The organism is Enterovibrio sp. QJM3NY_24, assembly GCF_057786035.1.
In genome coordinates this window covers 3,514,462-3,572,132 of the sequence record NZ_CM173519.1, presented here as the reverse complement: position 1 = coordinate 3,572,132, position 57,671 = coordinate 3,514,462, and the positions used below count along the sequence as shown (strand labels likewise).

General features: G+C 48.4%; 47 protein-coding genes, 6 tRNA genes and 3 rRNA genes (1 of these 56 running past the window's edge). 36 read left to right on the top strand and 20 right to left on the bottom strand.

Features of this window, described 5'->3' with window-relative positions; all coding sequences use genetic code 11:
- From rsmB to def, 3 genes are all read right to left on the bottom strand, one after another.
- Positions 1-881: the 5' portion of a 16S rRNA (cytosine(967)-C(5))-methyltransferase RsmB gene (gene rsmB / locus AC3CIC_RS16120; RefSeq protein ID WP_488515047.1), read on the bottom strand. Its footprint begins 397 nt before the window's first position; 881 of the gene's 1,278 nt are visible here — the first part of the coding sequence; its start codon is at positions 879-881; its stop codon lies beyond the left edge, outside the window.
- Positions 882-980: 99 nt separating this feature from the next.
- A complete protein-coding gene (gene fmt / locus AC3CIC_RS16115; RefSeq protein WP_394213559.1) occupies positions 981-1,940 on the bottom strand; it encodes a methionyl-tRNA formyltransferase in 960 nt (319 codons plus the stop codon).
- 7 nt (positions 1,941-1,947) lie between these two features.
- Positions 1,948-2,460: a peptide deformylase gene (gene def / locus AC3CIC_RS16110; protein WP_016960942.1), complete on the bottom strand. Its 513-nt coding sequence runs from the start codon at positions 2,458-2,460 to the stop codon at positions 1,948-1,950.
- 119 nt (positions 2,461-2,579) lie between these two features.
- On the opposite strand from def, the gene AC3CIC_RS16105 reads away from it, so the two are divergent.
- The 4 genes from AC3CIC_RS16105 to AC3CIC_RS16090 are packed head-to-tail and all read left to right on the top strand — an operon-like array spanning position 2,580 to position 5,795.
- Positions 2,580-3,614, top strand: a complete 1,035-nt coding sequence (locus AC3CIC_RS16105) for a LysM peptidoglycan-binding domain-containing protein (RefSeq protein WP_488515046.1) — start codon at positions 2,580-2,582, stop codon at positions 3,612-3,614.
- A gap of 1 nt (position 3,615) precedes the next feature.
- The gene (dprA, locus tag AC3CIC_RS16100) at positions 3,616-4,713 is read left to right on the top strand and encodes a DNA-processing protein DprA (RefSeq protein WP_016960944.1); all 1,098 of its coding nucleotides are present in this window, start codon (positions 3,616-3,618) and stop codon (positions 4,711-4,713) included.
- A 2-nt stretch (positions 4,714-4,715) separates the two neighbouring features.
- A complete protein-coding gene (locus tag AC3CIC_RS16095; RefSeq protein ID WP_016960946.1) occupies positions 4,716-5,192 on the top strand; it encodes a DUF494 family protein in 477 nt (158 codons plus the stop codon).
- Between the two features lie 36 nt (positions 5,193-5,228).
- On the top strand, positions 5,229-5,795 hold the full coding sequence (locus tag AC3CIC_RS16090) for a DNA topoisomerase family protein (protein ID WP_017005313.1): 567 nt from the start codon (positions 5,229-5,231) through the stop codon (positions 5,793-5,795).
- Between the two features lie 50 nt (positions 5,796-5,845).
- On the opposite strand, the gene AC3CIC_RS16085 is transcribed toward AC3CIC_RS16090, so the two are convergent.
- Positions 5,846-6,985, bottom strand: a complete 1,140-nt coding sequence (locus AC3CIC_RS16085) for a 5-(carboxyamino)imidazole ribonucleotide synthase (protein ID WP_488515045.1) — start codon at positions 6,983-6,985, stop codon at positions 5,846-5,848.
- A 2-nt stretch (positions 6,986-6,987) separates the two neighbouring features.
- The gene (purE, locus tag AC3CIC_RS16080; protein ID WP_016960949.1) at positions 6,988-7,473 is read right to left on the bottom strand and encodes a 5-(carboxyamino)imidazole ribonucleotide mutase; all 486 of its coding nucleotides are present in this window, start codon (positions 7,471-7,473) and stop codon (positions 6,988-6,990) included.
- 229 nt (positions 7,474-7,702) lie between these two features.
- On the opposite strand from purE, the gene tsaC reads away from it, so the two are divergent.
- Genes tsaC through AC3CIC_RS16060 form a run of 4 tightly spaced genes read left to right on the top strand, consistent with a single transcriptional unit; the run spans position 7,703 to position 10,300 of the window.
- The gene (tsaC, locus tag AC3CIC_RS16075; RefSeq protein ID WP_488515044.1) at positions 7,703-8,260 is read left to right on the top strand and encodes an L-threonylcarbamoyladenylate synthase type 1 TsaC; all 558 of its coding nucleotides are present in this window, start codon (positions 7,703-7,705) and stop codon (positions 8,258-8,260) included.
- Positions 8,261-8,288: 28 nt separating this feature from the next.
- Positions 8,289-9,206 (top strand): oxygen-dependent coproporphyrinogen oxidase, encoded by a 918-nt coding sequence (gene hemF / locus AC3CIC_RS16070; RefSeq protein ID WP_488515043.1) that lies wholly within the window; start codon positions 8,289-8,291, stop codon positions 9,204-9,206.
- Between the two features lie 6 nt (positions 9,207-9,212).
- Positions 9,213-10,034 (top strand): shikimate dehydrogenase, encoded by an 822-nt coding sequence (gene aroE / locus AC3CIC_RS16065; protein ID WP_488515042.1) that lies wholly within the window; start codon positions 9,213-9,215, stop codon positions 10,032-10,034.
- A gap of 2 nt (positions 10,035-10,036) precedes the next feature.
- A complete protein-coding gene (locus AC3CIC_RS16060) occupies positions 10,037-10,300 on the top strand; it encodes a DUF1488 family protein (protein WP_488515041.1) in 264 nt (87 codons plus the stop codon).
- On the opposite strand, the gene AC3CIC_RS16055 is transcribed toward AC3CIC_RS16060, so the two are convergent.
- Complete coding sequence (locus AC3CIC_RS16055) at positions 10,297-10,836, bottom strand: gamma carbonic anhydrase family protein (RefSeq protein WP_488515928.1); 540 nt, start codon at positions 10,834-10,836, stop codon at positions 10,297-10,299. The genes AC3CIC_RS16060 and AC3CIC_RS16055 overlap by 4 nt on opposite strands.
- Positions 10,837-11,538: 702 nt before the next feature.
- On the opposite strand from AC3CIC_RS16055, the gene AC3CIC_RS16050 reads away from it, so the two are divergent.
- From AC3CIC_RS16050 to AC3CIC_RS16025, 6 genes are all read left to right on the top strand, one after another.
- A 16S ribosomal RNA gene (locus AC3CIC_RS16050) occupies positions 11,539-13,083 on the top strand.
- 152 nt (positions 13,084-13,235) lie between these two features.
- Positions 13,236-13,312 (top strand) — tRNA-Ile (locus AC3CIC_RS16045).
- A gap of 44 nt (positions 13,313-13,356) precedes the next feature.
- Positions 13,357-13,432, top strand: a tRNA-Ala gene (locus tag AC3CIC_RS16040).
- A gap of 396 nt (positions 13,433-13,828) precedes the next feature.
- Positions 13,829-16,721: ribosomal RNA gene (locus AC3CIC_RS16035) — 23S ribosomal RNA — on the top strand.
- A 125-nt stretch (positions 16,722-16,846) separates the two neighbouring features.
- Positions 16,847-16,962: ribosomal RNA gene (gene rrf / locus AC3CIC_RS16030) — 5S ribosomal RNA — on the top strand.
- Together the 16S, 23S and 5S rRNA genes with 3 tRNA genes alongside form the textbook arrangement of a ribosomal RNA operon.
- A 105-nt stretch (positions 16,963-17,067) precedes the next feature.
- Positions 17,068-17,144 (top strand) — tRNA-Asp (locus AC3CIC_RS16025).
- Positions 17,145-17,286: 142 nt separating this feature from the next.
- Here the strand turns inward: AC3CIC_RS16025 and AC3CIC_RS16020 are convergent.
- Positions 17,287-17,580 carry a SemiSWEET transporter gene (locus tag AC3CIC_RS16020; RefSeq protein WP_488515040.1) on the bottom strand — a complete coding sequence of 98 codons (294 nt, stop codon included), beginning with the start codon at positions 17,578-17,580 and terminating at the stop codon, positions 17,287-17,289.
- 100 nt (positions 17,581-17,680) lie between these two features.
- The gene (gene ilvY / locus AC3CIC_RS16015) at positions 17,681-18,571 is read right to left on the bottom strand and encodes an HTH-type transcriptional activator IlvY (RefSeq protein WP_488515039.1); all 891 of its coding nucleotides are present in this window, start codon (positions 18,569-18,571) and stop codon (positions 17,681-17,683) included.
- 153 nt (positions 18,572-18,724) lie between these two features.
- Between ilvY and ilvC the strand changes: the two genes are divergently transcribed.
- On the top strand, positions 18,725-20,209 hold the full coding sequence (gene ilvC / locus AC3CIC_RS16010; RefSeq protein ID WP_016961623.1) for a ketol-acid reductoisomerase: 1,485 nt from the start codon (positions 18,725-18,727) through the stop codon (positions 20,207-20,209).
- Between the two features lie 80 nt (positions 20,210-20,289).
- On the opposite strand, the gene ubiK is transcribed toward ilvC, so the two are convergent.
- The 4 genes from ubiK to AC3CIC_RS15990 all read right to left on the bottom strand — a co-directional run bounded on the left by ubiK (position 20,290) and on the right by AC3CIC_RS15990 (position 25,489).
- Positions 20,290-20,550 carry a ubiquinone biosynthesis accessory factor UbiK gene (gene ubiK / locus AC3CIC_RS16005; RefSeq protein ID WP_017004968.1) on the bottom strand — a complete coding sequence of 87 codons (261 nt, stop codon included), beginning with the start codon at positions 20,548-20,550 and terminating at the stop codon, positions 20,290-20,292.
- A gap of 151 nt (positions 20,551-20,701) precedes the next feature.
- Entirely contained in the window at positions 20,702-23,788 is a 3,087-nt protein-coding gene (locus AC3CIC_RS16000; protein ID WP_394212344.1) for a multidrug efflux RND transporter permease subunit, read from the bottom strand.
- 10 nt (positions 23,789-23,798) lie between these two features.
- A complete protein-coding gene (locus tag AC3CIC_RS15995) occupies positions 23,799-24,905 on the bottom strand; it encodes an efflux RND transporter periplasmic adaptor subunit (RefSeq protein WP_394212346.1) in 1,107 nt (368 codons plus the stop codon).
- Positions 24,902-25,489 (bottom strand): TetR/AcrR family transcriptional regulator, encoded by a 588-nt coding sequence (locus tag AC3CIC_RS15990; protein ID WP_394212348.1) that lies wholly within the window; start codon positions 25,487-25,489, stop codon positions 24,902-24,904. The genes AC3CIC_RS15995 and AC3CIC_RS15990 overlap by 4 nt, the downstream gene beginning before the upstream one ends.
- A 239-nt stretch (positions 25,490-25,728) precedes the next feature.
- Here AC3CIC_RS15990 and rep point away from each other — a divergent pair, with 239 nt between their 5' ends.
- Positions 25,729-27,747, top strand: a complete 2,019-nt coding sequence (rep, locus tag AC3CIC_RS15985; RefSeq protein WP_016961628.1) for a DNA helicase Rep — start codon at positions 25,729-25,731, stop codon at positions 27,745-27,747.
- A gap of 77 nt (positions 27,748-27,824) precedes the next feature.
- Here rep and AC3CIC_RS15980 read toward each other — a convergent pair whose 3' ends face one another.
- The gene (locus tag AC3CIC_RS15980; RefSeq protein ID WP_017004964.1) at positions 27,825-28,244 is read right to left on the bottom strand and encodes a c-type cytochrome; all 420 of its coding nucleotides are present in this window, start codon (positions 28,242-28,244) and stop codon (positions 27,825-27,827) included.
- Between the two features lie 342 nt (positions 28,245-28,586).
- Between AC3CIC_RS15980 and AC3CIC_RS15975 the strand changes: the two genes are divergently transcribed.
- The 9 genes from AC3CIC_RS15975 to AC3CIC_RS15935 all read left to right on the top strand — a co-directional run bounded on the left by AC3CIC_RS15975 (position 28,587) and on the right by AC3CIC_RS15935 (position 36,736).
- Positions 28,587-28,663 (top strand) — tRNA-Arg (locus tag AC3CIC_RS15975).
- A 38-nt stretch (positions 28,664-28,701) separates the two neighbouring features.
- Positions 28,702-28,777, top strand: a tRNA-His gene (locus tag AC3CIC_RS15970).
- 2 nt (positions 28,778-28,779) lie between these two features.
- Positions 28,780-28,856, top strand: a tRNA-Pro gene (locus tag AC3CIC_RS15965).
- Positions 28,857-29,335: 479 nt separating this feature from the next.
- On the top strand, positions 29,336-31,060 hold the full coding sequence (locus AC3CIC_RS15960; protein WP_488515038.1) for a dipeptide ABC transporter ATP-binding protein: 1,725 nt from the start codon (positions 29,336-29,338) through the stop codon (positions 31,058-31,060).
- A gap of 118 nt (positions 31,061-31,178) precedes the next feature.
- The gene (locus AC3CIC_RS15955; protein WP_488515037.1) at positions 31,179-32,738 is read left to right on the top strand and encodes an ABC transporter substrate-binding protein; all 1,560 of its coding nucleotides are present in this window, start codon (positions 31,179-31,181) and stop codon (positions 32,736-32,738) included.
- A gap of 66 nt (positions 32,739-32,804) precedes the next feature.
- Positions 32,805-33,782, top strand: coding sequence for an ABC transporter permease (locus AC3CIC_RS15950; RefSeq protein WP_016960574.1), 978 nt, complete (start codon positions 32,805-32,807; stop codon positions 33,780-33,782).
- 2 nt (positions 33,783-33,784) lie between these two features.
- The gene (locus tag AC3CIC_RS15945) at positions 33,785-34,726 is read left to right on the top strand and encodes an ABC transporter permease (protein ID WP_016960575.1); all 942 of its coding nucleotides are present in this window, start codon (positions 33,785-33,787) and stop codon (positions 34,724-34,726) included.
- 194 nt (positions 34,727-34,920) lie between these two features.
- Positions 34,921-35,733, top strand: coding sequence for an SPOR domain-containing protein (locus tag AC3CIC_RS15940; RefSeq protein WP_488515036.1), 813 nt, complete (start codon positions 34,921-34,923; stop codon positions 35,731-35,733).
- A gap of 220 nt (positions 35,734-35,953) precedes the next feature.
- Complete coding sequence (locus AC3CIC_RS15935) at positions 35,954-36,736, top strand: SPOR domain-containing protein (RefSeq protein ID WP_488515035.1); 783 nt, start codon at positions 35,954-35,956, stop codon at positions 36,734-36,736.
- Between the two features lie 79 nt (positions 36,737-36,815).
- Here AC3CIC_RS15935 and AC3CIC_RS15930 read toward each other — a convergent pair whose 3' ends face one another.
- From AC3CIC_RS15930 to AC3CIC_RS15920, 3 genes are all read right to left on the bottom strand, one after another.
- The gene (locus AC3CIC_RS15930; RefSeq protein ID WP_488515034.1) at positions 36,816-38,567 is read right to left on the bottom strand and encodes a chromosome partitioning protein ParA; all 1,752 of its coding nucleotides are present in this window, start codon (positions 38,565-38,567) and stop codon (positions 36,816-36,818) included.
- A 333-nt stretch (positions 38,568-38,900) separates the two neighbouring features.
- Complete coding sequence (gorA, locus tag AC3CIC_RS15925; RefSeq protein ID WP_488515033.1) at positions 38,901-40,268, bottom strand: glutathione-disulfide reductase; 1,368 nt, start codon at positions 40,266-40,268, stop codon at positions 38,901-38,903.
- A gap of 66 nt (positions 40,269-40,334) precedes the next feature.
- Positions 40,335-41,174, bottom strand: a complete 840-nt coding sequence (locus AC3CIC_RS15920; protein WP_394212545.1) for a 23S rRNA (adenine(2030)-N(6))-methyltransferase RlmJ — start codon at positions 41,172-41,174, stop codon at positions 40,335-40,337.
- Between the two features lie 136 nt (positions 41,175-41,310).
- On the opposite strand from AC3CIC_RS15920, the gene prlC reads away from it, so the two are divergent.
- Positions 41,311-43,353: an oligopeptidase A gene (prlC, locus tag AC3CIC_RS15915; protein WP_394212363.1), complete on the top strand. Its 2,043-nt coding sequence runs from the start codon at positions 41,311-41,313 to the stop codon at positions 43,351-43,353.
- An 82-nt stretch (positions 43,354-43,435) separates the two neighbouring features.
- Here the strand turns inward: prlC and gppA are convergent, their stop codons facing one another.
- Positions 43,436-44,917 carry a guanosine-5'-triphosphate,3'-diphosphate diphosphatase gene (gene gppA, locus AC3CIC_RS15910; RefSeq protein ID WP_394212364.1) on the bottom strand — a complete coding sequence of 494 codons (1,482 nt, stop codon included), beginning with the start codon at positions 44,915-44,917 and terminating at the stop codon, positions 43,436-43,438.
- A 21-nt stretch (positions 44,918-44,938) separates the two neighbouring features.
- The gene (gene rhlB, locus AC3CIC_RS15905; RefSeq protein ID WP_026023762.1) at positions 44,939-46,240 is read right to left on the bottom strand and encodes an ATP-dependent RNA helicase RhlB; all 1,302 of its coding nucleotides are present in this window, start codon (positions 46,238-46,240) and stop codon (positions 44,939-44,941) included.
- A 113-nt stretch (positions 46,241-46,353) separates the two neighbouring features.
- On the opposite strand from rhlB, the gene trxA reads away from it, so the two are divergent.
- The 6 genes from trxA to fre all read left to right on the top strand — a co-directional run bounded on the left by trxA (position 46,354) and on the right by fre (position 52,285).
- Positions 46,354-46,680 carry a thioredoxin TrxA gene (gene trxA, locus AC3CIC_RS15900; protein WP_016960584.1) on the top strand — a complete coding sequence of 109 codons (327 nt, stop codon included), beginning with the start codon at positions 46,354-46,356 and terminating at the stop codon, positions 46,678-46,680.
- Positions 46,681-46,866: 186 nt separating this feature from the next.
- Entirely contained in the window at positions 46,867-48,132 is a 1,266-nt protein-coding gene (rho, locus tag AC3CIC_RS15895) for a transcription termination factor Rho (protein ID WP_016960585.1), read from the top strand.
- 168 nt (positions 48,133-48,300) lie between these two features.
- A complete protein-coding gene (locus AC3CIC_RS15890) occupies positions 48,301-49,299 on the top strand; it encodes a hypothetical protein (RefSeq protein ID WP_016960586.1) in 999 nt (332 codons plus the stop codon).
- Positions 49,300-49,389: 90 nt separating this feature from the next.
- A complete protein-coding gene (gene ubiD / locus AC3CIC_RS15885; protein WP_488515032.1) occupies positions 49,390-51,294 on the top strand; it encodes a 4-hydroxy-3-polyprenylbenzoate decarboxylase in 1,905 nt (634 codons plus the stop codon).
- A gap of 3 nt (positions 51,295-51,297) precedes the next feature.
- Complete coding sequence (locus tag AC3CIC_RS15880; RefSeq protein ID WP_488515031.1) at positions 51,298-51,576, top strand: 2Fe-2S iron-sulfur cluster-binding protein; 279 nt, start codon at positions 51,298-51,300, stop codon at positions 51,574-51,576.
- A complete protein-coding gene (gene fre / locus AC3CIC_RS15875) occupies positions 51,566-52,285 on the top strand; it encodes an NAD(P)H-flavin reductase (RefSeq protein WP_488515030.1) in 720 nt (239 codons plus the stop codon). The genes AC3CIC_RS15880 and fre overlap by 11 nt, the downstream gene beginning before the upstream one ends.
- 49 nt (positions 52,286-52,334) lie before the next feature.
- Here fre and AC3CIC_RS15870 read toward each other — a convergent pair whose 3' ends face one another.
- Together AC3CIC_RS15870 and AC3CIC_RS15865 are read right to left on the bottom strand one after the other, a co-directional pair.
- Positions 52,335-53,216: a carboxylate/amino acid/amine transporter gene (locus AC3CIC_RS15870; RefSeq protein WP_488515029.1), complete on the bottom strand. Its 882-nt coding sequence runs from the start codon at positions 53,214-53,216 to the stop codon at positions 52,335-52,337.
- Between the two features lie 103 nt (positions 53,217-53,319).
- Positions 53,320-53,745, bottom strand: a complete 426-nt coding sequence (locus AC3CIC_RS15865) for a universal stress protein (protein WP_016960591.1) — start codon at positions 53,743-53,745, stop codon at positions 53,320-53,322.
- A gap of 288 nt (positions 53,746-54,033) precedes the next feature.
- On the opposite strand from AC3CIC_RS15865, the gene ftnA reads away from it, so the two are divergent.
- The 4 genes from ftnA to AC3CIC_RS15845 all read left to right on the top strand — a co-directional run bounded on the left by ftnA (position 54,034) and on the right by AC3CIC_RS15845 (position 57,528).
- The gene (ftnA, locus tag AC3CIC_RS15860) at positions 54,034-54,561 is read left to right on the top strand and encodes a non-heme ferritin (RefSeq protein WP_016960592.1); all 528 of its coding nucleotides are present in this window, start codon (positions 54,034-54,036) and stop codon (positions 54,559-54,561) included.
- A 56-nt stretch (positions 54,562-54,617) separates the two neighbouring features.
- A complete protein-coding gene (gene uspB / locus AC3CIC_RS15855; protein ID WP_016960593.1) occupies positions 54,618-54,956 on the top strand; it encodes a universal stress protein UspB in 339 nt (112 codons plus the stop codon).
- Between the two features lie 184 nt (positions 54,957-55,140).
- Complete coding sequence (locus AC3CIC_RS15850) at positions 55,141-56,253, top strand: mechanosensitive ion channel family protein (protein WP_016960594.1); 1,113 nt, start codon at positions 55,141-55,143, stop codon at positions 56,251-56,253.
- Positions 56,254-56,343: 90 nt separating this feature from the next.
- Positions 56,344-57,528 carry a BaiN/RdsA family NAD(P)/FAD-dependent oxidoreductase gene (locus AC3CIC_RS15845; protein WP_016960595.1) on the top strand — a complete coding sequence of 395 codons (1,185 nt, stop codon included), beginning with the start codon at positions 56,344-56,346 and terminating at the stop codon, positions 57,526-57,528.
- Positions 57,529-57,671 lie beyond the last annotated feature (143 nt).

Sequence of the window (57,671 nt, the reverse complement as noted above, 5' to 3'; positions counted from 1 at the left end):
GCATTGAGTTGCAAACGTTGGAGGTTCTCTTTCACGCGCAGTAAGCGGGTGGCGTCGACATCCATCGCAACAACCTTCGCATCCGCTTGGTGTTCAAGAATATGGCAGGTTTTTCCACCCGGTGCGGCGCAACAATCCAAAATCAGCTCGCCAGATTGCGGCTTGAGATAATTGATTGAAAGCTGGGCGGCAGCATCTTGAACAGACACCCAACCATCAGCAAAGCCTGGCAGCGCTGTCACATCACACGGTGAGGCAAGCTTGAGTGCGTCTTCGGCTTCTGAGTGAATATCGGTGTCGATGCCTATGTCTGTCAGCAGTGCGCGGTAGCTATCTCGGGTGTGATGAGTACGGTTAACGCGAAGCCACATCGGGGCTTTCTCGTGATTAGCTTCAACAACCTGTTCCCATTGATCTGGATAGGCGTTTTGCAACAGCTTCAACAACCAACCGGGATGGCCATATTTACCGGCGTCGTGCGTGACAGCGGCGGTATCTAATTCTTCTTGGTTGCGTTGGTAGCTGCGCAATACGGCGTTAACCAGGCCGCGAAGCTGTGGCTTTTTAAGTACTTTGGTGGCATCGACTGTCTCAGCAACAGCAGCATGTGGCGGTATACGCATGAAGCTTATTTGGTAAAGCCCCACCAATATCAGATGGTGGAACACACGTTGTTTTCCCTTCAACGGCTTGTCCATCAGACTTTGGGTGATGGATTCAAGGCGCGGAAGCCAGCGCAGTACGCCGTAGCAGATTTCTTGCAACAGTGCGCCATCTCGCGGTGCCACTTTTTGCTGAGCAGGTGGCAGAACCGCAGACAGCGATTGTCCTTGATCGACCACCTGATAGATAACCTGTGCAGCGACAGCTCTTACATTCATTAAGGTACCTTTGTCAGGAAGTCACGCGCTGTGATAAGACAGCGCGTGATGAAAAGTGTTACTAACCACTAAAAAAGGCCAGCAAGCTGGCCTCCGGCATTACAGGATATTGCCAGGTTCAAACCAGTCGCGGCGAGAGTTCAACATGTCTGCTGCACTCATGGCTTTCTTGCCCGGGGGCTGGATTGACGTCAGACATAGCACACCGTTACCCGTGGCAACGCGAATGCCTTTTTTGTCTGCCGACAAGATGGTACCAGGGACATTTGTGCTTTCGTCCGTCTCGACGTCGGCATCCCATACTTTGATGTTGTGCTCGCCCTGATCGTTGACGGTCAGGGTGAAATAGCTCACAGGCCATGGATTGAAAGCGCGAATGCAGCGTTCAATCTCAACGGCACTCATGCTCCAGTCGATCTGTGCTTCTTCTTTGCTCAACTTCTTGGCGTAGTTTGCCAGTTCGTCATTTTGCTTTTCAGCGACAGCTTTATCCGCTGCAATATCATCCAAGCAATCAACCAATGCGTCAGGTCCAAGTTCCGCCAATCTTTGATAAAGCGTGGCACTGGTTTCTTTTGGATCAATGCTCAGGGTTGCGATTTTTAGCATATCGCCAGTATCTAAGCCTTCATCCATTTGCATGATGGTGACACCGGTTTCGGTATCGCCTGCCCAGATAGCGCGCTGAATAGGCGCAGCACCACGCCAGCGTGGCAAGATAGAACCATGTACGTTGATGCAACCAAGGCGCGGCGTATCGAGTACCACTTTTGGCAATAGTAAGCCATAAGCAACCACCACCATGATATCGGCATCAATCGCGGCTAATTCTTGCTGCGCGTCTTCGGCTTTTAAGCTTGCAGGCTGATAAACCGGGATGTTGTGTTCTTGTGCGAGGACTTTTACGGGACTAGCCGTCAGTTTTTTTCCTCGACCAGCAGGACGATCTGGCTGGGTATACACCGCAACCACATCATGGTGCGAAGACAACAACGCCGCCAGATGAAGGGCGGCGAAATCCGGCGTGCCGGCAAATGCAATACGTAGTGATTTGCTCAAGGAAACCTCAGTTGGTTTTTTCGTTAGCGCGTTTGATCTTTTCGAGCTTTTGTTTGATGCGCTGTTGCTTTAACGGCGACAGGTAATCAACAAACAGTTTGCCTTCAAGGTGGTCTAATTCGTGTTGTACACAAATAGCCAGCAGATCGTCGGCATCGAATTGATAAGGGTTACCATCGCGGTCGAGCGCTTTCACGGTCACTTCAGATGCACGTGCCACTAACGCTCGTGCGCCAGGAACAGACAGACAGCCTTCTTCAATACCATCTTCACCGCGCTTTTCGATGATCTCTGGGTTGATCAGTACCATCGGCTCGTCGCGCGAATCAGAGATATCAATCACGACAATGCGTTGGTGAACATCAACCTGCGTTGCCGCCAAGCCAATACCTTCTTCGTCGTACATAGTATCTAGCATGTCATCGATGAATTTTTGAATTTCTGGTGTGACGCTTTCTACCGGTTTAGCCACCGTGCGTAGGCGATCGTCCGGGAAGGTTAAAACCTGCAATACACTCATAAACGTCTCTTAAAATTGTTGAACTGTGCCGTATCCGGCTTTGGTAATTGGGCTAATTCTAGACATTTTGCGATTCAAATGACAGCATCCAAATGAAAGTATGCTTTTGGAGACATAGGATGTTTAAAAAGCTCGCCACGCTTTGTTTGGCTTATCTGTTGTCAGCAGCTGCAGCTGCCGCTGTTATTGAGGTATCAAAGGATGCACCGGACAATTATACCGTGCGCAAAGGCGATACCCTTTGGGACATTGCTGGCCTTTATTTGGAAAACCCTTGGCAGTGGCCTCATTTGTGGCAACAAAACCCAGCAATTGAGAACCCTCACCTTATCTATCCAGGGGATGCACTGAGATTGTCATGGGATGAAGGACGACCCGCATTGTCTCTTGCAACGGGTGAACGGCTCACCAAGCAATTGCCGATTAGCTCTGCGTCACAGTCCGTGCTTAAACAGTTTCTGACGTTTGATACGCTGATTGGCGAGGCTGAGTTTGGTCTGGCACCTCGAGTCTTGGGGAGTCAGGATGGTTGGAGTTACATTTCTAAGCGAACTCCTTTCTTTATTGATGCATCCGTTGAGTCTGAAAACTGGTTCATTTACCGACCAGTGACAACATTTGAGCGTACTGAAAATGATCAAATGTTGAAGATGATAAGCCTTAAGAAGGTTGCTGAAGCCAAGTTAGTCAGAGTACATGACGATATTTCTGAACTTAAGCTGGTGAAGCAATCTCAAGAAGTCAGACCTAACGACATTCTTTTACCGGCACTGGGTGTAAAAACGGGCAGTGTTTTTCATCCCCAAACGGCACCGAGTGGATTGGAAGGTAATTTGATCGGTCATCTTTATGGCAGTAAGTATGTAGGCCTTCGTCAAATCGTGGTGGTTGATCGGGGTGCAGAGGACGGCGTGAAAGCGGGACATGCGTTATCTGTTCAGCAACCTGGTGCTGTGCTGAAAGGGGTAAAAGGCGACATGCGTTATGAAAGCGACATTGATAGTGCCGCTGCCCCTGTGTTGACACAACTGCCGGATCAGCGTGCGGGGATGTTGCTGGTCATAAAAAGCTATCCACACTTTAGCTTGGCAATGGTCGTTGATGCTACTCAGCCACTTTCTGCACCTATGTTTGTGACGTCAGCGGAAGGCTAAAATGGATGCATCGCTTGAGTCTTGGTTGCGGCTTGCTGCTGTGCCAAGACTTGGCGGCAATGCCGTCAGTAAAATCATTTGTAAGTACCCGCCAGAAAAACTTGTTGAACTTGAAGATATACACTTAGCGGCACTGGGCTTTAAACCCGCGCAAATTAAAGCGCTTCGTTACCCTGATATGTCAGTCATCGACAAATGCATGACATGGTGTTCTCTACCGAATAGAGACATTATCAGCCTCACTGATCCGCGTTATCCTTATCTTCTCAAGCAAATCTCCGGTGCACCGCCTCTTTTGTTTGTGGAGGGGAATCCTGACGTTTTATCTTTACCCCAGATAGCTATCGTTGGAAGCCGAGATGCTAGCGCAGAAGGGCTATCGCTTGCGCATGCATTTGCTCAGTCGCTGGCCGAGCATGATGTGGTGGTAACCAGTGGTTTGGCGCTCGGGATTGATGGTAGAGCGCATCGCGGTGCGCTTGATGCAGGAGGGCGAACCATCGCGGTATTAGGCTCTGGGCTTGAAAAGGTGTACCCTTCCCCCCATCGTGATCTTGCTAAAGATGTCACGTCAAACGGTGCCTTGGTGTCAGAGTTGTGGCCATGGTCACCGCCAAAACCTGCATTTTTTCCGAGAAGAAATCGGATTATCAGCGGTCTTTCTACAGGTGTACTTGTTGTTGAAGCTGCACTGAAAAGTGGCTCATTGATCACCGCACGCCTTGCACTTGAGCAAGGGCGCGACGTTTTTGCGCTACCAGGTTCAATACACAATCCTCATGCTAAAGGCAGTAACGGGCTTATTAAGCAGGGCGCATTTTTAGTGGAATCTGTTGATGAGATTTTAGAGCAGGTGGGCGCGCTAGCGGGTTGTGCAATTAACCACCAGTTAGACGTGGCACAGGCTCAAGTTTTACAAGAAGAATTGCCATTTCCTGAACTGTTGGCTAACGTAGGAAATGAAGCAAGGTGTGTCGATGTGCTTGCAGAGATCTGCGATCAACCCGTTCACGAAATCATGATGAAGTTGTTAGAACTAGAGCTACTGGGGCTTGTATCCGCAGTACCCGGTGGCTATGTCAGAGCGAGGAGGGGATAGCCATGATGGACATCTTAATGTACCTGTTTGAAACTTACATCCATAGTGATGTCGAGTTGCTGGTAGATCAGGACGAATTGGCTGATGAACTCTCCAGAGCAGGGTTTCATCAGGACGATATATATAAAGCGCTGAACTGGCTGGAGAAACTGGCGCTATTGCAAGACGCCGACAAGACCCCTTATTTAACGGGGAGTGCGTTGACCTCGGTTCGTATCTTTACGCCAAAAGAAATGGATCGTCTGGATACTGAAAGCCGCGGATTCTTGATATTTCTGGAACAAATCAGCGTGCTGAGTCCAGAAACCCGTGAGATGGTCATTGATCGTGTGATGGAATTGGAAACGCAGGAATTCGCATTAGATGACTTGAAATGGGTGATCTTGATGGTGCTGTTCAACGTGCCAGGTAATGAGCGCGCGTATGATCAGATGGAAGACCTGCTGTATAGCACAGCAGAAGACGAGTACCTTCACTAAGGCTACTCTCCTATAAGTTTTTGAGGCTAATCTGTTTTGGCTGGAAAAATTGATGAATCGCTTTTCAGTGCGCATGAACATGCACTGGAGCAAGAAGAACGCTGCCCACAATGTGGCAGCGTTCTTGTTATTAGGCACAGTAAACGTGGACCGTTTAAAGCATGCTCTGCGCACCCTGACTGTGACTTTACTGAATCACTAAACCACAATGATGGCCATGTGGTGAAGGCGCTCGGGTTGCCGTGCCCTGAATGTAGCAGTGAACTCGTGTTGCGTCAGGGGCGTTTTGGCATGTTCATCGGCTGCTCATCGTATCCGGTGTGTCAGCATATTGAGAAGCGTGATCAGGCACCTGAAGGTGGTGATGGGATAGATGTAGCGTGCCCAGAGTGTAAAACGGGTGCTTTGCATGAGAAGAAGTCGCGCTTTGGAAAAGTCTTTTATGCCTGTGATGGCTACCCAAAGTGCAAGTTCGCTGTCAACCTTAAGCCCATTAAAGGCGTATGCGAGATTTGCGGTTACCCGTTGTTGCTCGAGAAGACATTGGCGGCGGGAGCGTTTAAGGTTTGTGCCAGCAAGAAATGCCAGCAAAAGCAAGGTTAGCTTTTGTGCTAGCTTTCAGTGAAATAAAAGCCGCATTTGCGGCTTTTATTTTATTTGCTTAGCGAAGATGCGGCATCTTTTAATGCTGGGAATTCATTTTCTGCCAGCAGTGATGTTAGATCCTTCAATATGATACTCAGCTCGGCGGTTGTGTCTGCACAGACATTGATGTGACCGATTTTACGTCCCGGACGTGGTACTTTGTCGTACCAATGCACATGTGCAATACGCATAACTTCGTCCGGTACTGTCACCTCACCAACGATGTTGATCATGGCTGTGGGGCGAATGCGGGCAGCACTGCCGAGTGGCAAATTGCAAACCGCGCGCAGATGATTTTCAAACTGGCAAACTTCCGCGCCTTGTTGTGTCCAATGGCCTGAGTTGTGCACCCGTGGCGCAATTTCGTTTACCATCAATGTGCCGTTAACATCAAAGAACTCTATTGCTAACACGCCGACATAATCGAGAGCGTCTGACACGGCTTTAAACATGGCTTCGGCTTGAGTTTGCAACGCCTCGTTTTCACCCGCTGCAACGGAAACACTCAAAATACCATCGGTATGGATATTTTCTGTCAGCGGATACGCTTCAAGCTCACCGTTCGCGTTGCGAGCGCCAATCAATGACACTTCACGATCAAACGGTACGAACTCTTCAGCAATGACACACTGACGATCACCTTGATGAGATGCTTGCAAAAATACAGCGATATCTCTCCAAGTGGGCTCTATATCATCAAGGGATTTTAAGCGCCACTGGCCTTTACCATCGTAGCCATCAAGGGCGCTTTTCACGATCATTGGTACACCGATGGTGCTCAGGGCTGTATCAAAATCTTCACGGTTTTGGATGGTGTGATAACGTGCATTGTTGACGCCTGCTTTGTCGAGCAAAGCTTTTTCCTTGCGGCGATCACCACCGGTCAGAATCGCTTCTTCTCCAGGGGAGAACTTTCCGCTGGCCTGACAGATGCTAAGAATATCAGGCGCGATATGCTCGAACTCGGCAGTGATAATATCAGCGCCTGCAATCCCGTTTTCTAATCCATGACCCAGCACTTCGAGTGTGACAGGGTGAACCAGATTGCCACTTCGCACATCATACGCGCTAACTTTTAGATTTAGCGGGGCTCCCGCTAACGCCATCATTCGTGCCAGTTGCCCAGCACCTAGAACCAGCACATTCATGATTAACCTACCGACGGGTCAGGGTGAGCCAGAACCGTTTCTGTTTGGGTTTGGCGGAAGTTATCGATTTTGCTCATTAGGGCGTCATCGCTGGTTGCGAGAATTTGCGCGGCTAGAAGGCCTGCATTGGCTGCACCTGCATCACCAATTGCAAGGGTGCCAACCGCAACACCTTTTGGCATTTGTACGATAGAAAGCAGTGAGTCCATGCCTTTCAATGCTTTTGACTGAACGGGTACACCCAAAACAGGAAGACTGGTAAATGCAGCGGTCATACCAGGGAGGTGCGCTGCGCCGCCAGCACCGGCAATGATAACTTTTATGCCACGAGAAGCAGCATTGTTGGCATACTCTGCAAGCAGTTGAGGGGTTCGGTGGGCTGAAACCACCTTGGTTTCATACGCAACGCCGAAGTGATCCAGCATGTCTGCTGCGTTTTTCATGGTTGGCCAATCGGATTTTGAACCCATGATGATGCCGACTTTCATATCTGCTCCTGTAACTACCGTGTACTGCGAAGTGGAATTGCGCGTCATTATATCGGTAAAAATCCGCAAGGAAAACGTTTGCGTCTGTGCATTTCGCTACAAGCTTACTTGTTTAGGGTGGAATGAAAATTAACGAGTGTGTTTCGATGTGTGACAAAAATGTTGAGAATGACATTGGTAATTAGTCATAGTATGGCGAATTTCGAAATGCCTGATTAGGAGAGAAACCTTGGCGAATGTTGAACAGTGTGTCGCTGCATTGGCGCACGGTGAGGTGATAGCATACCCGACAGAAGGTGTATTTGGCGTTGGTTGCGACCCTGATAATGTACAAGCGGTACAAGCGTTGCTGTCGGTCAAAGAGCGAATTAAAGCTAAGGGCTTAATCTTAATCGCTGCGAACTTGGCGCAGTTAGACGGTTATATTAACCTCGATGCTTTGAGTGATAGTGTCAAAGCGGATGTGCTGGCCACTTGGCCAGGCCCTGTGACCTGGGTGATGCCTGCGGGCAAAAACATCACGGATTGGGTGACGGGCCAGTTTGACACTGTTGCCGTGCGTGTGTCTGATCACCCTGATGTTCAGGCATTGTGCGTTGCTTATGGAAAACCAATCACATCGACCAGTGCCAACTTGAGCGGTAAAGAGCCTTGTAGAACCGTTGAAGAGGTCGTTAACCAGCTTGGCGATCGCGTACCGTGTGTGTTGAATGGAATAATTGGTGGACGTGATAAGCCAACCGAGATCCGCGATGCGCGTTCTGGTAAGGTGCTACGTCAAGGCTGAATAAGTTAGTAATAAAGAAGGAATTAACGTGCCAAACCTCCCTCAGCAAGTAGATAAAGAAGCTGTAAAGCGCTTTTTACTGTCGCTTCAGGATTCTATCTGTGCTGCATTAGAGCAAGAAGATGGTGTTGCAATATTTCAGGAAGATGCATGGCAAAGAGAAGCTGGGGGCGGAGGTAAAAGTCGCGTATTGCGCGAGGGCGCTGTTTTTGAACAGGCGGGCGTGAATTTTTCGCATGTGTTCGGCGACAAGATGCCAGGATCCGCAACCGCACATCGTCCAGAACTTGCTGGTCGAAGCTTCGAAGCGATGGGGGTGTCTTTAGTTGTTCATCCAAACAACCCTCATGTACCGACGTCTCATGCTAACGTTCGTTTCTTTATTGCAGAAAAAGAGGGTGAAGACCCAGTATGGTGGTTTGGTGGTGGCTTTGACTTGACCCCATTCTATCCAGTTGAAGAGGATTGTGTTCACTGGCACCAAACCGCCAAAGTAATTTGTGCGCCATTTGGCGATGATGTTTATCAAGAACATAAGGCGTGGTGTGATCGCTACTTCTTCTTACCGCATCGCAACGAAACGCGCGGTGTAGGCGGCCTCTTTTTTGATGATCTTAATAGCTGGGGTTTTGATGCCTCGCTTAATTATATAGAAGCGGTGGGTCAAGGCTTCCTTGATGCCTATTTACCTATTGTCCAAAAACGTAAAGACACAGAATACGGAGAGCGAGAGCGACAGTTTCAGCTTTATCGTCGTGGTCGCTATGTTGAATTTAATCTTGTGTATGACCGTGGCACATTATTCGGTCTACAAAGTGGCGGACGTACTGAATCTATCTTAATGTCGATGCCACCTCTCGTCAGATGGCAATACGGTTTTGAGCCAGAAGTGGGCTCCGCAGAAGAAAAGCTCTATACCGAATATTTAACACCAAGGGACTGGTAAGCACGAATGGATAAGTACGTCGTTGTTGGTAATCCGATATCACACAGTAAATCCCCTTTTATACACACATTGTTTGCGCGCCAGACAGGTCAGCAGATGACGTACGAAATGTTTGAAGCACCTATTGGCGAATTTAACCAAGCTATAACGGCTTTTTTTGCCTCGGGCGGAAAGGGCTGCAATGTCACTGTGCCATTCAAAGAAGATGCTTTTGCTTTTGCAACCATGCTGACTGAGCGCGCTAAGCTAGCAGGCGCGGTAAATACCCTGAAAAAGCTCGACGACGGTGGCATCCTCGGTGACAACACTGATGGTGAAGGTTTGGTGCAAGACTTATTGAGTCATCATGTCCAGCTTGAAGGCACCAACATTTTATTGTTGGGAGCAGGCGGTGCGGCAAGAGGGGTGATATTGCCTTTGCTTAAGCATGATCCTGCCTCGTTGGTTGTCGCGAATCGCACAGCCAGTAAAGCATTAACCTTGTCTGAATTGTTTTCAGAACATGGGAATGTCTCAGCCAAGGCATTTGATGAGCTAGAAGGCTCAGCATTTGATGTCATCATCAATTCAACGTCCGCGAGCCTATCGGGTGACCATCCCAATATCCCTTCTTCTGTTATTGGTGAAAATACCACTGTCTATGACATGGTGTATGGTGCAGGTTTAACGAGCAGTAACCAATGGGCTAAGGCGCAAGGTGCATCTCGCGTTATTGATGGTTTGGGTATGTTGGTGGGACAAGCTGCCGAAAGTTTCACTATATGGCGAGGTCTTAGACCCGGAACGACTCAGGTATTAAGGGAGCTTCGCCGTAACTTGGCGGATTAGTGATGAATCAAAGTATTATTTTCGCCGATGATCAGCGCATAAGTGCTGATAGGCAGGCGGTGCATTTCGATGCTCAACAGTCTGGAGTTCTGATCCCTTGTTTCGTTGCTATTGCGGATCTGCAAAAGCAACATCAGGGTGAGTTAACATCAGAAAAAGCGATACTGGATGTTTTTAGTCAGTATCGCTTCGATTATGAAGACCTAGCGCAAGAGGCAATTGAAGCTGAAGACATCAATGAGCGCGGGGAGGTTTGGGTCAGTTAGCTTTCAGCTAAATACTCGTTCTTCGTTGCTACATAGTTGTCAGAGGATTTTTGCAAGAACGCTCGTTCTGCTTCTTTCAATGGGCGAGCTTGTTTCACTGGGCTACCGACATAAAGATATCCTGATTCGAGACGCTTCCCTGGTGGCACCAGACTGCCTGCTCCAATCATCACATTATCTTCGATGATGACGCCATCCAATACGATAGCACCCATTCCGACCAGTACATTGTTCCCAATCGTGCAACCATGCAGCATCACCTTATGACCAACAGTAACGTCATTACCAATAATGAGGGGGTAGCCTTCAGGGTTATCATTGTTCTTGTGGGTCACGTGTAATACCGAACCATCCTGAATATTGGTACGATCACCGAGACGAATGTGGTTAACGTCACCACGAGCTGCGACAAAAGGCCAGATACTTACATCATTACCTAAAGCTATGTCGCCAACTAAGACGGATGTTGGATCGATATAAACTCGTGCGCCAACCTGAGGGAAGATACCTTTATAGCTGCGAAGTATAGAAGTCATCATGATTTCCTGACGGGATATATGAATCTCAGACTATCTCGATGGCCGGAAGAGTGCAATTCTTCAGCGGTTTAATGTGATTTAGTGGTCTTTAGAGCGAAAATCGACCGAACGGGTCGTTTTGGATGAAAACCTGCAATAAAGCCCTTGCCAAGATCTCAAACCTCCCTATAATGCGACCTCACTGACACGGAGCGCGGCGCCAACTAAGGCATTGCACATCCAATCAGTACGGCGAAAACGGCTTCAAAACTGAATGGAAATAAACGCTTGACGTTAACGACCCAATCAGTAGAATGCCCGCCTGCTTCAACGGAAAAGCCCAGTGCTTATCGCGGTTGAAGGGAGTCAACAAGACGTTTTGGAGGCGGTGAGCAGCACGCTGAAAAATCTCAAAATTTCTTCTTGACTTCATCGCCCGGCAGCGTAGAATTCGCAGCCCTGACGATGAGAAGACTACTCCAAAAGAGCAGCTTCTACAGTCAACGTTCTTTAACAATTTGACCTATACAATCTGTGTGGGCACTCGTACTTGATAGACATAAGATTTATCAATGAACTGAGTGACCCAAGATGGTTGAGCTCTTCGGAGTAACACTGTCAACGCAGTCAATGCAGTTTTGCCTTAGGGCAAAAAAGTAATTCAGTATTCATTGAGCGTTAGACCTGTTTCTTCGGAAATGGGGATAACAAGAAAAATTCTAATTGAAGAGTTTGATCATGGCTCAGATTGAACGCTGGCGGCAGGCCTAACACATGCAAGTCGAGCGGTAACATTTCAAGAGCTTGCTTTTGAAGATGACGAGCGGCGGACGGGTGAGTAATGGCTGGGAACCTGCCCTGACGTGGGGGATAACAGTTGGAAACGACTGCTAATACCGCATGATGTCTACGGACCAAAGAGGGGGATCTTCGGACCTCTCGCGTCGGGATGGGCCCAGTTGGGATTAGCTAGTTGGTGAGGTAATGGCTCACCAAGGCGACGATCCCTAGCTGGTTTGAGAGGATGATCAGCCACACTGGAACTGAGACACGGTCCAGACTCCTACGGGAGGCAGCAGTGGGGAATATTGCACAATGGGCGCAAGCCTGATGCAGCCATGCCGCGTGTGTGAAGAAGGCCTTCGGGTTGTAAAGCACTTTCAGCAGTGAGGAAGGCGGATACGTTAATAGCGTGTTCGTTTGACGTTAGCTGCAGAAGAAGCACCGGCTAACTCCGTGCCAGCAGCCGCGGTAATACGGAGGGTGCGAGCGTTAATCGGAATTACTGGGCGTAAAGCGCATGCAGGCGGTTTGTTAAGCAAGATGTGAAAGCCCCGGGCTCAACCTGGGAACCGCATTTTGAACTGGCAGGCTAGAGTCTTGTAGAGGGGGGTAGAATTTCAGGTGTAGCGGTGAAATGCGTAGAGATCTGAAGGAATACCGGTGGCGAAGGCGGCCCCCTGGACAAAGACTGACGCTCAGATGCGAAAGCGTGGGGAGCAAACAGGATTAGATACCCTGGTAGTCCACGCTGTAAACGATGTCTACTTGGAGGTTGTGGCCTAGAGCCGTGGCTTCCGGAGCTAACGCGTTAAGTAGACCGCCTGGGGAGTACGGTCGCAAGATTAAAACTCAAATGAATTGACGGGGGCCCGCACAAGCGGTGGAGCATGTGGTTTAATTCGATGCAACGCGAAGAACCTTACCTACTCTTGACATCCACAGAAGCCGGAAGAGATTTTGGTGTGCCTTCGGGAACTGTGAGACAGGTGCTGCATGGCTGTCGTCAGCTCGTGTTGTGAAATGTTGGGTTAAGTCCCGCAACGAGCGCAACCCTTATCCTTGTTTGCCAGCACGTAATGGTGGGAACTCCAGGGAGACTGCCGGTGATAAACCGGAGGAAGGTGGGGACGACGTCAAGTCATCATGGCCCTTACGAGTAGGGCTACACACGTGCTACAATGGCGTATACAGAGGGCAGCGAGACCGCGAGGTGGAGCGAATCCCAGAAAGTACGTCGTAGTCCGGATCGGAGTCTGCAACTCGACTCCGTGAAGTCGGAATCGCTAGTAATCGTGGATCAGAATGCCACGGTGAATACGTTCCCGGGCCTTGTACACACCGCCCGTCACACCATGGGAGTGGGCTGCACCAGAAGTAGATAGCTTAACCTTCGGGAGGGCGTTTACCACGGTGTGGTTCATGACTGGGGTGAAGTCGTAACAAGGTAGCCCTAGGGGAACCTGGGGCTGGATCACCTCCTTAACGATACTATTAATGCAAGTGCTCACACAAATTGTATAGGTTGAAAAAGCAAAGAACATTACTTAGATGTGTTTGTTGCCCCTGTGGTTAGCACCCCATTCCCTTGGTAAAAGAGGGTGAGGTCGTTGGTTCACAGCCAGGGACGCAAAATTGGGTCTGTAGCTCAGGTGGTTAGAGCGCACCCCTGATAAGGGTGAGGTCGGTGGTTCAAGTCCACTCAGACCCACCAATTTCGTTTCCTAGACGAGATTGGTTAAACACTAAGTATTCGATGGGGTTATAGCTCAGCTGGGAGAGCGCCTGCCTTGCACGCAGGAGGTCTGCGGTTCGATCCCGCATAGCTCCACCACTCTTTAAACGCATTCTCACGAGTGTCTTTAGAAAGTGGACATCTCTGTATCAGAGACACATCACTTTGCTCTTTAAAAATCTGGAAAGCTGACTAGTAGATTTATGACTTCTCTTTATAGAGAGGGAATAAATTGAAATCTGTTTCTTATCTCTCTACCCGAGAGGTAACGAAACAAAAGTTCTCAAAACGTTAATCCTGATGGGATTAACACCAAACACATTCAAGTGTTCTTGGTTTCATCGAAAGATGAACATATTTGAGTCCGGCGAAAAACCGTTCAACGTTCTTGGTTTCCACTTTTTCATAAAAGTAGGGTCAAAAACAGCGAACCGACTCTTTAACGAGAGTCACCTTGGTTGTTTGTCCATACATAAAGACCTCTTGGGGTTGTATGGTTAAGTGACTAAGCGTACACGGTGGATGCCTTGGCAGTCAGAGGCGATGAAGGACGTATTAACTTGCGATAAGCGTAGATAAGGCAGTAAAAGCCACTTGAGTCTACGATTTCCGAATGGGGAAACCCACGTGCATAAGCACGTATCATGCAGTGAATACATAGCTGTATGAGGCGAACTCGGGGAACTGAAACATCTAAGTACCCGAAGGAAAAGAAATCAATTGAGATTCCGGCAGTAGCGGCGAGCGACCCCGGATTAGCCCTTAAGCAGTTTAAGTGTTAGTGGAAGCCTCTGGAAAGTGGCGCGATACAGGGTGATAGCCCCGTACACGACAATGCTTTTATTGTGAAAACGAGTAGGACGGGACACGTGGTATCCTGTCTGAACATGGGGGGACCATCCTCCAAGGCTAAATACTCCTGACTGACCGATAGTGAACCAGTACCGTGAGGGAAAGGCGAAAAGAACCCCTGTGAGGGGAGTGAAATAGAACCTGAAACCGTGTACGTACAAGCAGTGGGAGCCTCTTCGTGGGGTGACTGCGTACCTTTTGTATAATGGGTCAGCGACTTACTTTTAGTAGCAAGGTTAACCGAATAGGGGAGCCGTAGGGAAACCGAGTCTTAACTGGGCGAATAAGTTGCTAGGAGTAGACCCGAAACCGAGTGATCTAGCCATGGGCAGGTTGAAGATTGAGTAACATCAATTGGAGGACCGAACCGACTAATGTTGAAAAATTAGCGGATGACTTGTGGCTAGGGGTGAAAGGCCAATCAAACTCGGAGATAGCTGGTTCTCCCCGAAAGCTATTTAGGTAGCGCCTCGGACGAATACTACTGGGGGTAGAGCACTGTTAAGGCTAGGGGGTCATCCCGACTTACCAACCCTTTGCAAACTCCGAATACCAGTAAGTACTATCCGGGAGACACACGGCGGGTGCTAACGTCCGTCGTGGAGAGGGAAACAACCCAGACCGCCAGCTAAGGTCCCAAAGTTATCGCTAAGTGGGAAACGATGTGGGAAGGCTCAGACAGCCAGGATGTTGGCTTAGAAGCAGCCATCATTTAAAGAAAGCGTAATAGCTCACTGGTCGAGTCGGCCTGCGCGGAAGATGTAACGGGGCTAAGCGATACACCGAAGCTGCGGCATCAACTCTTCGGAGTTGTTGGGTAGGGGAGCGTTCTGTAAGCCGTTGAAGGTGAACTGTAAGGTTTGCTGGAGGTATCAGAAGTGCGAATGCTGACATGAGTAACGATAAAGGGGGTGAAAAACCTCCTCGCCGGAAGACCAAGGGTTCCTGTCCAACGTTAATCGGGGCAGGGTAAGTCGACCCCTAAGGCGAGGCCGAAAGGCGTAGTCGATGGGAAACGGGTTAATATTCCCGTACTGCTTATAACTGCGATGGGGGGACGGAGAAGGCTAGGTGGGCTTGGCGACGGTTGTCCAAGTTCAAGTGCGTAGGTGGGTGTCTTAGGTAAATCCGGGACGCTGTTAACACTGAGACACGATGTCGAGTCACTACGGTGATGAAGTCATTGATGCCATGCTTCCGGGAAAAGCCTCTAAGCTTCAGGTTATAAGGAATCGTACCCCAAACCGACACAGGTGGTCGGGTAGAGAATACCAAGGCGCTTGAGAGAACTCGGGTGAAGGAACTAGGCAAAATGGTACCGTAACTTCGGGAGAAGGTACGCTGCCTCCGGTGAAGTCCCTTGCGGATGGAGCTAGAGGCAGTCGCAGATACCAGGTGGCTGCAACTGTTTATTAAAAACATAGCACTGTGCAAAATCGAAAGATGACGTATACGGTGTGACGCCTGCCCGGTGCCGGAAGGTTAATTGATGGGGTTATCTTCGGAGAAGCTCTTGATCGAAGCCCCGGTAAACGGCGGCCGTAACTATAACGGTCCTAAGGTAGCGAAATTCCTTGTCGGGTAAGTTCCGACCTGCACGAATGGCGTAATGATGGCCACGCTGTCTCCACCCGAGACTCAGTGAAATTGAAATCGCAGTGAAGATGCTGTGTACCCGCGGCTAGACGGAAAGACCCCGTGAACCTTTACTACAGCTTGGCACTGAACATTGACCCTACATGTGTAGGATAGGTGGGAGCCTTTGAAGCATCGTCGCTAGATGGTGTGGAGGCAATCTTGAAATACCACCCTTGTATGCTTGATGTTCTAACGTTGGTCCCTTATCGGGATTGCGGACAGTGCCTGGTGGGTAGTTTGACTGGGGCGGTCTCCTCCCAAAGAGTAACGGAGGAGCACGAAGGTGGGCTAATCACGGTCGGACATCGTGAGGTTAGTGCAATGGCATAAGCCCGCTTGACTGCGAGAATGACAATTCGAGCAGGTACGAAAGTAGGTCATAGTGATCCGGTGGTTCTGAATGGAAGGGCCATCGCTCAACGGATAAAAGGTACTCCGGGGATAACAGGCTGATACCGCCCAAGAGTTCATATCGACGGCGGTGTTTGGCACCTCGATGTCGGCTCATCACATCCTGGGGCTGAAGTCGGTCCCAAGGGTATGGCTGTTCGCCATTTAAAGTGGTACGCGAGCTGGGTTTAGAACGTCGTGAGACAGTTCGGTCCCTATCTGCCGTGGGCGTTGGATGATTGAGAGGGGCTGCTCCTAGTACGAGAGGACCGGAGTGGACGAACCTCTGGTGTTCGGGTTGTCACGCCAGTGGCATTGCCCGGTAGCTAAGTTCGGAATTGATAAGCGCTGAAAGCATCTAAGCGCGAAGCGAGCCTCGAGATGAGTCATCCCTGACACTATAAGTGTCCTAAAGGGTTGTTGGAGACTACGACGTAGATAGGCAGGGTGTGTAAGTGCTGCGAGGCATTGAGCTAACCTGTACTAATTGCCCGTGAGGCTTAACCATACAACACCCAAGGGGTTTTAGCGGACTCAGATAAGAACGTTGAATGTGTATTGAGAGCATATAGCTAGTCAGAATTTTCCCAGATTTTGTTTTTCGCCTCATGGCGGGGAACAGTACAAAATTTGCTTGGCGACCATAGCATTATGGACCCACCTGATCCCATGCCGAACTCAGTAGTGAAACGTAATAGCGCCGATGGTAGTGTGGGGTCTCCCCATGTGAGAGTAGGACATCGCCAGGCTTCAAATTCGTTTTCATCTTTTAAGAAAAAGATGAAGGCAAAAAGTTCAGATACACGCATTGAACTGTGTGTATCGGATAGACACCAAGGTGTTTATCCCCGTGTGGAGCGGTAGTTCAGTTGGTTAGAATACCGGCCTGTCACGCCGGGGGTCGCGGGTTCGAGTCCCGTCCGCTCCGCCATTTATTAAGAAGCCTCGTCAGAAATGACGGGGCTTTTTATCGTCTAGAATTTATCAAAGGGATAATACAAGATCGATATTTGAACCCCTATCGAGTTCATTGCCCATCTATTAGCTATTGTCACAAATCCTTCTTTACACGATCAAAAAGTCCCTCCTGTATGGATACAAATTCCCAGCACCATAGCGACGTACATCAGAAATCCCAACCCGTTACCTGCCCATATCGTTGGGTTTTTATGGTAAAGACCGTAGATCGTCCAAAGCAGGGCAATAGCTGCGTACAGCAGCCAAGTTATCAAAGATAACCCAGCAGCATGTTCACTGTGAGAAAAATATAGTTTGTACAGTTGAGGCAGTGTGGCAAGCGGGCTAATGAGCCCCATAACGAGCATGACAGGCTCGAGTGCTCTTCCAAAGCGTTCTATAAGGGTCATATTGTTCCAGGCTGACGTTTACTCATAAATTCAGACTAATGGGCGGCGTCAAAACCTGCAATGAACGAGGAGGGCGATATCGAGACTGTACCGGAAATGATTAGATCGTGATGGTTTTACTTTCAACGACATCCCAAAGAGCTTTCACTAAAGGGTTGTCGAGTTGAGATCTCAGGCAACATACACCAAGCTCAAAAGGCTTGATGGGAGCTAGCCTGAGCCGATTGATTTTTTCTCGTACTGGGCTGTTATTTATTACAACATCTGGCGCGATCCCCACGCCACAACCTAATGCCACCATGCTAACAATGGCCTCATGGCCTGATACTTGTGCGTAAATATTTGGCTTTATCTTCATCGTCTTGAACCAAGTGTTGGCACGCTCTCTCGCTGTACCTGCTTCTGGCACTATAAATGGGATGGATGACCAATTCGGGGTATCGTTTTGAAGAGTATCGGCAAAGCTGCTGATCCCTGCAGGTGCAATAACAGACAATGGGATTTCACTAATGGCTTCAAAAGCGATTTTATTTGGCAGTTGTTCGGGCTTTGCCGATATCGCAATGTCAGCATCGCTAGAAAGGATTTTGTCTATTGCTTGAGCAGGATCGCCTGTTGAAACTTTCAGCTCAATCAAGGGATGACGAAGTCTGAATTCAGAGAGCAGTTCCGGTAAATGGCTATAGCTGGCTGTCACCGAACAAAATAGACGTATCTCGCCTTGAAGCTCGTTACCTGAGCCATTGAACAAGTTTTGATATTGCTGCCACTCATTGAGAATTTTGAGTGCGATTGGAAGAAGTTTTTTACCTGCCAATGTGAGTTCGACACTTCGGTTATCACGTAGAAAGAGTTGTTGATTCGCTTCTTGTTCTAGTTTTTGAATCTGACGGCTCAGCGCTGATGGACTGATGTGCATTGCCGCTGCTGTTTTTGAGAAGTTTTTGCTATCGCAAAGGTGAATAAAAAATTGGAGATGCCTGACGTCCATGAACGGTCTCTCATGTTGCAAAAAATGCAATTACATGTTGTGAATATATCACTTTAAGCAATCTTATGCCTGTTCTATTATGAAGCCAATTCGATGGGGCAGATTGTCATGCTTACATCGCTCAGGACAGTTTTTTCTTACGGAGTATTCGACATGTCTAACTATTTCAATACCTTAAACTTACGCGAGCAATTGGCTCAGTTGGGTGTTTGCCGCTTTATGGATAAGGCGGAATTTGCTAATGAAGCTGATTACCTTAAAGGTAAAAAAGTAGTTATCGTTGGCTGTGGCGCGCAGGGTCTCAACCAAGGTTTGAATATGCGCGACTCAGGTCTAGACGTGTCTTATGCCCTTCGCCAGGCTGCAATCGATGAACAACGCCAGTCTTACAAAAACGCGAAAGAAAACGGCTTTAATGTCGACACTTACGAAAACCTAATCCCACAAGCGGATTTGGTTGTAAACCTAACACCCGATAAGCAACATACTAGTGTTGTAAGCGCGGTTATGCCATTGATGAAACAAGGCGCTGCATTGGGATATTCACATGGCTTCAACATCGTTGAAGAAGGCATGGAAATTCGTAAAGACATCACTGTTGTGATGGTTGCGCCTAAGTGCCCAGGTACCGAAGTACGTGAAGAGTACAAGCGTGGTTTCGGCGTACCAACATTGATGGCGGTTCACCCAGAGAATGATCCGCAAGGTGAAGGTCACGAGATTGCAAAAGCATGGGCTGCTGCAACTGGTGGTCACCGTGCAGGTGTTCTTGAGTCTTCATTTGTTGCCGAAGTGAAATCAGATCTGATGGGTGAGCAAACCATCCTTTGTGGCATGCTTCAAGCGGGCTCTATCGTATGTTACGAGAAGATGGTTGCCGACGGTATTGAACCAGCGTACGCAGGTAAACTGCTGCAGTTTGGTTGGGAAACCATCACTGAAGCGCTGAAGTTTGGTGGTATCACGCACATGATGGATCGCCTGTCTAATCCTGCGAAAATCAAAGCGTTCGAATTATCAGAAGATCTGAAAGATCTAATGCGCCCACTATACAACAAGCACATGGATGACATCATTTCAGGTCACTTCTCATCGACCATGATGGCTGATTGGGCAAACGACGATGCAGAACTACTAGGCTGGCGTGAAGAAACGGCAGGTACGGCGTTCGAGCAATACCCAGAGTCTGACGTTAAGATCGCAGAGCAAGAATACTTTGACAACGGTATCTTGATGGTTGCGATGGTTCGTGCGGGTGTTGAATTGGCATTTGAAGCAATGACAGCATCAGGCATCATCGAAGAGTCTGCATATTATGAATCACTGCACGAACTTCCACTGATCGCTAACACTGTTGCTCGTAAGCGCCTTTATGAAATGAACGTGGTTATTTCTGACACTGCAGAATACGGTAACTACCTGTTCGCTAACGTTGCAACGCCTCTGCTGCGCGAAAAATTCATGCCGGGCGTTGGTACTGACGTTATCGGTAAAGGCTTGGGCAATGTTGGTAATGACGCTGACAACGCAACCTTGATTGCTGTTAATGATGCGGTACGTACTCACCCAGTGGAGTGGATTGGTCAGGAGCTTCGCGGCTACATGACTGACATGAAACGCATTGCGGTTGGCGATTAATTCGCATCACTGTAAATAGAATTGAAAAACCCGGCTTCTGCCGGGTTTTTTTATGTTCTTTTTACTGTTGAGAAAGATATTTATCCGTTGCTCTTCTCATTTAGCTTCTGTTCGAACTCCACCAATTTTTGCTCCATTTCTGCAAGCTTTTGGCGAGTGCGCAGTAACACTTGAGTTTGTACATCAAACTCTTCGCGGCTAACTACGTCCAGCTTTGCCAATTGACCTTGGATGACTTCACGAACTTTCTGCTCAACATCATTACCCAGATCTTTGACCGGCTTCGGCATAGACTCATGGATTTGCTTGGCGATTTGCTCCAGTTTTTTTGGATCGAACATGCATTACTCCTTAATTTGATGCCGTTATTCTAAGCAACACCATACCTTTTGTCGAAACTGTCTTGCGCACTTTTGGTGAAAGTGTGTTTCATCTTGATATGTAATGATAAAAAAAAGGGCCTCATCATGAGACCCTTTGTTTACACATAAATTAATGCGCTGGTTTTTCCTCTGCGATTCTCTCTATGTCTTCCTCAAATACAGGCAGCGGCTCGTGGCGGCTAGCCAAATATGAGTAAATCACAGGCAGAACGAACAGGGTGAACAGGGTACCGATAGCCAGACCTGCAACGATAACAATACCGATACTGAAACGTTGAGCAGCACCTGCACCCGTTGCATACATCAGTGGGATCAGGCCAGCAATCATCGCTGCAGTTGTCATCAGGATTGGGCGAAGACGCACTTTTGCCGCCTCCATCACTGCATCCATTTTGCTCTTGCCGTGCAGCAGCTGTTCTTCTTTGGCGACTTCACAGATAAGAATGCCGTGTTTGGTAATGAGACCAATCAAGGTGATGAGACCGACTTGAGAATATATGTTCATGGTTGCGGCGCCCCACGCAAGGGCTATCAAAGCACCACAGATAGCCAGCGGTACGGATACTAGAATGACTAGCGGATCACGCAATGATTCAAATTGAATCGCAAGAACAAGATAAATCACAGCCAGTGCTAGCATAAAGGTGCCAAGCAAGGCGCTACCTTCGGTCACGAACTGACGAGATTCTCCTAGGTAGTCATGCTGATAACCGCGTGGCAATTTTTCGGCTGCGATGCTTTCAAACCAGTCAATCGCGTCACCCATGGCAACGCCTGGCGCGGCAACCGCACCAATCGTCGCGGAGTTAAGCTGATTAAAGTGAGGCAGAGCCCGAGGCTCAGCAACCACATCAATCGTTACCAGCGAGCCAAGAGGCACAGCTTCACCACTGGCAGAGCGTACGTAGTAACCCTTTATTGATTCAGGGTTCTGACGGTATCTACGTTCTACTTGCGGGATCACTTCATAGGAACGGCCATCTAGGTCGATTCGGTTGACGTAGCCATCCGCCATCATGGTACCCAGGGTGATACCAATGTCCTGCATGGTTACGCCGTACGCACCTGCTTTGTCTTTGTCGATGTTGATTTTCATCGTCGCAGAATCGAAGTTCAGATCCATATCCGCGTAAACGAACTGAGAGTTGGTTTTCACTTCAGCCAAGATTTCCGCAGCTACTTGGAACAGGCTTTCGAAGTTGCTTGGCGTAGTGATCACAAACTGAATTGGCAAGCCCGAGGATGCACCTGGAAGCTCTGGCATCTGGAATGCCGTTACTGCCATTCCTGGAACGTCTTTTACCTCTTCTGTCATGCGTTTAACTACATCTGCCTGACTGGCTTCGCGATCACTCCAAGGAACCAAGGATGCAATACCAAACGCCTGATTGGACTTAGGTACGCCTGAGAATACCTGCGCGAACGACACTTCTGGTTGAGAAGCCAATTTCTCGTTCACTTCATCCATGGTGTTTTGGATGTAATCCAAGTTTGCTGTTGATGGGGCTGTACCCATCATCATCATCACGCCTTTGTCTTCTGCTGGTGCTAGTTCACTTGGAATGAATTTAAACAAAATTGGCAGACTAACAAACACAATGACGGCGAAGGTAATGATCACCGGACGAATCGTCATGATGCCAGCTAGCATACGGGCGTAGCCTTCGGTCATGCGATCGAGGAAACGGTGTACTGTGGCCTCGAACTTGTTTGGCTGCTCATTGGCTTTAAGCATTTTAGAACACATCATTGGGGACAGTGTCAGCGCGATAATGCCTGAAATAAACACCGCACCTGCCAGAGTGAGCGCAAACTCCTTGAATAGGGAGCCTGTAATACCTCCCATCAAGGCGATTGGCGCATACACTGCTGCGAGTGTCAGGGTCATTGAAATGACCGGTACGGCGATTTCACGCGTACCAATGATTGCTGCCCGAAACGGGGTTTCGCCGAGCTTTATATGACGGTCTACGTTTTCCAATACAACGATGGCGTCATCCACCACGAGACCGATAGCCAGTACCATTGCCAATAGCGTCATCAGGTTTAGCGAAAAGCCAAACACCTGCATTATCATCGCCACACCGATTAACGACAGTGGGATTGTGATAATAGGAATGAGGACGGCACGGAACGAACCGAGGAACAGGGTGATAACCACTAGTACAATCAATGCCGCTTCAATGATGGTTTTCACCACTTCATTAATCGATTCATTGATGGCAACGGTCGAGTCATACAACACGTTCATCTTAATGGTGCTTGGCATATTGCGCTCAAGCTCTGGAAGTTTGGCCATCACATCTGCCGCGATGTTGATAGGGTTAGCGGTAGGCGCGGCATTGATCGCGGCAACCACGGCTTCAGAGCCATTGGCCGTCGCACGATAAATATCGTGGCTCTTCTCCAAAGATACCGTGGCAATATCGCCAAGGCGAAGTACCTGACCTTTTTCGGTCGAGACGACCAAGCGGCTGAGCTCTTCAGTGTTAGATACCTGAGTGTCGGCAGAGCCGTTATACACCATAAAGGTACCAATAGACTGACCTGTTGCTGACTGATAGTTATTGGCGTTCAATACACCCATCACATCGGTCGCGGTCAGGTTGAATGCAGCCATTTTCGCTGGATCTAGCCATACACGTAATGCGTATTTCAGACCGCCGTAAAGGTCAATTTTCGATACACCGTTAACGGTAAATAGCTGTGGCTTGGTCACACGTTCTAGGTAATCAGTGATCTGGCTGGAATCGAGCGTATCTGATGTAAAGCCAATATACATGACCGCTGTAGTCGAACCCGTGGACATGCTCACTGAAGGGTCTTCCGACTCTCCGGGTAATTGTGCGCGCACCGAGTTTACCTTGGCGAGAATATCAGCCAATGCTGCATTTGGGTCTGTGTTGAGCTTCATGTAGACAGTCACCGTCGAGCTGCCAAGCACCGATTCAGACGTCATAAAATCGATATTATCGGCCTGTGCAACAGCTTGTTCTAGCGGTGTGGTAATGAAGCCCTGGATCAAATCAGCACTAGCACCATAGTAACTGGTGCTAATGGTGACCACGGTGTTGGTCATGTCCGGGTATTCACGAACCTGCATCTTGAAAATAGATTGCAGGCCGAGCAGCGCGATCAGAAAACTGATCGACACCGCCAAAACCGGACGCTTTATGAAAATATCCGTAAATTTCATCGCGACCTCATTACAGCTGTGGCAATTGTGTCGGTGGTGTCAGCGCGTCATTTTCAACAACGCGAACCTTGGCACCATTGCTCAAACGAACCTGACCTGAAGTGACGACTTTATCGCCAGCGTTTAGGCCATCAAGAACATGGGCAATATGACCTTTACGCTCACCGACCTTCACGACTTGCTGATAAGCGCGGGTATTACCGTCTTCGTCACGCAGAACATAGACGTTTTCGCCATATAGGGTGAAATTGATAGCGGTTTGATCGACCACAACTTGATCTTCAATGGTGGGCAAAATGACTTTGGCGCGAGCAAACATACCCGAACGCAACTGACCGTCGTTGTTTGGAATATCCGCTTGGATTTGAATCAGGCCACTTTGGAAATTCACCGCAGGTTCAATAGCGCTGATCTTTCCTGTGAATGGTGTTTCTGGGTATGCATCGACAGAGATATTGATTCGTTGACCAAGGTGGATTTTAGCGATGTCTGTTTGCGGCACAGTAAAACGTAGTCGCATGACAGAGGTATCTTCCAATCGCACAATCTCAGTGCCTGGCTGCAGATATTGCCCCAAGAACACATTGCGCAAACCGACAACGCCATCAAAAGGTGCATCGATAGTACGGCGGTCGATAGATGCATTCAGACTTTCTATATCCGCTTGAAGTGAGCGGAAGTTGGCTTCTGCTTCGTCCAGTGCTTCTTTCGATATTGAGCCCTTACGGAACAAGCCCTGATAACGTTTGTACTTAGCTTCCGCTGCAGGCAAACGTGCTTGGGTACTCTTCAGGTTTGCGAGTTCGACCTTTGAATCCAGCGCAAGCAGCACATCATTTTGTTTAACTGGTTGCCCTGATTCGAAATTAATGCTGTCGATGATGCCGTTCACTTCTGTCGATAGTGTGACACCCTGATTCGGCTCGATGAAGCCGATGGCCTCAATGGTTGGTACCCATTCAGTGGCCGATAATTCGGTGACCGTGACCGGGAAATCCGGCTCAGGCATATTTGCCATGTACTCGGCGATTTTCTGTTGCTTGAACATGTTAAAGCCGATAACTGTACCAAACAGCATAATTGCCACGATCAACATGACAACAAACCATTTCTTCATTTAGATTTCTCCGGTTCTTTATGAAGGCTAATAGCGTCCCAGCAAGCGTCGATGGCATCGTCGATTGCTGAAGCGTTGAGATTTATAACACCCCGGGCCTGTTTGCGAGCTAAACAAATCGCGGGTTCAAGCCCTATCCCAGAAAGCACATCACTGGGTAGTGGTTTGAATGTTCCATTCGCGACACCAGCCTGAAAAAGGTTGTGGATTGGAGCGAAAAGCGCTTTTTCCATCGTCCTTTGTTCTGAGCTGTTTTGATAAGGCAGGCTATCAAACTGTTCGCGATTTATTGCATGGCCGTCACGACTGATGGTGAGTTGCCAAGCGTTTCGCCATGCAGTAACAAATTGTTGTTTCATCGACATATTGTCAGTCAGTCCGTGCACTATTTTCTTTGCACATTGGCTCATGACATGGTGGCGAAGTTGAGCGAGTAAATCGTTTTTATCTGAGAAGTACCGATAGATGGTACCAGCAGCAACCCCTGCCTCTTTCGCGACCATTTGCATGGAAAGGCGATCAAAACCGTGTTCTGCCAATAATCGCTCGGTGGCTTCTAGAATTTGTGTTTTTTTGTCGGACATACATTTTGCCTACAATGAATGAACGTTCATTCATTGTATTTGTTTTGAGACTGGCTGCAAGGTAAAACTATCATTGAATTTACTGGTTTTTTTAATTAAATGATGAGTATGTTCTCAAATCAGCGCCACGCAGAGCAGCTTGGCCTCATCGCCAACAAATTCTCGCTGAGCAAGCATCTTGACGTTGCTTGGGTATACAATGCACGAGCAAACTAATACTCCATATATCCGAGGACACCATGAAACTGAACCCTGCCCAAAATGACGCTGTCCATCATGTGTCTGGACCGTGCCTAGTACTGGCAGGCGCTGGCTCAGGTAAAACCCGCGTTATTACCAATAAAATTGCTTACCTCGTTCAGCAGTGCGACTACAAAGCGCGCCACATTGCAGCCGTGACGTTCACCAACAAAGCGGCACGTGAAATGAAAGAACGCGTTAATCAAACGCTCAGCCGCCAGGAATCACGCGGGCTAATGGTGTCCACTTTTCACACACTGGGCCTCAACATCATTCGTCGGGAATACAAAAGCCTTGGCTTAAAAGCGGGCTTTTCGCTTTTTGATGATCAAGACCAAATGGCGCTGCTGAAAGAACTGACAGAAGATGAACTTGAGGGCGATAAGGATTTACTCAAACAGCTTCTTCATACCATCTCCAATTGGAAAAATGACATGCTGACGCCACTGCAGGCAGAATCTGCAGCCATGGGCGAGCGTGACCAACTGTTTGCGCATTGCTACACCATGTATCAAAAGCAGATGAAGGCGTATAACGCGCTCGATTTTGACGACCTCATCTTGATGCCCGTGATCTTGCTAAAAACCAATCAAGAAGTGCGTGAACGTTGGCAAAATAAAATTCGTTACCTGTTGGTGGACGAATACCAAGACACCAATACGAGTCAATATCAGCTAGTGAAACTGCTGGTGGGAGAACGAGAGCGGTTTACTGTGGTGGGCGATGATGATCAGTCCATTTATAGCTGGCGCGGCGCACAGCCTAAAAACCTATTGATGCTCAGTGAGGACTTTCCTTCGCTCAAAGTGATTAAGCTGGAGCAGAATTATCGCTCAACCAGTCGAATTTTGAGGTCGGCTAATATCCTGATCGCGAACAACCCGCATGTTTTCGAGAAAACGCTATTCTCGGCGCTTCCTGATGGTGAAATGTTGACCGTGCTTAAAGCGAATAACGAAGAGCACGAAGCAGAGCGAGTGGTGGGTGAAATCATCGCGCATCGTTACATGAAGCGAACTGACTACAAAGATTATGCGATTTTGTATCGTGGCAACCATCAGTCACGCTTGTTCGAAAAAGCGCTGATGCAAAACCGTATTCCCTACAAAATTTCAGGCGGTACCTCTTTTTTCGCTCGAGCTGAAATCAAAGACATCATGGCGTACTTGCGCCTACTGACCAATCAAGACGATGACAACGCCTTTCTACGTATCGTGAACACGCCACGTCGCGAAATTGGGCCAGTAACACTGGAAAAGCTCGGTACTTACGCGAACATGCGTGGAAAAAGCCTGTTTGCAGCGAGCTTCGAAATCGGGCTTCAAGAACATCTTGCTGGTCGCGGTTTGGAATCGCTCCAACGCTTCACGCGTTGGATTGTCGAATTGTCGGATCAGTTCGAGCGCGGTGATGCCGTGGATGCCGTGCGATCGCTCGTACGTGACTCACACTATGAAGATTGGCTGTATGAAAACTCATCCAGCCCGAAAGCCGCAGAAATGGCGATGAAAAATGTCTCCGACTTGTACAGTTGGATTGTGGCTGACTTAGAGGGTGACAATCCAGACAATGAGCAAAAAACACTGCGTGAAGTGGTTCAGCGTCTGACATTGCGAGACATGATGGAGCGAGGCGAAGACAGCGATGATGCCGATCAGGTGCAATTGATGACCTTGCATGCATCGAAAGGCCTCGAGTTCCCGTATGTCTTTTTGGTTGGCATGGAAGAAGGGTTGTTGCCACACCAATCGAGTATCGACGAAGATAACGTCGAGGAGGAGCGTCGGCTTGCGTATGTGGGTATCACTCGAGCGCAGAAAGAAATGACGTTCACGCTTTGTAAAGAGCGTCGACAATATGGTGAACTGATAAAACCGCTGCCGAGTCGTTTTCTCGAAGAGCTACCCTACGATGATGTGGAGTGGGAAGAAAAGAAAAAGCCCCAGACTCAGGAAGAACGCATGGCGAAAGGAACCGCAGCCATCGCAAACCTTCGCGCGATGTTGAACAAAGATTGAAGATGACACATTGAAATGACCGCTTAACAAAACAAAAAGGCGACCATCAGGTCGCCTTTTTCGTCGATTAAATCGTATTACAGCGCCAGCATATGGTCGATAGCAGCAACGATCTCTTCGTCTGAACAATCCATACACGTACCGCGAGCAGGCATACCATTAAAGCCATTGATGGCGTGGTTATTCACAACGTCACGGCCCTGAGCGAGGCGTGGCTCCCACGCTGCGGCGTCACCGGCTAAAGGTGCACCCGCGGCCCCTGTCGCATGACAGGCCATACAATAGGTGTTGTAGACGGCATCGCCCGTGCGAGGACCAGTAGGAGCGGCCGCAGTTTCAACTGGAGCTTCACCTTCCAAATAAACAGAGCCTACCGGTGCGATTCGCTCGGCAATGGCTTCTTCAGACATGTCAGCGGCATTCGCTGCGCCCATCAGAGATAGCGCGGTGATAGCTGACACTGCTAAACGACGTAAAAAAATTCCCTTTGCGCTCACGGCTTCACTCCCAATATGTTTTTAGCTCCGAAAATTCGGGCGTTTTTTATGCTGTTAGTTATTTTTATCACAACTCGTGGTGTTGATCGGCTAACTAGGTCGATCTTTTGAGCTTTTGTGATAAGACTGACTACGAAGCTATGCCGTAATTAGGTTAACTCCGTGTAAACACTAAGTGATTATAGCGCTTTAGATTGTTGCGTTAAACCGTTATGATTATGGTCATTGGCGCGGTTTTTATCCTGATTGAGCAAAAAGAGAGCGGTCGGGAAGAAAATTAAAAAAAGTGCTAGACGGCAAGGGGTGATCTCCGTAATATGCGACTCCGCCGACAGGGACAAAGCGTCCGTAGCTCAGCTGGATAGAGCGTTGGCCTCCGGAGCCGAAGGTCGCAGGTTCGAATCCTGTCGGGCGCACCAAACCGGAAATGGAAACAAATTGGCAAAAAAGTAATGTGGTGGCTATAGCTCAGTTGGTAGAGTCCTGGATTGTGATTCCAGTTGTCGCGGGTTCGAGTCCCGTTAGCCACCCCACTCGGTGAATAGCGCAGCTTGGTAGCGCATCTGGTTTGGGACCAGAGGGTCGGGGGTTCGAATCCCTCTTCACCGACCACATTCAGAGAAAGCCCGCTCAATAGAGCGGGCTTTTTCGTATCTGCGATATAACTTTTGATAACACATCTTCAAGAAATCCTTCTCGTTTGCCTTATCTTTGACTGCGTGTCCTCACAGATCTCACCAAATAAACGCGCGTGAGGTGAGAATTCCCTACCTTTTGTTACAGCTATATTGCTCTTGGTTGAATACTTAGACGATCCCAAATTTCAGCAAGCATTGCGGTTTTGTCTCTGATACACATTGGTTTTACGCGTTATTCTCCGACATTTACCAAGCATGTCGATGCTGCCAATTAGTGTATTGATGAATATTTATTCGATTAAGTGTCATATTTTCAGTAATAAGTGTTAGTTTGTTGATTTTTCGTGAAACATTTGACAGATTGTAGGGCGTTAAATTGGTCTTGTTTTGTTGATGTAAACAGGGATTGTTTTCAGACAGGCACGGAATTGTGCAGTATCAAGGGTCTGGTCAATGGCATTGCTTGAAGTAAAAAATCTTCGTATTGAGTATCCGTCTCGTCACGGCATATTTGCTGCAGTTAAAAATCTCTCCTTTTCTATCGAACGTGGCGAAATTGTTGGCGTTGTGGGTGAGTCTGGCGCAGGAAAATCGACGGTCGGTAATGCAGTTATCGATCTTTTAAGCCCTCCCGGGCATGTCGCCAGTGGTGAGGTATATCTCGAAGGTGAGTTGATCTCAGGTCTTTCGCCGGAAAAAATGCGCCATTATCGCGGCGCGCGAATTGGATTTATTTTTCAAGATCCGATGACTTCATTGAACCCACTCTTCACGGTTGAAAGACAGCTTGTAGAAACGATTACCACTAACCTTGGTTTGAGCGTTGATGAAGCGAAAGAACGTGCTGTTTCTCTGATGGAACAGGTCGGGATCCCAGATGCCAATGTGCGGATTAAACAGTATCCGCACCAATTCTCAGGTGGGATGCGTCAGCGTGTGGTTATTGCCATTGCGCTTGCTGGAGAGCCGGACTTAATCATTGCAGATGAACCGACAACGGCTTTAGATGTGTCGATTCAAGATCAAATCCTTAATCTGATCCGTGAACTTTGCGTGAAAAAGAACGTAGGTTGCATGCTCGTCACCCATGACATGGGTGTTGTTTCTAATGTGACGGACAAAATCGCAGTCATGTATCGCGGGGACTTGGTCGAATTTGGCGAAACCGCCAAGGTGTTGAATACTCCTGAGCACCCGTATACCAGAAGCTTGATTTCCGCTGTGCCTCGATCAGACATTAAGCTCGATCGCTTTCCATTGGTCAGCTACATCGAAGAAGCGGTCGACATGAAGCCGCTGGACGTGAAAACCCATTGGCTGGGTCAAAGTCAGGATCAGCGTTCGTACACTGGGTCGTTGCTTAGCGTTGAAAACGTGAACCTTCGCTTTGTCACCAAAGACTCTTTCTTTGAAAGCCGCCGTGAATATGTGCAAGCATCGGATGACGTTAGCTTTGATGTGCATGAGGGCGAGACATTTGGTCTTGTCGGTGAATCTGGTTCAGGGAAGTCGACCATTGCGCGAGTTATCGCCGGTTTGTACCCACCTAACTCCGGTAAGGTCACTTTCGAAGGTATAGACCTTACTGCGCTGAAAAGTGAAGCGCAACGCCGTCCCATACGCCGTCAGATGCAAATGGTGTTTCAAAACCCGTATTCATCCATGAACCCCCGTATGAAAGTGCAAGACATCATTGCGGAGCCAATTCGTTTTCACCGTCTTGCTGAGAACGAAAGCCAAATCCGAATGATTGTGGGTGACTTGCTCGACCATGTCGGTCTTGGTCGCGCAAGCGGCATTAAGTACCCACATGAATTCTCCGGCGGTCAGCGCCAGCGTATCTCTATCGCTCGTGCACTGGCAACGCGCCCACGTCTGCTGATTTGTGACGAACCAACGTCTGCATTGGATGTGTCTGTTCAAGCTCAGATATTGAATTTGCTGAAAGATCTCCAGCAAGAACTGAATTTGACCATGTTGTTCATCAGCCATGATTTACCTGTGATCCGTCAAATGTGCGATCGCATCGGTGTCATGCAAAAAGGCACCTTGCTCGAAGTTGCCAAGACGGAAGACTTGTTTACGTCACCCCAGCACCCGTACAGCAAGAAGCTGATATCTCTTATGCCCGAATTTAAGGGGATGAGTGCGTTAGAGGCTGCTGCCGCACCACAATAATTTAATGCCGATAGTGGAAAGGATGGTTGTGTCCGTTATCGGTTTAATTTTGCGAGACCTAGCGCTTTGCAAATACACAACAGATCGGGAGTTCGCTCCCAGCATAAGGAGTCATGCAATGAAAACCATGAAGAGCAAAATCGCCATTGCGTTGATGGCAGCGGGCTTGAGCTTTGCTGCATCAGCCGCAGACATTACCGTTGCTTATGATGCAGATCCTGTATCCTTAGATCCCCATGAGCAACTGTCAGGCGGTACCCTGCAGATGTCACACATGGTCTTTGATCCTCTCGTTCGCTGGACGCAAGACCTGCAATTTGAGCCACGTTTGGCATCAAGCTGGGAGCGTATCGACGACAAAACCGTACGATTCAAGCTGCGCGAAGGGGTGAAATTCCATTCTGGTAATGATTTTACTGCCGATGATGTGATTTGGACGATTGAGCGTTTGCAATCATCACCTGATTTCAAAGGTATTTTCTCGCCAATCGCAGAAGTGAAGAAAGTGGATGATTACACCGTCGACTTTATCACTGATGGCCCATATCCACTTGTGCTGCAAACCATGACGTACGTGTTCCCGATGGACGCCGATTTCTACTCAGGTAAAACCGACGCTGGTGCAGACAAATCGCAAATCCAAAAAAGCGGTTCTACTTTTGCTTCTACCAATGTTTCAGGTACCGGTCCTTTTGTCGTGTCATCTCGCGAGCAGGGCGTGAAGGTCGAATTTGATCGCTTTGGCGACTATTGGGATAAAGAAAGCCCAGGCAATGTCGACAAACTAACACTCGTGCCAATCAAAGAAGACGCAACCCGCGTTGCAGCGCTGCTATCTGGCGATGTTGATATGATTGCACCGGTTTCTCCAAACGATCATAAACGTGTTGAGAAAGCGAAAGGCATTGATCTGGTGACACTACCGGGCACGCGTATCATCACGTTCCAATTGAACCAAAATGTGTCTGAACCGTTACGTGACCCACGTGTTCGTCAGGCCATTGCCTATGCCGTTAATAACGAAGGCATTGCACAAAAGATCATGAAAGGTTTCGCAACGACCGCTGGACAGCAAAGCCCAGCAGGTTATGTGGGTCATAATCCTGATCTTAAGCCTCGCTATGATCTGAAAAAAGCCAAATCTTTGATGGAAGAAGCAGGCTACGGCGATGGTTTCACCATCACCATGATTGCGCCAAACAACCGTTACGTGAACGACGAGAAAATTGCACAAGCAGTGGCGGCAATGTTGTCAAAGATAGACATCAAAGTGGATCTTCAAACCATGCCAAAAGCGCAGTACTGGCCTGAGTTTGACAAGTGTGAAGCGGGCATGCAAATGATCGGCTGGCACTCTGACACAGAAGACTCCGCGAATTTTACTGAGTTCTTGACCATGACGCGTAATGCAGACACGGGTAAAGGCCAGTACAACTGTGGTCACTATTCTAACAGCGAAGTGGATAAGCTGGTGGAAGCAGCAAACGTAGAAACTGACCCGACGAAACGCGCTGAAATGCTGAAAGCAGTAGAAACCACCTTGTATAACGAGGCTGCGTTTGTACCTCTACATTGGCAAAACCTAGCGTGGGCTGCGAAGTCTAACGTTGATCTTCAGCCTATCGTCAATGCGATGAACTTCCCTTACTTCGGCGAATTGGTCGTCTCTGAAAAGTAAGCGGTAATCGTAGTGTTTTTGGCTCCGGGCTTTTCCGGAGCCAGTTTGTTGTTTGCGGGGCGATGAATGTTTACGTTTTTGGTTAAGCGCCTGGTTCAGGCACTGGTAGTGATGTTTGTGATCAGCCTGGTGGCGTTTTCCATCCAGGACAATCTAGGTGACCCTCTTCGGGAGCTGGTTGGGCAGTCTGTCTCTGAAGCAGAGCGAAACGAGTTACGCGATGAACTCGGCCTCAATGATCCCTTCTTTGTTAAGTATGGCCGTTTTATATCGAGCGCCGTTGAAGGAGACTTGGGCACTTCCTATTTTTATAAGCGTCCAGTCGTTGATGTAATTCTCGACAAACTGGTGGCAACGTTAGAGCTGGTTATCGCTGCTGCCATTATTATCGTTTTGGTGTCGATCCCGCTCGGGGTTTATTCCGCGATTCACCCTAATAGTTTTCTGACCAAGCTCATTATGGGCTTTAGTATCATTGGTATTTCTGTGCCGGTGTTCCTGACCGCAATCATGTTGATGTACGTGTTTGCGATTGAATTAAATTGGCTGCCCTCATACGGGCGAGGAGACACGGCTAACTGGTTTGGCTGGGAATCAGGCTTTTTCACGGTGGATGGTTTAGCACATTTGGTGTTGCCTGCTGTTTCATTGTCTTCGATTATGCTTCCCCTGTTTATTCGCCTTGTACGCTCTGAAATGCTCGAGGCGCTCAGTACCGAGTACGTGAAATTTGCTAGAGCGAAAGGGATGCCAGAGCGCAAAGTGCAATATCAGCATGCGCTGAAAAATACCATGCTACCTGTTGTCACCGTCGGTGGTGTACAGATAGGAACCATGGTGGCCTACACCATTTTGACTGAAACCGTGTTCCAGTGGCCGGGTACAGGCTTTTTATTTCTTGAAGCCATTAACCGTGTCGATACGCCGCTTATTACCGCATATGTCATTTTTGTTGGTTTGCTATTTGTCGTCACCAATACCTTGGTTGATTTGCTGTACGGCTTAATCAATCCAACCGTTAACTTAACCGGCAAAGGAGCGTAAGTATGAGCACTGTGACCCCGAAAGCGCCTTCTCGCTGGCAACAGTTTTTAGCCTCGGATTTCTTTTACCACTTCAAGCGTGACAAAGTCGCCATTACCAGTTTTACGGCATTCATGTTGTTTATGCTGGTGGCTGTTTTTGCCCCTGTCCTGTCACCGGCCGATCCATATGATTTGTCGTCTATCGATATTATGGACTCGGAGTTACCGCCCACGTGGATGGAGTTTGGTGATGAGCGTTTTGCATTAGGCACGGATAATCAAGGCCGAGATATTCTTTCGACCATCATGTATGGCCTGCGTATCTCGTTGCTGATTGGCTTGGGTGCTGTTGCACTGCAGTTATTCTTGGGTATCGTGATAGGACTCAGTGCGGGCTATTTTGGTGGACGTATTGATAGCCTGCTAATGCGCATCGCTGACGTGCAGTTGTCGTTTTCTACCATGATGGTCGCCATCATCGTCTCGGCGATTTTTAAAGCCAGCTTTGGTAGCGACTTTTACAGTGAATACGCCATTTTGATGTTGGTTGTCATCATTGGTTTCGCTGAATGGCCTCAATACGCACGCACTGTGCGGGCTAGTGTGCTTGCGGAAAAGAAAAAAGAGTATGTTGAAGCGGCGCAAGTTATGGGCTTTAGAGCACCGCGCATTATGTTTAGACACATTTTGCCAAACTGCTTATCGCCGATTTTGGTTATTTCAACTGTGCAGGTCGCTAATGCGATCATGTCCGAAGCTGCGCTCTCATTCTTGGGGCTAGGCATGCCGGTTGATAAGCCATCATTGGGTTCGTTGATCAGCATTGGCTTCAACTATATCTTCTCGGGTTCTTGGTGGATCACCGCATTCCCTGGCATCGTCCTTGTTATGTTGGTGCTGGTGATAAACTTACTCGGCGACTGGTTAAGAGATGTCTTCAACCCGAAAATCTACAAAGGGTAAGCCACGTAAATTCGGAAGTGGCTATTGTCGCTTCCCTTGGCTCGCTTCAGTTTGCTAGCAAAAGCCCCGGTCATTTGGCTGGGGCTTTTTGATCTCATGCTTATTGAGTCATTGCTTTTCTATTCGTCGGTATAGCAATTTCGAGCTACGCTAACTAACTGAACAATAAAAATACTCCTCAATGGAGAAGGGCGATGCGTAGACGTTTGTTTTACTTATTGAGTGTGTTGTTACTACTGCTATCAACATCAAAGATGGTTCAGTCTGCAGAGGCAGATTGTGACTCTTCGCGACAGGGTAATTGGAATATTGTGCAGGATACGTGTCCTATTGGACAGGGTTTGTGGGGGAGAGTACCAGAAAACCTATCGGGAATATTTTGGGTGCAATGTGGGTTGCTAAGCAGCCTACCTGAGTCTGGGTTTGCCCAAAAACTGAATGGTCTTCCTAACAAAGAAGCCTTGGTTTTTCGCCAAGAAGGAAGTCAGTATCGCTGTCTTGTTGGACCGTTTGTACAATATTCAACAGCCGTGAGCGCGCGTGACGAACTGAGAAAACAGCCAGCGTTGTCGAGTGCTTTTATTCGGAATGCCCTTATGGTGGAAAATGGTGCAGAAAAAGTTATAGGTAACTCTTCTACCAAAATGAGTATCAACGGTAAGGCTAGTGGGAACGTATCAGCGACTAAAGCCGCTCTTAAGCGTGATTATTTTGATTTGTTGGGTTTAAGAAGCCCGAAACCTAGAGATGGCGAAAAGCGTTACACCGATGACAAGTTTGTTTGGTGGCGAGCCTCTTTGAAAGAGGCTACATCCACTTGCGAAAACGATGGAATGAAACTGGTGTCTGAATCAACACTCAGATCAATTTCAAGGAGTGCAGAGTACCAATCCCAATTGCCCTCCCGTTTACCTTTTTGGGTGGCAGAGCAATATGCTTTTGATTCGATAATGATGGTACCCATGCCGCTGTCAAAAGAATCCGTGCTATTGGTACTGTGCGAATAAAAACGCATTTACTGTCATGACATGTCCACGTTTGTTCCACGCCCTTTTGCACATGTTGTGAAATCTGCTGTAGAAACTATCAACAAATCCCTCATTTTACACTTCGCTCTCTACAATGTGCCGTTGAATCAATAACGTGCAATGACACGAGCGGTATGAAGGTATGCATGGGTGTAAGACAAACAGATCTGCGATTGAGGTTGATGAGGCAGTGAGAGGAATGACGCGTACCTTATTCCTGATGGGTCTATTTTTCTCCAGTAGCACCTTTGCCATGAAGGCATGCCAGACGCTGAAGGTTGAGCAAGGCATAGGGATTGTCTCTGCTCAGTGTCCCATAGGTGAAGGGCTGTGGAGCAAGAAGCCATCACCACAAGGCGGTGCTTTTTGGGTGCAATGCGGCATTCTGGATAAACGGCCAAGCGCGGCTTTTCGACAACGCATTGAAAAGCATATAGCCAACAACGCGGATTGGGTTTTAAAGCCAGAAGAGAACGGCTTTCGATGCCTGCTTGGTCCTTATCAAGCATTCAACGATGCCGTTGTCATTCGCGATAAAATTCGCCAAGAGCCCGTGACGTCAGATGCTTTCATTCGTCAGATAGATTACCAAGAGAAGTCTTCTTCTCAGTCTACCAAAGCCCAGCCATCCACAAAAAAGCCAAAGCAAACCCTGAGCAAGGGAGCGACAGTGCGGAAACTCGACCCTGTTGTCGGGCTTTGGACGCCAAAGCCCAAAGGTAATGACGCGCGTTACTCCATCCACCAACGAGATTGGTGGCGGGCTACCTACTTGGACGCTAAAAAGGCCTGTACGCAATCGGGAAAGAGGTTGGCATCAGAGTCAGCCATTCGCCGCGCTGTCTCGCGACAAGGTGCTAGAGAGCAGTTCCCAGCGACCATTCCATATTGGTTAAACAGCGGTAACGTTTACGATATCAAATTGGACATGGCATTTGTGGCGATATCTGACACGCTGACGTTGAATGTGTTGTGTGAGTGATGGGATAACGGCTGTTGATGACGGAAACAAAAAAGCGACCATGAGGTCGCTTTCTTTGGCTTTAAATTCGAATGAACGCTTAGTTCGATACTTTTTGCATAGTCTCCGTGGCGATTTTCTCGCCAGCGCTGTTCAGTGTATGGCGAATCAATATGCCACGGTCCCAGTTTTCGCCTGCAGGAATGTAAGAGAAACGATTGATTTTAATGTCTCCGTTCTCTTCGCCTTCATCCTTATCTTCCCAGCGGATGGTCGTATTTAGCTGATCAAGCGTTGCTGTGGAAACACCGCCCGCGGCATTGCTACCAAACCACCAGTAGTCTTTTTGCGAGAGCATTTCATATGAATTTTCTTCGCCAGAGATGTTTTCAGGCTTACAATTATTTAGCTCTTGACCGTCAACGATGACACCAGTTTCATTGAAGGTATAGGTAGCTGTTGCAGACGCAGACTCTGAACACGTTTCATCTGTCTGAGTCACTACCCAGTCGCCTTTGAAGTCAACATAGCGATCCGTGCCTGGTTTTTCTACGGGGTAAATGAAGTTGATTGACTCATTGACGTAGCCGTTTGCTTCTTCAATCTTAGTGCGTACCTGCATATAGACATCGGTGATTGGATCATAGCTACCTGACAGAATTTCAGTTTGCCATTTTGGAGCTTCACCCTCATCGGCGTCATCGCGACGAATGGTTTCGTATTTGGTCATCGATTGCTCAGTACATGCATTTTCTGACATACACGCATATACGCCGCCAAACTCTGACATGTCGCCCCAAGGATGAACCCCGTCTTCTGTTGATGTCGCTTCAGGGTTTGAGAAGTTATAAGTGAACGCGGTGTTTGATTCAGTCAAGGCATCAAACTTAGAGTTCACATAGGTAGTTTCTTCGCCATCACAGGTTGCGACGTTGAACCTGGTTGTTTCGTTTTTAACAATTGAAGCTTTACCACCTTCATCTTTACAGGTCAGATACGCAGCCATAACATCTGCCATTACCGAGCCATCATTAGAGCCTTTTAGCAAAATTAGTGCATCTTTCGATGACTTCAGTGTCATTGACGGGAAGCCAGTCACCTCACCGAAAAGATCTTCGCCCAAGGTGCGGTCAGCATGAATGACATTTTGGAACTGATTGCCACTGCTATATTTAATGCGCTGGGACGAGCTTCGTTCCACAAATGTCCAGTTTGAACCTTTTGACCAATGCGTTAGGTTAATGTCAGAACCACGTACCAGGTCTTTAAGAGAGCCTTCACTTTCAAAGTGTTTCAATGCGGCTTCTTCTTCTATCAAGGTTTTACCGATGCCTTCAACGAACTCTTTAATTGTTGAAATATCGTCGAGCTGAATTTTTTTCAGCGCTTCAACAGTATCAGCATTTGCATTATAGATTCGTCCTGGAATAGTAATGACGTCTTCACCTTCTGTGTCGTCAATAGTCAGCAATAGTCGAGCAAGATTCACTGCTCTTTGTTGAGTGCCTACCGCTTCATATGGAGTGGTCACGTGTCGGCCAGAAACGCTACCAAGAACTAGGCCACCTTTTTCGCCACCTAGAATGAAAGTGATGATTGGGTTATCTTGGTCAATAGAGTAAGTACCATCAATAGTGAATTCGCCCACACCGTTGGTTGTATTGCCTTTTACGTAATAAAGGCCATCAACTTGTGCATCGATAAATCGGCCGTTTTCGGGAATAGCAATATTAGGCTTTTTCGCTAGCTCACTTGAAGCATCACCACCAATAACTGGTGCCGAATCATCACTACCACAACCCGCTAAAACTAGTGCAACTGATGCTGCCAACAAAGATGTCTTAAAGTTCATTTCTCACCCGAATGAATAATTATTTGAATAGACACCCTGTTCACATGATCAGAGGTCTACGACTTTTTGGAATGAGTATCTTGTTATTGGAAGCTAATGAAAAACGCAATAGGTTGCTCTTAATGCGCAACCATTATTGACTGAATTGTTATTGTAAGGTGTCTGCATTGAGACTTGGCGCTAGTAAAGACAATTTCTAGGCATTCATAAGGATTGTCTCTCAGTGAGATGATTGCAGTTTTGCGTGGTGTTTTTTGATTGAATATTGTTATATTTTGCATAAAAAATCCCTGCCAGTTTTAACTGGCAGGGCTAGATTTTCGGCGGAGCCGATTATCTCATGGTAACGAACTCTTCTGACCCTGTTGGGTGGATCGCGACCACGCTGTCGAAATCGGCTTTCGTTGCGCCCATTTTCATGGCGACGCCAAAGCCTTGGATCATTTCATCGACCGCGAAACCGATGCCGTGTAGGCCAACCACGGTTTCTTCTTCACCTGCGCAAACCAGTTTCATTTTGCAAGGCTGACGGTGTTGAGTCACGGCGGTGTACATGGCGGTAAAACCAGACGTGTACACTTTCACGTTCTCTTCGCCGTATTGTGCTTTGGCTTCTTGCTCAGTCAGACCAATGGTGCCGATAGGTGGATGACTGAATACCACGGTTGGGATCAGGGCATAATCCATCTTGGCGTTAGTTTTGCCATTGAACAGGCGCTCAGAAAGCTGACGACCTGCTTTAACAGCAACTGGTGTTAACTCTACGCCGCCTTCCATAATGTCGCCAACACAGTAGATACCAGACACATTGGTGTTCTGGAACTCATCGACTTTGATGTAACCGCGTGCATTGGTTTCAACGCCAGTCGCTTCACGGTTGATTTTGCTGGTGGTTGGGTGACGACCAATCGCCCAGATCAGCACATCGGTGTTGTGTGAGGTGCCATTTTCAAAATGCAGTGTCACAGAGCCATCCGCTTCTTTCACGACTTCTTTCGGCGTGGACTGCGTATGAAGGTGCGGTCCTTCCGCTTCCATTACTTCAACAATGGTGTCGATAATCATTGGGTCAAAGCTGCGAAGTGGCGACTCTTTTCGCACAAACAGATGGGTGTCAGTGCCCAGTGCGTTTAATACACCTGCGATTTCAACCGCGATATAACCCGCGCCAACCACAGCCACACGCTTAGGTTGTTCGGTTAGCTCAAAGAAGCCATTGGAATCGATGCCGTGTTCTGCACCCGGAACGTTCGGGATGGTTGGGGTGCCACCGACGGCAATCAATATGTTGTCAGCGGTGTAGTGTTCGCCGTTCACTTCAACGGTTTTAGCATCTACAAATCGACCGAAACCTTGGATGACTTCGATGTTGTTGCGACCCAGTACGGTTTCGTAAGAAGTATGAATTCGGCTGATATAAGCCTCACGGTTCTCGACCAGTTTTGCCCAGTCAAAGTTATTCACCGTGGTGTCAAAACCGTAATCAGGACCATACAGTTTGATTGCTTCTGCAATTTGAGCGCCGTGCCACATTACTTTCTTCGGCACACAACCTACGTTTACACAGGTTCCACCGAGGTGTTGCGCTTCGATAATTGCTACTTTTGCACCGTACATTGCCGCTCGGTTTGCAGACGCTATGCCGCCGCTGCCACCACCGATGCAAAGGTAATCAAAATGTTTGGCCATGATTTTCTCCATTTAATAATTCTATTTTCCGCTGACTGGGATTATCCCAATGTTACCAGACCGATTTTTTGTTAACTGTTATTCAGGCACAACCCATTGTACTAATTGGTGACCCGTTTCGGGTGCAATAATTGTTTGCAGCCAAGGTAGAATTTCTTTCATCTGTTGTTCGAGTGTCCAAGGCGGATTGATCACAATCATGCCTGACGCCGTCATACCGCGCTCTTCTGAATCCGGTGCAACACCCAATTCGATTTGCAGAATTTTACGAATACCAAGCTTTTCCAAGCCTTGGGTAATGAGATCGACATTTTTACGATAGACGACAGGGTACCAAATCGCATAAGTACCTGTTGCCCAGCGTTCGACGCTTTCACCCATCGCATCAACCACGTCTTGATATTCATGTTTTAGCTCATAAGGCGGGTCAATCAACACCACACCACGACGCTCTTTCGGCGGAAGACTCGCTTTTAAGCGTGCGTAGCCATCTTCTTTGAACATTTTCACCTGACGATCGCCACGAAATTCTTGCAGCAGCAATGGGAAATCGGTTGGGTGAAGTTCAGAAAACATCGCGCGGTCTTGATCACGTAGCAGCGTTCTGCCTACTTTCGGTGAACCGGGATAAAAACGAAGTTCATCACCGTCATTTAAGCTGCGGATCGTGTTGATATATGGCGCGAGCGCTTCTGGCGTGTCGTCGCGTTGCCAGATCTGACCGATGCCTTGTTTGTATTCACCGGTTTTCTCAGCGTGGTCGTCGGAAAGGTCATAGCGTCCCGCACCACTGTGGGTATCGTGATACACGAAGGCTTTATCTTTTTGCTTCAGTGATTCAATGATAAGGCTCTGAACAATGTGTTTAACCACATCTGCATGGTTGCCTGCGTGGAAGCTGTGACGATAACTGAGCATGTGAGACCTGAGTGAAAACGGACAAAAGTAGCGAGCATTATCGCTTATTGCGAGATCGGATGCAGCATCGGCATTGAAAACCCGTTCATTTGCCATCATAACTAGTGCATTAGAGAAAGAAATAAAGGAACTGATCATGTCCAACCCGTTGCTTTCGTTTACCGATTTGCCTCCGTTTTCTGATATTAAGCCAGAAAATATTCAACCTGCGGTGGAACAAGCCATAACAGATTGCCGTGCAGCGATTGAGGCAGTGTTGGAAAACAACACAGATCCAAGCTGGGACACCATTTGTGTGCCATTGGCAGAAAGTGATGACAGGCTCAGCCGCATTTGGTCACCGATAGGCCATATGAATGGCGTCGTGAACAGTCCTGAATTACGCGAGGCGTATGAAGCGTGTTTGCCTATTCTGTCGGATTACTCGACTTGGGTCGGTCAGCACAAGCCGTTATACGACGCTTATAAAGCGATTAAAGCGCGAGATGATTTTGATTCCTTGTCAGCGGCGCAGCAAAAAACCGTGACGGATGCGTTGCGTGATTTCGAATTGTCGGGCATTGCCTTGCCACAGAAAGAGCAGCATCGTTTCGGTGAGATCAGTAAGCGTCTTTCCGAGCTCTCTTCAACCTTCTCCAATAATGTACTCGATGCCACCATGGGTTGGAGCAAGCACATCACTGATGTGAGTGAGTTGGCGGGTATGCCAGAATCTGCACTTGCGGCGGCACAAGCACAGGCCGAAGCAAAAGAGCTGGAAGGCTATCTGCTGACGTTGGATATTCCGTCTTATTTACCTGTGATGACCTATTGTGACAACCGTGAACTGCGCGCAGAAATGTACCAAGCCTACACCACGCGCGCCTCTGATCGTGGCCCGAATGCCGGCAAATGGGACAACACGGATCTGATCAGTGAAACCCTGTTACTAAAAAATGAAATTGCTCGCCTGTTGGGTTTCGCAAGCTACAGTGAACTGTCACTGGCCACCAAGATGGCGGCATCGACGGATCAGGTACTGACCTTCCTTAACGAAATGGTCGACAAAGCTCGTCCACAAGGCGAGCAAGAGTTTGAAGCGCTAAAACAATTCGCCCAAGACACCTTTGGCGTGGATGCATTAGAGCCTTGGGATGTCGGCTACTACTCAGAGAAACTTAAACAACACCAATACAGCATCTCAGACGAAGAGCTTCGCCCTTATTTTCCTGAAGACAAGGCGGTTGCTGGCCTGTTTGAGGTACTGAAACGCGTATTTGGTATGGACGTTAAGCGTCGTGAAGGCGTGGATGTGTGGCACGAGTCGGTCTCTTTCTATGACATCTTTGATGCACAAGGTGAACTGCGCGGCAGTTTCTACCTCGATTTATACGCCCGTGAACACAAGCGCGGTGGTGCATGGATGGATGAGTGTCGTGTTCGACGCATCACTGAGTCGGGCGAACTGCAAACGCCAGTCGCCTACCTAACGTGTAACTTCAACAAACCGATTGGTGGCAAGCCTGCGTTGTTTACCCATGACGAACTGGTGACTCTGTTCCATGAATTCGGTCATGGTATTCACCATATGCTAACCCAAGTGGACGAGTCTGCGGTGTCGGGTATTAATGGTGTGCCATGGGATGCGGTAGAGTTGCCAAGTCAGTTTTTAGAGAACTGGTGCTGGCAAGAAGAGGCATTAGCGTTTATTTCTGGTCACTATGAAACGGGCGAGCCGTTGCCAAAAGAGATGCTAGATAAAATGCTGGCAGCGAAGAACTTCCAATCAGCGATGTTTATCCTGCGCCAACTTGAATTCGCGTTGTTTGATTTCACTTTGTTCACCCGCTTTGACCCAGAAGAAGGGGCGAAAGTGCTGGAAACATTGGCAGAAGTGAAAAGCCGTGTGTCTGTGGTGCCATCACCTGAGTGGAATCGCTTCCCGCATTCATTCAGCCATATCTTTGCTGGCGGTTATAGCGCGGGTTATTACAGCTACCTGTGGGCAGAAGTGTTGTCATCAGATGCCTTCAGCCGCTTTGAAGAAGAAGGTATCTTCAACACAGAGACTGGCGCGTCGTTCTTGGAGAATATTCTTGAGCGTGGCGGCAGTGAAGAGCCGATGGAATTGTTCAAACGTTTCCGTGGACGCGAGCCATCACCCGATGCGTTTTTACGCCACAGTGGAATTGACGTTTAACCATTTACGGGTTTCACCGCCGATACATGGATAATAAAAAAGCACGGCAAATCGCCGTGCTTTTTTGTATCTGAACATAATCTTACGAAATGGTCAGAGGCCAATGTTGGTCGCTTTGGCGCTGCGCTTCTAGTGCCAGCTCTGCCGCCATCAGCGGATTGTTGGCAAGCCAAGTCGTGGGCAGCGTCAGTGTTAGTTCGTCACTGTTGGTATTCAACGTCACCGGCGGTAAGACATTGCTGTCACGGCGGTGGCAGAGAATAATGGCCAGTCGCAGTAGTCGCAAAATGCGGTTAGCACTGGTTGCAGACACGGCGCTTTGTGAACCGACTGGATGCAGTTGTTCGCGGTACTGGCGCAATAATTCTGCTAGAAGCTGTTTCTGCGCTTGAGTAAAGCCAGGTAGGTCGAGGTTTTTAATCAAATAGGCAGCATGTACGCCATCTTTTTTGAAACCGATACTCATGCCAATCTCATAGAGTTCGGCGGCAGATCTCAGCATCTCTTCAGCAATAGGCTCTGCTATCCATTCATCACCACATTGGCTGAGTAGATTCAGTGCCATGTTGGCGACGTTGTCGGCTTGTGCGCGATCTAACTGATAGCGAGACTGTATGCTTTGAATGGTACGTGTGCGAATATCTTGTTGGCGCATCGTATCCATCATGCCATACACCAAGCCTTCACGCAGTGCGCCGCCTGCTAGTGTCATCGAATCAATGTCGAATTGTTCAAAAACGGCAATCAGAATTGATAGGCCGCTTGGGAATACCAAGGCGCGTTCTAGCGTCAAACCATCAATGTCGAGTTCTTCAACCTGACCAAAGCCAATGGCTTGTTTACGTAATCGGTGTAGTTTGGCGAGGGTGATCACCTCATCCATACCTTGCGCAATCATGATTTCTTGCAGCGCTTGAACCGTTCCACTTGCTCCGACGCATATATCCCAGCCGAGTGAACGATAACGCTCAACAATCGGTGCCAACACCTGTTTTGCGCCGTCAATGGCGCGAGTAAAGCTGGCTTCGGTCAATGTGCGGTCTTTGAAGTGCTGTTCAAGCCAAGTTACGCAGCCCATGTCGAGGCTAGTTAAGGCTGCGGCATCAAAGCCTTCACCGATAATAAGCTCTGTGCTCGCACCGCCTATATCGACCACCAGTCGCTTGCCTTTGCCACCCGAGGTATGCGCCACACCTTGATAAATGGTGCAGGCTTCCTCTTCACCGGTAATCACTGTGATGGGATGACCGAGGATTTGATTGGCTTTGGTGATGAACACATCGGCGTTTTTTGCACTGCGCAAAGCAGCGGTGGCAACAATACGGATGTTGGAGGTATCAATATCTTGCAGGCGTTCTGCAAAAAGGGAAAGGCAGTCCCAACCACGCTGCATCGCGTCTTCGCTGAGATTGAGCTGTTTGTCCAAGCCTGCGGCGAGGCGGACTTTGCGTTTGATTTTTGCCAGCGTTTGCACGCTGCCTTGAACTTCGCGGACAACCAGCATATGAAAGCTGTTTGAACCGAGGTCAATGGCAGCGTACAGGGGCGAACGCGCGTGATCCATGCTGTGTTACCCCTGAGTGCTTTACGCTTTATTCTGTGGCGGACGACGACGACCGCGGCCGCGAGGTTGTGAACCTGGCTTGCTGCTTGACGTGTTACGACGGCCGTTTACTTGACGCGGACGCTGTAGGCGTATCGGTGCAGGTAAATCAGTCATCAAAGCGTCTTCATTGTATTCAGACACTGGGATAGCGTGATCGATATACTCTTCGATACCCGGCAGGTTCACGGCGTATTCTTCACACGCGAAACTGATAGAGTGACCGCTTGCACCCGCACGACCAGTTCGACCAATACGGTGAACATAATCTTCGCTATCGTCAGGTAGATCGTAGTTGAATACGTGTGTTACCTGAGGAATATGCAGACCACGGGCGGCAACGTCGGTTGCAACCAGGAAGTCGATATCACCTTTCGTGAAGTCTTCTAAGATCTTCATGCGCTTTTTCTGCGGCACATCACCGGTTAGCAAACCAGCACGCAGATCATCCGCAGCCAAGTGGCCCCAGATTTGTTCGCAGCGGTGCTTGGTGTTGGCAAAGATAATGGCGCGCTCTGGCCAATCTTCTTCAATCAGCGTTTGCAGCAGGCGCATTTTGTCAGTGTTTGACGGGTAGAAGAGCTCTTCTTGGATGCGATGTCCGGTTTTTTGGTCCGGTTCTACGACAACATGCTCAGGGTTTGTCATGTGCTCAAACGCCAGTTCCTGTACACGATAAGACAGGGTGGCAGAGAACAGCATGTTTTGACGCTCTGAAGGAGCAGGCATGCGACGGAACAAGAAACGGATGTCCTTGATAAAGCCAAGGTCAAACATGCGGTCAGCTTCATCCAGTACAACGGCTTGAATGCTGCGCAGATCAATCACGTGCTGTTTGTAGAAGTCGATAATACGACCACAGGTGCCGATAAGAATATCAACGCCATTTTCCAGTACTTCTTTCTGCTTGTCGTACGCTTCACCACCGTAAGCAAGGCCTGCGGTCAGTGAGGTTGAGGCCAGTAACGGGGCAGCATCATTATAGATCTGGATCGCAAGTTCGCGCGTCGGTGCCATAATAATGGCTCGCGGGCAGTTTTTCTTGCGGTCGGCAGGAGCCTCCGTTGTCAGCAAGTGATGGAAAGTCGCAGTCAGGAATGCCAGTGTCTTACCTGTGCCCGTTTGGGCCTGTCCTGCAATGTCTCGGCCGGTGAGCAGGACCGGCAATGCCAAAGCTTGGATAGGGGTACAATTATGAAACCCTTTTTCTTCCAAACCTTTGATGACATCGGCATGAAGTCCGAAGTCGGCAAATTTTTGCTCTGTGAGATGCGTCATTTTCATCCGCATAGAATATCAGCTTAGGCTTGCAATACGATAGTGAATACATTCAAATAGTGTGATGATTTACTGGTTGGTATATCACCAGTGACAAAAAGTAATCATTGGAGTGAAAGATGAGCGACAAGATTTTGCAGCTGACAGACGACAGCTTCGACGCAGATGTTATCAATGCTAAAGGCCCTGTGCTGGTCGATTTCTGGGCGGAGTGGTGTGGTCCTTGTAAAATGATCGCGCCGATTCTTGACGAGATCGCTGAAGAGTACGAAGGGAAAGTCACTATTGGTAAGCTGAATATCGACCAGAATGCGGGTACACCGCCTAAGTTTGGTATTCGCGGTATCCCAACATTGCTGCTGTTTAAAGACGGCGGTGTGGCGGCAACGAAGGTTGGCGCACTGTCTAAAACTCAACTGAAAGAGTTCCTAGACGCAAACCTATAATGTGACTTGTAAGCCGTGAACCGCCCAGGTCGCGGCTTATTTGTCTCTATCAGCTAGACAGTTCCCCGATCAGGTGCTAACTTATTGCACGTAAAGTGTACATCTGTTCATCTCTCGATCACACCCTGTGATTCCCAAACCCAAACTAATCAGACCTCAAATTTGACTGACAAGACACCTACCACTATGAATCTTACCGAACTGAAGAATCAGGCCGTTTCTGAGCTGGTCGCCTTAGGCGAAAGCATGGGCCTTGAAAACCTTGCCCGCCTTCGTAAACAAGACATCATCTTCGCGATCTTGAAGCAACACGCGAAAAGCGGCGAAGATATTTTTGGAAACGGCGTGCTGGAGATCCTTCAGGACGGCTTCGGCTTCCTGCGCAGTGCAGACTGCTCTTACCTTGCTGGCCCAGATGATATCTATGTTTCACCAAGCCAAATTCGCCGTTTTAACCTGCGAACTGGTGATACCATCTCTGGCAAAATCCGTCCGCCAAAAGATGGCGAGCGTTACTTCGCACTGTTAAAAGTGAATGAAGTTAACCACGACCGACCTGATAATGCCCGCAACAAGATCCTGTTTGAAAACCTGACGCCACTGCACGCAAACGAGCGTATGGTGATGGAGCGTGGTAATGGCTCTACCGAAGACATCACAGCACGTGTGCTGGATCTGGCATCGCCAATCGGTAAAGGTCAACGTGGTTTGATTGTTGCTCCGCCAAAAGCGGGTAAAACCATTTTGCTGCAGAACATTGCACAGAGCATTGCCCACAACCACCCTGAGTGTGAGCTAATGGTACTTCTGATTGACGAACGTCCAGAAGAAGTGACCGAAATGCAGCGTTTGGTAAAAGGTGAAGTTATTGCTTCTACCTTTGATGAGCCTGCAAGCCGCCACGTTCAGGTGGCTGAAATGGTTATCGAAAAGGCCAAACGCCTTGTTGAGCACAAGAAAGACGTGGTTATCCTGTTGGATTCAATCACACGTCTGGCACGTGCTTATAACACCGTGGTACCAAGCTCAGGCAAAGTTCTGACTGGTGGTGTTGATGCGAATGCATTGCATCGTCCAAAGCGTTTCTTCGGTGCTGCACGTAACGTCGAAGAGGGCGGAAGCCTGACCATCATCGCAACAGCGCTGGTTGATACTGGCTCTAAGATGGATGAAGTTATCTACGAAGAATTTAAGGGTACAGGTAACATGGAACTGCACCTGTCTCGTAAGATTGCCGAGAAGCGTGTCTTCCCCGCTATCGACTTCACGCGTTCAGGTACGCGTCGAGAAGAGCTTCTGACGAAGTCTGATGAGCTGCAGAAAATGTGGATCCTGCGCAAGATTGTTCACCCAATGGGCGAAAGCGATGCGATGGAATTCCTGCTTGATAAGCTCTCGATGACCAAGACTAACGAAGAATTCTTTGAAGCAATGCGTCGTCAGAAATCATAACGCGCACCATGCTGAATTAAAAAAGCACCGCCTAGCGGTGCTTTTTTTTGCTTGAAGAAAGACCGAGTCAGGCGCTTATCAGTTGCTAAATATGAGAATGAGCCTCAGAATTGAGCTGGCATATTATTCAGCCAGTCGATTGGGATGCACTGGCTCAGGATTTCTGGGATGAAACGTTCACTCGCTTTACTAATCATATTTTTCTTCGCCCTCTTTGGTGGGGTATCGCGTGCCATCACGATATCGCCAGATGACGTGGCGTCGCATATCGCCGATCCCAATACGGTGTCATCTATTCTGCATGCGACCACCTTGTTTGATGCTAATCAGATCCCACAGCTTGAAACCTATCTGGCTTCCTTACCTGAATTGTTGCGCGAAGAAGCGCTGACCGTCGTGACTCGTCGTGCGTTGAATTTTTCTAAAATGACGCCAGAAATCGAAAAGTTTCTCGTTACCATCAGTCATCAACAGCCTAAGTATTTAGTGAAAAGTCAGGGTAATGGCTATTGGGTAACCATGCCTGCTTTTAACTATGCGGGCGAAGCGAGATGGGTACTTAATCGCTGGGAAATTAAATTGCTGGGTGATGAAGCGAACAGGCTGCTCAATTATGATCAGTTGTCCTTAGCGAAATGGCTATCGTTCTCTTCAAATGATTACACATTGCGACGAGAAGCGTTAGTCAGCTTAATCTCTAATTTATCACCGCAAGCGCTCAATAAACTTGAGCTGCTGTATCTTGGTGACAAAAATATGGACTGGAGTCCTGATAATACGGTTTTGGCAGCGTTAGCCACCCAAACCCGCAGTAACGCGCTGTATAGCTTACTTTGGCTGCGACGCACTGATAGCGCCAGTTTGGAGGTGTTGCGGAAGATGGATACCCCTCCTGTTAGCCAACAACATATTGATCAGATGATCGCCGCCACGGTTAACCCCGTATTGGCGGAGATGGCAATCAGACAGCTAGCAGGTTTACATCCTCTTCCTGACGATGTGAAAACGTTTTTGCTTAAGCAGATTGGCGATCGTCAGCGCGGTAAATCTATTGCAACGCTGTTGGCTGAACAGGGTCACCGTGTTTGGTTGGAGCAATTGCTGCAACAAGTCTCGGGTGTCACTCGTCGTAATATCGAGAATGGACTAGATAGCGTCAAAAGCTGACTGATAGACCTTTTGTTTTCATTTTTACAAACGTGTTACCCGCGACACATCCCGTTATAATCGAATCCTTACATCTCATCCGGGAAGGCTATGAAATTTACTGATTTACGCGTGTTTATCGACTATTTGGAATCTGTCGGTGAGTTAAAACGCATCTCTCATCCTGTCGACCCAAATCAAGAAATGACAGAAATCGCGGATCGCGTCTTGCGTGACGGTGGCCCCGCGTTATTGTTTGAAAACCCGGTCGGTTACGATATTCCCGTACTAGCAAACCTGTTTGGAACGCCAAAGCGTGTCGCTATGGGCATGGGGCGAGATGATGTCACCGCGCTGCGAGAAGTCGGTAAATTGCTGGCATACCTCAAAGAGCCTGAGCCGCCAAAGGGCTTTAAAGATGCGTTAGACAAGCTGCCTGTGTTTCGACAAGTGTTAAACATGCCAGCCAAAAAACTGCGCAAAGCACCGTGTCAGGACATCGTGTGGCAAGGTGATGACGTTGATCTTGATAAAATTCCTGTGATGAGCTGTTGGCCGGATGACGTGGCGCCGCTGCTGACATGGGGATTAACCATCACCCGTGGGCCGAATAAAAAACGCCAGAACCTCGGTATTTATCGTCAGCAGAAAATCGGTAAAAACAAAGTCATCATGCGTTGGTTAGCACACCGAGGCGGTGCGCTGGATTTACGTGAATGGATGGAAACAAACCCAGGTGAACCCTTTCCGGTGTCTGTCGCCTATGGCGCTGATCCTGCGACCATTCTTGGTGCGGTCACGCCAGTGCCGGATACCTTGTCAGAGTACGCGTTTGCGGGTTTGCTTCGAGGCAGTAAGACCGAAGTTGTGAAAAGCATCAGCAATGATTTAGATGTACCTGCCAGCGCTGAAATAGTGATGGAAGGCTACATTGATCCGAATGAGTTTGCTGACGAAGGGCCATATGGCGATCACACAGGCTATTACAACGAAGTAGAACGTCATCATGTGTTCACCGTGACGCACATTACCATGCGTCAAAAGCCGATTTATCACAGCACCTATACAGGCCGTCCACCGGATGAACCAGCAGTGCTTGGCGTCGCATTGAACGAAGTATTCGTGCCTATTTTGCAAAAGCAATTTCCCGAGATTGTGGATTTCTATCTGCCGCCGGAAGGCTGTTCGTATCGCATGGCGGTAGTGAGCATGAAGAAACAATACCCCGGGCACGCAAAGCGCGTGATGATGGGTGTGTGGTCTTTCTTACGCCAATTTATGTACACCAAGTATGTCATCGTGGTCGATGAAGACGTTGATACCCGTGACTGGCACAGTGTTATTCAAGCAATGACGACTCGCATGGATCCGATGCGTGACACGCTGCTTATCGAAAACACCCCAATTGATTCCCTCGACTTTGCATCACCAGTTGTGGGGTTGGGCTCCAAAATGGGCATCGACGCCACCGTTAAATGGGAAGCGGAAACCGTCAATTACCCTTCGTCAAATGATGCGCAGCCTGATCTGGAAAAGCTTGAAGAAGCAATGCTTGCTGTGCGCGCACAGTTGCCAGAAATTATTGATCTCTACCTGCCGTCTGAAGCCCATGCGAGTCGCATGGCATTGGTGACCATTAAGAAAGATTCTGTGGGTCATGCTCCTCGTGTGATGGAAAGCATTTGGGCATCATTGGGGCAAATTATAGACCTCAAATTCGTCATGGTATTTGATGATGGTGACGTCAATGTACGCGACTGGAACGATGTAATTTGGGCAATAACCACCCGCATGGATCCGGCTCGTGATACCCTGTTCGCGAAGTCGCCTTCGGATGATTATCGAGAAGACGCTCGCGGTGATGCATCGCCAGTTAGCGAGTGCGGGTCTAGAATGGGGTTAGATGCCACCAATAAATGGCCGGGAGAATCGACCCGTGAATGGGGAACACCCATTGCCAAAGATCCGCAAATTGTTGCGAAGGTCGACGAAATGTGGGGCATGCTGGGTATTTAATCCATGTATAAAGTAAACCTGATGCCAGCAGGAGCCCAGTTTGAGGTTGCTGCGCACCAAACACTATTACAAGGCGCGCTCAGCGCAGGAATACCATTTCCTAACCGTTGTCAGATCGGTGCTTGTGCAACCTGTCTTTGCAGGTTGATAGAAGGTGATGTGCATTATCACCTGGAGCCTATGCTCACCGAACAAGAAAAAGAGTACGGCTGGATATTTGCCTGTCAGGCCATTCCCAGCAGTGATCTGGTGGTTAGTTTTGAGGAAAGCGATGACTATTAAATGTGAAGTAACGTCAGTGTCGTCACTGACCAATAACACCTATCGAATTTTATTAAAGCCTGAGCAGCCTGTGAGCTACAAAGCGGGTCAATACCTGCTAGCGGTGATGGGTGAGAAAGACAAGCGTCCATTCTCGATTGCCAGCAGCCCATGCCGTCAAAATGGCCATGAGCTTGAATTGCACATTGGTGCAGCAGAAGAAAATGCCTATGCTATGGATGTGGTGAAAGCGGCTCAAGCTGCGCTAGAAAAAGGGGATGACTCCTTTTTGATTGAAGCGCCGCACGGTGACGCTTGGCTTCGCGAAGAACGCCAACGCCCATTAGTTCTGATTGCGGGTGGTACAGGTTTTTCTTACGTGCGCAGCATGTTGGATCATTGTCTGAGCCAAGGCTTCAAGCAGCCGATTTTCCTTTATTGGGGCGGACGTGATATCAGTCAGCTTTATGCCAATGATGAAATGGAAGCGTTGGCATTGAAAAACAGCCAACTGACTTACATTCCTGTCGTAGAAAACACACCGCAAGGTTGGGCTGGCAAAGAAGGCAATGTGCTGCAAGCCGTGATGGAAGACTTCGTGTCGCTGTCAGCCTATGACGTGTATATCGCGGGTCGCTTTGAAATGGCAGGCGCGGCACGCGAAATGTTTTGCACCGAACGTGGCGCAGAGCGTGACCACTTGTTTGGCGATGCGTTTGCATTTATATAACGTAGCTTCGCTAAGCCGATAAAAAACCGCCAATCTGGCGGTTTTTTATTTATGCGTGAGTGTGGTTAGACGTCAATATTTTCTTTTTCACCCAAGTTTCATTGAGCCAGAGCGAGGCCAAAATCACTGCGCCGCCCATCGCCAGTGTCCCCAGATCCGCATCGCGGTTCCAGATGAGCACATTGACCACAATACCTGCTGGTACCAGCACATTGTTCATCACCGCCAGTGCGCCAGCATTGACGAGTGTCGCTCCCTTGTTCCACAAGAAATAGCCCAAGCCTGATGCCACAGTACCAAGGTAAATCAAAATGCCCCATTGCAACGATGTGCTGGGCAGCTTGTCTGTGTTGCCGAGCAGCAGAAATGCAGGCAAAGCCACACACAATGCGCCAAGGTAAAATAGGCCAAACACCGTGTGTTGTGGCACGTCTGTCTCTGTGCGTTCCATCAAGAATTTATAGCTGACTTGGCCAATGGCAAAACAGAGGTTTGCACCCTGAACAATCAAGAAACCCAGCATAAAGTTTGGATTCACCGACGCGAACTTGATCATTACCGCGCCAAGCACGGCCAGTGCAGCCGTCATCAGATACCAGGGAGAGAAGCGGCGATGCAGTAAATCATACGTCAGCGTGACATAGACGGGCGTGAATACCGTGAAAAGGAGTACTTCTGGTACAGAGAGATATAAAAAGGATTGGTAGTAGAAGCAATACATGAGGCCAAGCTGAATGCCACCAATGGCCATTAACTTGAGCATGAGCGGACGAGGCGCACCTTTGAGGCGTAAAAATGGCAGAAAAACCACCGCCGCCAACGCCACCCGGGTAACGACTGAAAACCAAGCATCGACCTGTCCGGCAAGGTAAACGCCAATTAAGCTGAAAGAAAAAGCCCATAAGAGGGTAATAAACGCGAGGTATCCCATAACGATCCATATTTGGTAAGAAACTGCCGCAAAGTGTACCGGAAATTGCGTCAATAGGCAGGGATCGAGAATCTGGACGGATCAGCGTACTTGGCGTGTGCGATCAGCTTGGTAGCGGCACCATCAGCATGTCGACAGGGGTTTTATTGATCAGTTGTTTGGCGGACGAAATTAACGCACTCCAAAAATCTTGATGATGACCACAAATGACGAGATCAATGCCGAAATGGCCGATAGATTCGGTGATCTCCTCGGCTAAGTCACCACTGGCGACCAACGTATGAGTGACGGGAATATCCACGTGTTTTGCCAGCGTGTTCAGTTGCGACTGCGCTTCATCAATAATGTGGTTGCGCGTTTCCACCAGATTGACATCTATGAGGCCTGTGTAGAGTTGCGCGTAGTTGACGTCGATGTGGATCAGTGACAGTTTTGCTCCGAGGGGTTTAGCCAGATCAGCGCCTTTTTGAACCAGTGCTTCGCTGTCGGCAGAAAGATCGACCGCCACCAGAATGTGTTTATAACCCATAGCCTGACTCCTGAATAAAACCGTAAACGATACCCAATCCTCATCAATATTAGTGGAGTTTCCTTCGCAATGTATGGCGTCGTTTGCTCATCTGATGGGGACTTTTGGATATATTCGTCATGAACATCAATCAAAAACTATCATTGTCTCCAAAACAAGACTGTTGCAGAGATCCCAATGCCGATGTGTGCTTGGTGAACGTGTTACTACAGATCGACTGGCGGGGTTGAATTAACGTTCACCGACAGACAAAATGACTCTCAGATTGAATAGAAGGGAAACAATAGCATGCTAGCAAAACCCATGATTGAGCAACTGAATGCGCAGATTAATTTGGAGTTTTTTTCATCAAACCTATACTTACAAATGAGCGCATGGTGTGAAGACAAAGGATTTGAGGGTGCAGCGCAGTTTATGCGTAAGCATGCGCAAGAAGAAATGGAGCACATGCAGCGTCTATTCACCTACGTGAGTGAGACAGGTGCGATGCCGATATTGGGCACGATTGAAGCGCCTCGCCACCATTTTGAATCGCTTGGTGAAGTGTTTCGTGAAACGTACAAACATGAGCAGCTCATTACTGAGAAAATTAATCATTTGGCACACGTCGCGTTCACTACGCAGGACTATTCTACATTTAGTTTCTTGCAGTGGTATGTCGCTGAACAACACGAAGAAGAAAAGATCTTCAAGAGTGTGATTGACAAGATTGAACTGGTAGGGGAAGACGGAAAAGCCCTCTTCTTCATTGATAAAGATTTGGCAGAAATGGCCAAACAAGCACCCACTTCTGTGATGGATAGCCCTGTGGCTTAAGACGCATATTACGTCTTCGCTCGGGCTTCCCTTAGGCAACAATGGGAGATGAGACCATGAGCGGAGACGCCTTAATTATCGCGATTTTCTTTGTTACGCTGGCGAACATCCTGCGTTATGTGAGTTCACTTCGTGTTTTACTCGTGATGATGCGAGAAGCCAACCCACTGCTGTATCAGCAAATGACCCGTGGCAATAATTTCTTTTCTTCCCAAGGAGATATCAGCCGACAAAAGCGGTTATATCATTACATTCGAAGCCAAGAATATCTTCATCACCACGATACGGCTTTTATTGCCAAGTGCAACAAAGTCAGGCACTTGTTTATTTTATCGACCGCCCTTGTACTCGCTTTGGTTGTTTCACTCTTTTTTGTGGCGTTCGCAGGTCTTTAAGTTTTTTCTTTGCAAACACTGAAGCGACTAACAAAGTCGAAGTTCTGGCCTAACGAAGGCTCTTAGCAAAAATCAAAAAACGCTGGCAGTTGTCAGCGTTTTTTTTGTTACCCTCGACACCAATATTTCAAAGACCTAAAACCAAAATACCTGACGATAAGGGGTGAGCGACGTGGATCGATTCATGGCGTGGTGGCATTCGAGTTCTCAAAGCATCAATTTAGAATGGGTAGAACACATTGCCGTGTTGTTGGCGATGGCAGCATTTGCCTGGTTAGTGTGGCACGTCGTCTTTGGACGTTTGGTCGCGATTTCTCAAAAGACCAAAACCGAGTGGGACACCATTTTACTGCAAACAGTGAGCACGCCCATTAGCGTGTTGATATGGCTATGGCCATCGAGTTATGTGCTCGACAGCCTGTTAGCAGCCACGGCGAAAGTGAGTGAAAGCTGGCTGGTGGTGTCGCGTCGGGTGCTTGTTTTTGCTGTCATCCTTTGGATATTGCTGCGTTTGGTTAATCGCATAGAAGCGTATTTGATGAAATCCGATACGCGCGACCAAACCACGGTGTCTGCGATGGGGCATATACTGCGCTTGTTATTAGCCGTCGTGGGCGTATTAACGGCGCTACAAGCCTTTGGCATTAGCCTGACAGGTTTACTCACCTTTGGTGGTGTTGGTGGCCTTATCGTAGGTTTGGCAGCCAAAGATTTATTGTCTAATTTCTTCGGGGGGCTGATGATTTATTTCGATCGGCCTTTCAGTGTGGGCGATTGGATTAGCTCTCCTGATCGCAACATCGAAGGCACGGTAGAGCGCATCGGTATGCGAATGACCATGATCCGTAGCTTTGAAAGCCGCCCTTTGTATGTGCCGAACTCGGTATTTAGCAGCATTGTGGTGTTGAATCCTTCGCGCATGCAACATCGCCGCATCAACGAAACCATTGGCCTTCGCTATAAAGACGCCGACAAAATGGCGGCCATTGTGACGGATGTGAAAGCGATGCTGGAGACCCATCCCGACATTGAACAGCGGTCGACCTTGATGGTGAATTTTGATGCCTTTGCAGGCTCGTCGCTTAACTTCTTTATTTATGCCTTCACCAAAACCATCAATTGGTCTCGCTATCACGAAGTGAAGCAGGATGTAATGCTGAAAATTGTCGATATTGTTCATGCACATGGTGCAGACTTCGCGTTCCCATCGCGCACCATCAGCTTTGATAAAGACGAGATGACCGAAGCTGCCATTCCCGTGCCTGAGGCCATCCAAGCGGCATCGAACAAGCACTGAATCAGACAACACACTGGCTCAAGCGGATCTGGGCGGCTACAATGCCGCCCTATTTAATGCAGATCGTTGTTAAAGCAGTAGAGTGAAGAGATGAAGCAAGTTGATGTAGTGATCATTGGCGCAGGTGCAGCAGGCTTGATGTGTGCCGCGCAAGCGGGTAAGCGCGGTCGTTCCGTGCTGGTGGTCGATAACGGCAAAAAACCAGGACGGAAGATTCTGATCTCCGGCGGTGGTCGTTGCAACTTCACTAACTACGACGTAACGGCATCTAACTTCGTCTGTGGCAATCCGCATTTTGCTAAGTCCGCCCTGGCGCAATACAGCCAGTGGGATTTCTTTTCCATGATCAACGAATACGGCATTGCATGGGAAGAGCGTGAGCACGGCCAGCTATTTTGCATCGACTCGGCGAAAGATATCGTCGAAATGCTGCTAAAAGAGTGCGATATGCCCAATGTCGAACAACGCTATCGTTGCGATGTGCATAGCATTGAGAAAAACGAAGACGGCTTCACATTAAAACTCGATACCGACACGGTAGCGTGTCAGTCATTGGTGGTGGCAACAGGTGGGCTATCAATGCCCAAGCTCGGCGCAACCCCATTCGGTTACCACATTGCAGAGCAGTTTGGCTTGAAGCGCATACCGACCACCGCAGGCCTAGTGCCATTCACTTTGCACGACAAAGACAAGGCTGCGTTTGCTGATTTGTCTGGTATTGCCATTCCGGTCACCATCACGTCAGAAAATGATGTGACCTTTAAAGAGAACCTACTGTTTACCCATCGTGGTTTGTCTGGCCCTGTGGTGTTGCAGATAAGTTCATACTGGGTGCCCGGCGAGAAAGTCACGGTGAACTTGTTGCCGGATTTAGATCTGGCTGACACCATCAACGCGATGCGTGACAAACATCCGGCGCAGAGCCTGAAAAACAGCTTGTCACGATTGCTTCCAAAGCGTTTGGTCGAAGCCATGATCACACGCGGTGATATCGAAGATAAGCCGCTCAAGCAGCTCAACCCCAAAGAGATTGCGTCGCTGGCGGATTATCTGCACCAGTGGAATATCGCCCCGAACGGCACAGAAGGCTATCGCACGGCGGAAGTCACGCTGGGCGGCGTGGATACTGATGAACTGTCTTCAAAAACCATGGAAACGAAAAAGGTCTCAGGGCTATATTTTGTCGGCGAAGTGATGGATGTGTCTGGCTGGCTGGGGGGGTACAACTTCCAGTGGGCATGGAGTTCCGGCTGGGTTGCAGGGCAGAATGTGTGATTAGCAGTAAGTAAATGAAAGACTTGAATCGAGGTCTGGTGCTTCCACTTTTAGGGGGAGGCAGGCCTCGGGCTTAGTGCGCAAATTTTATTCTCTAAACGTTAAAAATAAACCTTTACAAAAATAGGCGTTCGAGTATTATT

Coding starts and splice junctions, on each gene's coding strand:
- trxA (WP_016960584.1), top strand. CDS start 46,354: ATGAGCGACAAGATTTTGCAGCTGACAGACGACAGCTTCGACGCAGAT.
- dprA (WP_016960944.1), top strand. CDS start 3,616: ATGGATGCATCGCTTGAGTCTTGGTTGCGGCTTGCTGCTGTGCCAAGA.
- AC3CIC_RS16055 (WP_488515928.1), bottom strand. CDS start 10,836: ATGACTTCTATACTTCGCAGCTATAAAGGTATCTTCCCTCAGGTTGGC.
- rep (WP_016961628.1), top strand. CDS start 25,729: ATGAAACTGAACCCTGCCCAAAATGACGCTGTCCATCATGTGTCTGGA.
- uspB (WP_016960593.1), top strand. CDS start 54,618: ATGAGCGGAGACGCCTTAATTATCGCGATTTTCTTTGTTACGCTGGCG.
- AC3CIC_RS15920 (WP_394212545.1), bottom strand. CDS start 41,174: ATGCTCAGTTATCGTCACAGCTTCCACGCAGGCAACCATGCAGATGTG.
- ubiK (WP_017004968.1), bottom strand. CDS start 20,550: ATGTTCGATCCAAAAAAACTGGAGCAAATCGCCAAGCAAATCCATGAG.
- ilvC (WP_016961623.1), top strand. CDS start 18,725: ATGTCTAACTATTTCAATACCTTAAACTTACGCGAGCAATTGGCTCAG.
- rho (WP_016960585.1), top strand. CDS start 46,867: ATGAATCTTACCGAACTGAAGAATCAGGCCGTTTCTGAGCTGGTCGCC.
- ubiD (WP_488515032.1), top strand. CDS start 49,390: ATGAAATTTACTGATTTACGCGTGTTTATCGACTATTTGGAATCTGTC.
- AC3CIC_RS16095 (WP_016960946.1), top strand. CDS start 4,716: ATGATGGACATCTTAATGTACCTGTTTGAAACTTACATCCATAGTGAT.
- AC3CIC_RS15865 (WP_016960591.1), bottom strand. CDS start 53,745: ATGGGTTATAAACACATTCTGGTGGCGGTCGATCTTTCTGCCGACAGC.
- AC3CIC_RS15850 (WP_016960594.1), top strand. CDS start 55,141: ATGGCGTGGTGGCATTCGAGTTCTCAAAGCATCAATTTAGAATGGGTA.
- AC3CIC_RS16060 (WP_488515041.1), top strand. CDS start 10,037: ATGAATCAAAGTATTATTTTCGCCGATGATCAGCGCATAAGTGCTGAT.
- purE (WP_016960949.1), bottom strand. CDS start 7,473: ATGAAAGTCGGCATCATCATGGGTTCAAAATCCGATTGGCCAACCATG.
- ftnA (WP_016960592.1), top strand. CDS start 54,034: ATGCTAGCAAAACCCATGATTGAGCAACTGAATGCGCAGATTAATTTG.
- AC3CIC_RS15890 (WP_016960586.1), top strand. CDS start 48,301: ATGAAACGTTCACTCGCTTTACTAATCATATTTTTCTTCGCCCTCTTT.
- AC3CIC_RS15960 (WP_488515038.1), top strand. CDS start 29,336: ATGGCATTGCTTGAAGTAAAAAATCTTCGTATTGAGTATCCGTCTCGT.
- AC3CIC_RS16085 (WP_488515045.1), bottom strand. CDS start 6,985: ATGAATGTGCTGGTTCTAGGTGCTGGGCAACTGGCACGAATGATGGCG.
- AC3CIC_RS15870 (WP_488515029.1), bottom strand. CDS start 53,216: ATGGGATACCTCGCGTTTATTACCCTCTTATGGGCTTTTTCTTTCAGC.
- AC3CIC_RS15935 (WP_488515035.1), top strand. CDS start 35,954: ATGACGCGTACCTTATTCCTGATGGGTCTATTTTTCTCCAGTAGCACC.
- rhlB (WP_026023762.1), bottom strand. CDS start 46,240: ATGAAAATGACGCATCTCACAGAGCAAAAATTTGCCGACTTCGGACTT.
- AC3CIC_RS16020 (WP_488515040.1), bottom strand. CDS start 17,580: ATGACCCTTATAGAACGCTTTGGAAGAGCACTCGAGCCTGTCATGCTC.
- AC3CIC_RS15845 (WP_016960595.1), top strand. CDS start 56,344: ATGAAGCAAGTTGATGTAGTGATCATTGGCGCAGGTGCAGCAGGCTTG.
- AC3CIC_RS15995 (WP_394212346.1), bottom strand. CDS start 24,905: ATGAAGAAATGGTTTGTTGTCATGTTGATCGTGGCAATTATGCTGTTT.
- AC3CIC_RS15990 (WP_394212348.1), bottom strand. CDS start 25,489: ATGTCCGACAAAAAAACACAAATTCTAGAAGCCACCGAGCGATTATTG.
- AC3CIC_RS15950 (WP_016960574.1), top strand. CDS start 32,805: ATGTTTACGTTTTTGGTTAAGCGCCTGGTTCAGGCACTGGTAGTGATG.
- fre (WP_488515030.1), top strand. CDS start 51,566: ATGACTATTAAATGTGAAGTAACGTCAGTGTCGTCACTGACCAATAAC.
- AC3CIC_RS16000 (WP_394212344.1), bottom strand. CDS start 23,788: ATGAAATTTACGGATATTTTCATAAAGCGTCCGGTTTTGGCGGTGTCG.
- aroE (WP_488515042.1), top strand. CDS start 9,213: ATGGATAAGTACGTCGTTGTTGGTAATCCGATATCACACAGTAAATCC.
- AC3CIC_RS15945 (WP_016960575.1), top strand. CDS start 33,785: ATGAGCACTGTGACCCCGAAAGCGCCTTCTCGCTGGCAACAGTTTTTA.
- ilvY (WP_488515039.1), bottom strand. CDS start 18,571: ATGGACGTCAGGCATCTCCAATTTTTTATTCACCTTTGCGATAGCAAA.
- AC3CIC_RS16105 (WP_488515046.1), top strand. CDS start 2,580: ATGTTTAAAAAGCTCGCCACGCTTTGTTTGGCTTATCTGTTGTCAGCA.
- AC3CIC_RS15940 (WP_488515036.1), top strand. CDS start 34,921: ATGCGTAGACGTTTGTTTTACTTATTGAGTGTGTTGTTACTACTGCTA.
- AC3CIC_RS15955 (WP_488515037.1), top strand. CDS start 31,179: ATGAAAACCATGAAGAGCAAAATCGCCATTGCGTTGATGGCAGCGGGC.
- gorA (WP_488515033.1), bottom strand. CDS start 40,268: ATGGAGAAAATCATGGCCAAACATTTTGATTACCTTTGCATCGGTGGT.
- prlC (WP_394212363.1), top strand. CDS start 41,311: ATGTCCAACCCGTTGCTTTCGTTTACCGATTTGCCTCCGTTTTCTGAT.
- AC3CIC_RS15930 (WP_488515034.1), bottom strand. CDS start 38,567: ATGAACTTTAAGACATCTTTGTTGGCAGCATCAGTTGCACTAGTTTTA.
- gppA (WP_394212364.1), bottom strand. CDS start 44,917: ATGGATCACGCGCGTTCGCCCCTGTACGCTGCCATTGACCTCGGTTCA.
- def (WP_016960942.1), bottom strand. CDS start 2,460: ATGAGTGTATTGCAGGTTTTAACCTTCCCGGACGATCGCCTACGCACG.
- AC3CIC_RS15880 (WP_488515031.1), top strand. CDS start 51,298: ATGTATAAAGTAAACCTGATGCCAGCAGGAGCCCAGTTTGAGGTTGCT.